This window comes from Paraburkholderia phytofirmans OLGA172 (assembly GCF_001634365.1).
Classification (GTDB): Bacteria; Pseudomonadota; Gammaproteobacteria; order Burkholderiales; family Burkholderiaceae; genus Paraburkholderia.
This window is the reverse complement of record NZ_CP014579.1, coordinates 2414326-2470567: the sequence shown is the minus strand read 5'-3', so window position 1 is coordinate 2470567 and position 56242 is coordinate 2414326. Positions and strand designations below refer to the sequence as shown.

Below are 56242 nucleotides of genomic sequence, written 5' to 3'. Positions count from 1 at the left end.
CATGTACATCATGAAAACCCTCGACATCATCGACTCGCACACCGGCGGTGAACCGACCCGCCTGGTGGTGTCGGGTGGCCCGGCGCTCGGCGGCGGCACACTGGCGCAGCGTCTCGACGCGTTTCGCACGCATTTCGACGACTGGCGCACGGGCATCGTCACCGAACCGCGCGGCTCGGACGTGGTGGTCGGCGCGCTGCTGTGCGAGCCGGACGACCCCGCGTGCGCGGCCGGCGTGATCTTCTTCAATAACGTGGGCTATCTCGGCATGTGCGGGCACGGCACGATCGGCCTCGTCGTCTCGCTTGCGCACATGGGGCGGATCGGGCCGGGGCGTCATCGGATCGAAACGCCGGTCGGCCTCGTCGAAGCGACGCTCAACGAGGACGGCAGCGTGGCCGTGCGCAATGTGCCGGCTTATCGTTACCGGCAAGGCGTGCAGGTGGACGTGCCGGGCTACGGCAGGTTGACCGGCGACATCGGCTGGGGCGGCAACTGGTTCTTTCTCGTCGCCGACCACGGGCGCACGCTGGAGGCCGCGCGTATCGCCGAGCTGACCGCATTCAGTGCGGCAATCCGCGATGCGCTGATCGCGCAGCGCATCACCGGCGCGGATGGCGCCTTGATCGACCACATCGAACTCTTTGGACCCGGCTCGCGCGAAGGCATCGATAGCCGCAGCTTCGTACTCTGTCCCGGCAATGCGTACGACCGCTCGCCGTGCGGTACCGGCACGAGCGCGAAGATCGCCTGCCTCGCCGCCGACGGCAAGCTCGCCGAAGGCGCGGTGTGGTGGCAGGAGAGCATCATCGGCAGTGTATTCGAGGCGAGCTATCGTCACGCCGGCGACGGTGTCTCGGTGATTCCGACCATTACAGGCCACGCGCGCATCATGGCCGAAGGGCGTTTGTGTTTCGACGAGCGCGACCCGTTCGCGTGGGGCATCCGCACGGCATGACGGCGGACGCGTTGATCGTCGGGGCCGGCATTGTCGGCGCGGCTTGCGCGGCGGAGTTGGCCGCGCTCGGCCTGCGGGTCGAGGTACTCGACGCACAGGGCATCGGCGGCGGCGCGACGGCGGCGGGCATGGGCCATATCGTCGTGATGAACGACTCGCCCGCGGAATTCACGTTGAGCCGCTATTCGCGCGACTTGTGGCTAGCGCTCGCGCCGCAGTTGCGCAGGCGCGACGCGTTCGCGCGCTGCGGCACGCTATGGGTTGCCGCCGACGATGAGGAATGGCAAGCCGCCCGCATCATGCATGCCGCGTTCGAAGCACAGGGTGTCGCAGCACAATTGCTCGACCCGGCCGAGCTGCGAGCGTGCGAGCCGGCGCTGGCGCATTCGATGGCGGGCGGCTTGCGGATCGAGCACGACAGCATCGTGTATGCGCCCACCGTTGCCGAATGGCTGCTGACGAAATCATCAGGAGTTCAGAATATCCGTGTGCGGCTCGGCACGCGGGTTACCGCAATCAGCGCTGGTGGCGTGACGCTGGCCGACGGCGAGCGCATTAGCGCCGCGCATGTGATCGTGGCCAATGGTCTCGGCGCTAAGCAACTGCTGCAGTCGCTGCCGTTGCAGCCGAAGAAGGGTCATCTGCTGATCACCGACCGTTACCCCGACCTCATTCGTCATCAACTGCTCGAACTCGGCTACATCAGGAGCGCGCATCATGCGGCCGGCACTTCGGTGGCATTCAACGCGCAGCCGCGGCCTACCGGCCAGTTGCTGATCGGCTCGTCGCGCCAGTTCGATACGACCGATCCCGCCGTCGACATGCCAGTGCTCGCGCAGATGCTGCAACGCGCCGCGCACTATCTGCCGGTCCTGCCGACACTCAATGGCATCCGCGCGTGGACCGGCTTCCGTGCAGCGTCGCCCGACGGATTGCCGTTGATCGGTCCGGCAGGCGATTTCTCCCCCGGCGCGTGGCTCGCAGTCGGACACGAAGGTCTTGGCGTGACAACTTCGCTGGCGAGCGCAAAGTTGCTCGCCGCGCAAATCACGGGGAACGCCGCGCCGATTCCTGTCGAGCCGTACCTGCCGGTCCGCTTTGCGCAAAAGGTGGTCCATGACTAACGCCAATGCAACACGCCTCCAGTTGACGATCGACGGTCGAAGCGTCGCGGTCGAAGGGGGTACGACCGTGGCCGCAGCGCTTGTCATGGCGGGCGCGGGCGGCACACGGACGTCGGTCAGCGGCCAGGCGCGCGCAGCACTGTGCGGGATGGGTGTGTGCCAGGAGTGCCGCGCCACGATCGATGGCCGGGCGCATGCGTTGGCATGCCAGACTCTTTGCCGCGAAGGGCAAGTGGTTTGCACGACTGTCGCTACGGCCACGGCCAACGTGGCCAACGTGGCCAACGCAGCCAACGTGGCCAGCGCAGCCAGCGCATCCAACGCAGCCAACGCAGCCAACGCAGCCAACGCATCCAACGGGACCAACGGGACTACCACCACGGGCACGCGATGAAGCAGCACTTCGATATCGTCGTAGTAGGCGCCGGTCCGGCTGGGTTGAACGCCGCGCAGACAGCGGCGCGCGAAGGCGCCACGGTCGCGCTGCTCGACGACAATCCGCGCGCCGGTGGTCAAATCTGGCGGCAAGGTCCCGGCCATCCGCCGCAAGCTCAATTACACGCGCTGCTCGAAGCCTTATGCATGCGGACCAATGTCACGTTGTTTGCGTCGACTCGGGTGATCGCGCCTTTGGGTCTGCGCGGGTTGCTGCTCGAGTCGGCTGAGCACGGTGGCGTGTCGATCAGCTACGATCGATTGATCCTCGCAACCGGCGCGCGCGAGCGGCTATTGCCATTCGCCGGCTGGACGCTGCCCGGCGTGACCGGTGCAGGCGCGCTGCAGGCACTCATCAAAGGCGGCATGCCGGTGCGCGGCGAACGGATCGTGATTGCAGGCAGCGGTCCTCTGCTGATCGCCGCGCTCGCCACCGCGCGTGCTGCCGGGGCGCAGGTGGTGGCGGTCGTAGAGCAGGCGTCGGCGCTCGAGGTCGCCCGCTTCGGAATCGCACTATTGGGCGAGCCGGCGAAGTTGCGGCAAGCCGTTACCATGACGCGCGGCTTCGCGGGCGTGCGTTACTGGACCGGCAGCATCGTCCGGCAAGCTCATGGCGATGGCCGCGTCGAACGCGTGACGATCCTGCGCGGCCAGCGAGAGTCAACGCTTGATTGCGACCGCATCGCGTGCGGCTATGGACTCGTGCCGAACATAACACTTGCGCAAGCGCTCGGCTGTGCGATCAACGAAGCGGGCGAGATCGTCGTCGACAGAGAGCAGCGGACCTCAGTGGATCGCGTGCTGGCAGCAGGCGAATGCACGGGCGTCGGCGGCGCGGAACTGGCGGGCGTGGAAGGCGAGATCGCCGGGCTCTCCGCGAGCGGCGCCCCGGCAAGCCATACCTCGGCAAGGCGCACCGCATTGCATGCGCAACGAGCCCGCTGGGGGCGTTTTGCGAGGCGCGTCGATGCGGCCTTTGCCTTGCAGGCTGCCGCGCGCACGCCACCCGACGACGCCACGCTGCTCTGCCGTTGCGAAGACGTCAGCCTCGGCGAGGTGCGTGCCTATCCGGATTGGCGCGAGGCCAAGCTGCATACCCGCTGCGGGATGGGCGCATGCCAGGGACGAATCTGCGGCGCCGCGGCTGCGCTGTATTTCGGCTGGCAAGCCGCAGCGCCGCGCCCACCGTTCGGTCCGGCCCAAATCGGCACGTTGATGGCGGCGGGTGCGGAGCCGCCGCAGGCTGAATGACGCCGGCATCCATGCGGCCGCTGGATATCGTCTCCAGCCGCGTGGTCATATAATCGAGCGCAAGCGAGCGCCCGCAAACGCCCGACCGCGTAGCTGCGCGGATGAGGAACGCACTGGCAAATGCAACAACGAACGCGCCGGCGCATGTACGGGCGAGCGCACCGGCAACGCTCGACCAACGCACAACCAAAGCTCGACCAAAGCTCGACCAAAGCTCGAACAACGCTCGAACAACGCTCGAACAACGCTCGAACAACGCACAACCAACGCACAACCAACGCACAACCAACGCACAACCAACGCACAACCGCACCGACCACGGAACCCGCATGATGAACACGCTGGCTCATCCGCTCGAACCGGACGACGCAACGCTGTCCGGCATGCTGTCGCATTTCACTTTGCTCGAGCCGGTGTTCGATGCGATGCCGGACGTCGTGTTCTTCGTCAAGGACGCGCACGCTCGCTATGCGCTGGTCAATCGCACGCTGGCTTCGCGCTGTGGCTTCAAGGAAAAGGCAGCGTTGCTCGGCAAGACCGCCGAGGACGTCTTCCCGCGCCGCTTCGGCCGCATCTACACCGCACAGGACAAAGCGATCATCAACGTCGGCAGCCAGATGATCGATCAGCTGGAACTGCACCTGTATCCCGGCCGCCAGCCGGGTTGGTGCCTGACCTGCAAGCAGCCGTTGCGCGATCCGGCGGGGAAGGTAGTCGGCCTCGCCGGCATCTCCCGCGATCTGAAAGCGGACGAAAGCAGTCATCCCGCTTACAGCCGGCTGGCCACCGTGGTGCAGTCCATTCAGGAAAACTACGTGCAGCCGTTAAATCTGAAACAGCTTGCTGCCATGGCGGATATGTCGGTGGCGCAACTGGAGCGCTACTTTCACAAAGTGTTTCATTTGACGCCGCGCCAGGTATTGCTGAAAACGCGCCTTGACGCCGCTACCGCGCTGCTGGTTTCGCACGACAAGGTTACCGACGTCGCCGCGCTCTGCGGCTACACCGACCACAGCGCCTTCACGCGCCAATTCAAGGCGACCGTCGGCATCACGCCGACCGAGTACCGGATGCTGCTGCACGGAACCTCGCGAAGTTGAGCCGCCGCATACATGGTTCGTCGCAAGCATCATTACTACGTCTACGTCGTCGCGCTGGACGATACCGTCTGGAACGAGGCGCGCTTTCGCCGCGCGAATCCGGATTACCGGTTCGACAAGCCGTGCGTCTACGTGGGAATGACGGGACTGGACCCGGATCTGAGATTCGACCGGCACAAGGCTGGGATTCAGGCAAATCGCTATGTGCGCGATTATGGCCTGCGCCTCTTGCCCGAATTGTATGAAGTATTCAATCCAATGCCTTACCGCGGTGCACAGGATATGGAAGTGGAATTGGCGATTGGACTGCGAGAGGCGGGATACGGTGTATGGCAGGCGTAATGAAAATGTAATGGGTGCCTTATTTCACGCCCAGTCCGCGCAACACTGCGTTGCCTTCAGGCGTAAGACGGATATGCGAGTCACCTGCGCCGCCGCAGATCGTTTCGATCAAACCGGCTTCGTGAAGCTGCGGAATCTCGGGTTTCGCGGATGCGTCGATCGGCGCGTGCAGCAACAGCAGCAGCGTCGCCAGTTCGTGGTGGCTCAGCAGGCGGCGCAGAATCGTGGGTCGCTTCGCCGGCGTGTCATTCGTATTGGGGTCGGGCTGGTTCATGGAGCGCACCTTGTGCGGAATAGTGTCGGGTGGATGATGCGGATGAAGTCTTAAACGATTCTTAAGACACATTGTGATGTAACACCGTGACACTATGATTGCATCGGAACAAGTTACCGACCGTTACACATGGCCGATTGTTACCTTTTGCTTACCTTACGGCGCGCAGGTTTTGCTCGCCGATTCAATCCACAGATTGTTCACGTGGCGCTTGCCCGCGTAGAAGCGATAAGTCGTCGCGCCGTTGTCGCTGCGCACCTTGACGATATTCGAATCGCCGAAGTCGAGCATCTGGCCTTGCGGGATTCCGGTCGATTTGAACGCGGCGTTATGGCTGGTCGCCACTTGAGTCAGGCAGGCGACCACGTCGTTGACCGAGCGCTGCGTGGTGGTGTCCGTGACGGGCTCGCCGGCATCCGGATTCTTCTGGAAGTACGCGCAAGCGCTGAGAAGCAGGGGAACTGACAGGACTACGGCAAACTTCTTCATATCTCTCCTGGCGTTTCATTCGGCCGACGGTTCGCGCGGCGCCCGCATGGGCAGAATGCGCACGGCACCGGGCTGCGGATCAGCCGCCATTATATCGGTGCGGCGCACCCGCTCATCCCCTGAAGCATGGGCTGTGCCCGATCCGCCTGAATCCGTCGGCGGCAGGTCGCAAACTGGAGCCCGCAACCGGCAACCGGCAACCGGCAACCGGCAACCGGCAACCGGCAACCGGCAACCGGCAACCGGCAACCGGCAACCGGCAACCGGCAACCGGCAACCGGCAACCGCCACCCGCCACCCGCCACCCGCCACCCGCCACCTCCACCGTTGCAGGCCGCGAACGCCTACTTCCGGCGTTGGGCCTGCGCTGCGAGCCGCACAGCCGCATTGGCCGCGCCATAGCCGTCGTAGCCGCCGCGCCGCTCGACAATCTCCATGAAAAAGCGCTGATCCAGTTGTTCCGTGTAAGCGTGGAAGAACTCGCCACCGCGCTCGTCCCGGTCGTACAGGATGTTGTGCGCGCGCAGCGCCTCGAGCGTTTCGTCCGGCAGTGCATAGCGGGCGGCGAGGTCGTCGTAGTAATTGCGTGGGATGCGCAGCACCGGCAAACCGTCGGCGACGAACTCGGGAATCGCGCTGAAAATGTCGCCGGTGCTGAATGCGACGTGATTCAGGCCCGAGCCGTGGTAGGTGTGCAAGGCCTCGGCCACCGCCGTGTGATGGTCCACCGACGCGTTCAGTACGATGCGCACCGAACCGTCACGACTGCGCAGCGCGCGGCTGCGCACCAGCCCGTACGGGTCGGGCACCAGAACGCCCGGCTCGGCCTGGAAGCCGAGCGCGGTCCGCAGAAACAGTACCCACGTATCCAGCGAAGGCGCCGGCACGGACAGGCAGACGTGGTCGATGCGGGTGAGCGGCCCCACTTCAGTCGGACCGTTGACGTCGGTGAGAACGAAATCGGCTTCGAACAGGGTGGGCTGGTCCGGTGTCTCGTCGACGAAATAGTTCAGGCTGCCGTCGGGTGCCTGCACGGCGGGCAGCACGCGTTCGTTCGGCCCGATCTGGCCGGAGAATGGCGCGTAGCCGAATCCGGCGGCGCGCTCGAACGCCTGATGGGCGTTGTCCACGCGAAACGCCGACGCGCACAGCGACAAGCCATGCTGCTGGAAGAAAGCGTTGGCGAATGAATCCGGTTCGGCGTTCAGCACGATCGACGCCGCGCCGTGCTGGAACAACGTCACATCTTTCGAACGATGCTGGCCGGCCTGGCGAAAGCGCAGCTTGCCGAGCCAGTCGACGAGGTGCGCGCGGGTGGTGTGATCGACCGCGAACTCGAGAAACTGGTAGCCGACGTGCGCCGGCGCGGCGGGCGATTGATAGAGCTCGCCGACCGGCTGCCGAGTGGCTTCGAGCAGCGCGCGGGTCTGTTCCTCGAGGAACAGCAGCGAGCGATGGCCGTCCGCCGCGGTGATGGTGGTCGGTGCGGCGCGAAAACCATCGTTGAATATTTCGAGCGAAAGCGGCCCTGCGTAGCCGGTTTTCACGATCTGTGCGGTGAAGCCTGCCAGATCGAAATCGCCCTGACCCGGGAAGCAGCGGTAATGGCGGCTCCATTCGAGCACGTCCATGGCGAGCTTCGGCGCATCGGCGATTTGCACGAAGGCGATGCGATCCCCGGGAATATCGGCGATCGCGTCCACCGTATCGTTCAGCGACAGCGTATGAAAGCTGTCGAGCACGAGCCCGAGATTCGGATGATTCACCGCGTTGACGAGCTTCCATGCGTGGCGGTAGGTTTTCACGTGCTTGCCCCACGCGAGCGCCTCATAGCCGGCGATCACGCCGGCCGCTTCGGCCGCGCGGGCGAGGGCGCCGAGCTGGTCGGTCATCAGCGAATCGTCGCCGATGGTGTCGGGCGAGACGTTGCTGCACACCAGAATCCGATCCGTACCCAGTTCGTGCATCACGTCGAACTTGCGCTTGGCCCGATCCAGATTGCGTTCGAGGCGCTCCGGGCTCACCCCGTCGAAATCGCGGAACGGCTGGAACAGCATGATCTTCAACCCGAGATCCTCGGCGATGCGCCGCACGTCGGCGGGCGAGCCGTCGAAATACAGCAGGTCGTTCTCGAAGATTTCGACGCCTTCGAAGCCCGCCGCCTGGATTGCGGCCAGCTTTTCGACGAGGGTCCCGCTGATCGATACGGTGGCAATCGAACGTTGCATGAACGGCTCCTGCAAAAACAATGAAACGGCGGTTAGGACGGTGCCGGGCGGCTACAGTGCCGCGTTCGCATGCCTTGCGGACCGCCATGCTGCAATGCGAAAAATGGTCTAGCTAGTTACCTGTGCTCAGCTGGACGCGGGCATGTAGCTCAAACAATAACGCAATTTTCCGACAGTTTATACAAACTAACTAGATGGTACAAATTCGTAGAAACCCCGAATGACGAATGCAGCCAATGCGCGCACACTGTGCTTATGTTGTAGGGCCGCGGCGTGTGCCGTGGCCCGCTTTATGCCTTACTTTGCAGGAGTGCCCGTCATGAGTTTTGCGTCAGTGCTGGTCCTTAACGGACCGAATCTCAACCTGCTCGGCACGCGTGAGCCGACCATCTATGGCTCGGAAACGCTCGACGACGTCGCGCAACTTTGCCGTGACGCGGGCGACCGGCTGGATCTGTCGGTCGACTTCTGTCAGTCGAATGCGGAACACCAACTCATCGACTGGCTGCATGCGGCGCGTACCAAGGTCGACGGCATCGTGATCAATCCGGCGGCTTACACCCATACCTCGGTGGCGATTGCCGACGCGCTCACCGCGATCGAAAAACCCGTCATCGAAGTGCATATTTCAAACGTGCATCGCCGCGAAGCGTTCCGGCATCACTCGTATGTGTCGGCGGTGGCCGATGCGATCATCATCGGTTGCGGTACGCAGGGTTATGTGCTGGCGCTGGAGCGGATGGCGGTCATCCTTAAGAATAGGGCGGCTAAATGAACACACAAGCGAACACACAAGCGAACACACAAGCGAACACACAAGCGAACACACAAGCGAACACACAAGCGAACACACAAGCGAACACACAAGCGAACACACAAGCGAACACACAAGCGAACGCTCAGGCGAGCCCGCAATCGTTTCTCGTCGGTCTGATCGGTTCGGGCATCGGCGGATCGCTCACTCCCGCGATGCATGAAGAAGAGGGCAGCAAGCTTGGATTGCACTATGTGTACCGGCGCATCGATCTGGAAGCGTTGAAACTCGATACCGCAGCGCTCGCCGATTTGCTCGTCGCTGCTGAACGCATGGGCTACAACGGACTGAACATCACGTACCCGTGCAAACAGGCCGTGATTCCGTTGCTCGACGAGCTCTCGGACGACGCGCGCGCACTCGGCGCGGTCAACACGGTTCTGTTCAAGGACGGCAAACGTATCGGCCACAACACTGACTGGTCCGGTTTCGCCCGCGCGTTTCAACGCGGCTTGCCGGACGTTTCGCTCGCGCGCGTCGTGCAACTGGGTGCGGGCGGCGCGGGCGCAGCGGTCGCGCATGCCACGCTGACGATGGGCGCGCAAACGCTCACGCTATTCGACGTGGACGCCGCGCGCGCCGCATCGCTCGCCGCGGAATTGCAGAAGCGTTTCCCAGCCGCCACGGTCAGCGCCGGCAGTTCGCTGGCCGAATCGCTCGCCGCCGCTAACGGCCTGATTCACGCGACGCCTACCGGCATGGCGAAATTGCCGGGCTTGCCCTTGCCGGTCGAATTGCTGCATAGCGGTTTGTGGGTGTCGGACATCGTCTATTTCCCGATCCGCACCGCGCTGTTGCAGGCCGCCGAAGCGCTTGGCTGCCGCACGCTGAGCGGCGGCGGCATGGCGGTGTATCAGGCGGTCGACGCGATGCGCATCTTCACGGGTCTGGAACCCGACGCCGAGCGCGTGTACACGCATTTCCAGTCCTTGTTGCAACGCCCCTGAGGAAGTCTCCCCTTGGGGGATGCCAGGCCAGTAGCAGTGGCGCATAAGCCATGCACATTCGGTACGTAACCAGACCGAGGAGACAGAAACGACATGCCGCAACCGATTCAATCCACGCCCGCCGACGCGACGCGCCAAACGAATGCGACGGTAAGCACCGTGCGCCGCTCGAAAGCCCGCTATCAGATTCTCTCGCTGCTAGCGGTCGGCACGATGATCAACTATCTGGACCGCACGGTGCTCGGTATCGCGGCGCCGCAGTTGACCAAGGAGCTCGGCATCAACGCGGCGCTGATGGGGCTGCTGTTCTCTGTGTTTTCGTGGAGCTATGTGGCCTCGCAGATTCCGGGCGGCCTCTTTCTCGACCGCTTCGGCAGCAAGCTCACGTATTTCCTGTCGATGACGTTCTGGTCGCTGTGCACGCTGGCGCAAGGGCTCGTGCATGGCATCGGCGCGTTGTTCGTGTTCCGGCTCGGCCTCGGCGTGTCGGAAGCGCCGTGCTTTCCGACCAATAGCCGCGTGGTGGCCACATGGTTTCCGCAGAGCGAACGCGCGATGGCGACGGGCACCTACACGGTCGGCGAATATATCGGCCTCGCGTTTTTCAGCCCATTCCTGTTCATGCTGATGGGCGCGTTCGGCTGGCGTTCGCTGTTCTACGCCGTGGGCGGCGTGGGCCTCGTGTTCGGTGTGATCTGGTGGATGTTCTATCGCGAACCGCACGATCATCCGACCGTCAATCAGGCGGAGCTCGACTATATCGAAGCAGGCGGCGGTCTGACGCACCGGAAGAAGGACGCCGATCTTGCCGGTGCGCCGGCTGCAGCGGCTGCTGCTGGGAAAAGCGGCTTCGAATGGCGCACCATTGGACGTCTGCTCAAGCATCGTCAGCTGGCCGGCATCTGCCTCGGCCAGTTCGCCGGTAACTCGACGCTGGTGTTCTTCCTCACCTGGTTTCCGACGTACCTCGCCACCGAACGCCATATGGCATGGCTGAAGATCGGCTTCTTCGCGATCATGCCGTTCATTGCCGCGTCGATCGGCGTGATGTTCGGCGGCATCTTCTCCGATTGGCTGTTGCGGCGCGGCAAGTCGCCGAATGTGGCGCGCAAACTGCCGATCATCGCCGGCCTGCTGCTCGCGTCGACGATCATTCTCGCCAACTATGTCGAGAGCAACGTGGTGGTGATCGTGATTCTGTCGGTCGCGTTTTTCGCGCAGGGAATGGCGGCGCTGGGCTGGACGCTGGTGTCGGACATCGCGCCCGACGGCCTGCTCGGCGTGACGGGCGGTATCTTCAACTTCGCCGCCAATCTGGCCGGCATCGTGACGCCGCTGGTGGTGGGTTTCATCGTCGCGGCAACCGGCTCGTTCGTCGGTGCGCTGGTGTTCATCGGCGCGATCGCGTTGATCGGTGCGCTGTCATACATCTTTATCGTCGGCGATATCAAGCGGATCGTGCTGGTGGATTGAGCCGCACGCGTCGGTGAAATAGCGCGATCGAATAACCTGATGCAATCGAGAAGGGGGACGTGGCGATGCCACGTCCCCCTTCGTTCGTTTTCAGGCCGGCCTCAGTCTTCCTTGCGCACGAAACGCAGCACGGCGTCGACGATCATTGCGCGATGACGCGCCCGCAGGCGCGGGTGCGACGGATCGCGGCCGAACGCCGTCCCGAAGGTATGGCGATTGCCGACGCGGTGAAAGCACAGCGAGCTGATCAGCAGATGCAGGTCGATCGCATCGACGTCGCTGCGGAACAGTCCCGCCGCGATGCCGCGCGAAAGCAGATCTTCGATCGTATGAATGACGGTGACGTTGCGGCCTTTGAAGCTCTTCACCTGCTCGACGTACTTCGCACCGTGAATGTTCTCGATCGTCACGAGGCGTACGAAGTCGCGCTGGCGGTCGTGATAGTCGAACGTGAACTCGACCAGCGCGCGCATGCCCTCGATCGGATCGAGTTCGCTGACGTGCAGATCCTGTTCGAGCGCACGGATGTCGCCGTACACTTTTTCGAGCACCGCCTGATACAACCCTTCCTTGCTGCCGAAGTAGTAGTACAGCATGCGCTTGGTGGTGTTCGTGCGCTCCGCGATCGCGTCGACGCGCGCACCGGTCAGCCCCATCGCCGAGAACTCCTGGGTCGCGACGTCGAGGATGTTGCGCTTCGTCTGTTCGGGATCGTACTTGCGTCGGGCGTCGGCGCGCGGAGCGCCGGACGCGATGCCGGTGGTATCAGGCTCGGCGGCCTTGCTTCCCTTTTTCATTGTGTATTCGAGCGGCAGTGACGGCGCATTCTAGCATGGCGAAACCGGCCTCCGGAGCGGGTTTCGGGCATAAGCGGCCGCGTATTGAGTCGCGTATCGAATAGCGTCACGGCGTTGACCGGGTCGAGCTGCGGCGGGCGGCGAGTGCGTCGCGCGTCTGCATGGCGGTGTAGGTGAGTTGAGCGGCTGCGAGACCGAGCGCGCCGTAGGCAGGCGCCAAGCCGAAGGCCGCGAACGCGTCGGGCACCGGCCGTTCGCCGGAGATGGCCGCCGCCAGCAATTCGCCGGAGACGGTGGTCGGCGCCATGCCGTGGCCGCCGAAGCCGACCGCGTACCAGACGCCATCCGTGCTGCGGCCGATTTGCGGCATCTTGTGCCGCGCGTAGCTCATCAGGCCGCCCCAGGCGTACTCGATACGCACGTCGTGCAGTTGCGGGTAGACCTTCAGCAGATCGCGCCGCAACAGCCGCGCGATGATGTCGGGGGCGCGGTCGCGCACCGAGATGCGGCCGCCCCACAGGATGCGCGTGTCGGGCAGCGGGCGGTAGTAGTCGAAGGCGAAGCGGGTGTCGTAGACGGCGGCGCGGGTGTCCATTGCGTCTTTCAGGCGTGCGCCGAGCGGTTCGGTCGCCATCACGTAAGTGGCGATCGGCAGCACTGCGCGCTCGACCCTTGCATAAACGTTGCGCGCATACCCGCCGCCGGCCATCACCACGTGGCGCGCTTCGAGCGCGCCGTGCGGCGTATGCACCACGAAACCGGCGCCTTCGCGCCGGGCGCCGTTGCGCTGGGCGCCGTCGCGCTGCAAGCGCACGACGGGCGACTTCTCGTGAATCTGCACGCCCGCATTGGCCGCGGCGTCGGCGACGCCGAGCACATATTTCAGCGGATGAAAGTGGAACGCGTTGCGCTCGAACAGGCCGCCGTGATAGCGGCTCGTCTTCAGTTGTGAAGCGAGTTCAGCGGCCGCCACAGGTTCCCACTCGACACCGAACGAATCCCGCATCAAACGCCGCTGCGCGTCGAGCCTTGCCGGTTCGTCGAACCAGTTGGCGAGGATGACGCCGGCATCGGTCACGTCGCAATCGATGCGGTAGCGCTGGATACGCTTCCTCACCAGATCGACGGCGTCGGTGGTCAGCGTATAGAGTTCGCGCGCGCGGGCCGGCCCAAGGGTTTTCAGCAGATCCGCGCAATCGAGGCTGTAGCCGCCGAACACGAAGCCGCCGTTGCGGCCGGAGGCGCCGAAGCCCACCTGTTCGGCTTCGAGAACGGCGATGTCGGCGACGCCGCGCTCGGCGAGTCCCAACGCCGTGGACAAACCCGCGAGGCCGCCGCCGATGATGCAGACGTTGACGCTGCGCCGCCCGGTTAGCGGCGCGTAAGCGGACGAGCGCCCGGTAGAGCGGGCGACAGTGGCTTCATAAAAGCTTTGCATAGCGTTGAGGTTAGATTAGGACACCGGCAGCAGCTTGCCGCTGAACACCACCGGACCTGTAGGCGCATTGTGATCGGGCGAGCCGCCCGGCGCCTCGATCGAGACCGCCAGCGCGGCGTAGCTTTCCGGTTTCTGCTGACTGGCCGTGACCTTGCCGTTGGCGCTGTCCGGCAGCATACCGAGCGACACCGGGTGGCCATTGGCCGGAATACCCCACAGCTCCATCGCCCGGCCGGCCGGCAAGTCGACCTTGCCGAGCGGATGCAGCGTCATGGTGGCGTGGGCTTTGTCCCACGCCACCAGCATGACCGGATGCGCTTCCTTGTCGTTCAGCACCGCGACGTGCGAAACGGCCGTTTCCGGCTGTTGCGCGACGGTTGGCGCCGTGGAAGGTGTCACGCCGGACGGCAGCAGCGAGCGTACGGCGACCACGACGGCGAGCGCGGCGAGCCCTGTCACGCCGATCGCCCAGCCACGCCAGAACGCGAGGTTCTCGAAGATGCTGCCGGACGGACGCGCGGGTTGTTCGGCCACGGTGCGGGGTTGTGTGACTTCGCGTGCTGCCTCACGTGCCGAGCTCAGGCCGAGACGCCGCTCGACGGTATCCCACACGGCGGCCGGCGGCATGCGCGGCTCCGCGAGTTCGGCCAACGGCGAGATTCGCCGCTGCCATTCTTCGACGGCCTGACGAATCACCGTGTCGTGGTCCGCGTAATGTTGGAAGCGGCGCCGCGCGCCACCGCGCAGCGTGCCGAGCACATACTCGGCGGCCAGCATATCGACCAGCTGAGGATAGCGATGGAGATTCATCACTCACCTCCCAGGCAGGCTTTCAGCTTGGCAAGACCGCGCCGGATCCAGGATTTGACCGTGCCGAGCGGCACCGTCAGAACTTGGGCGATCTCGCTATGGCTCTGATCACGCAGGTAGGCGAGGGCAACTGCCTGACGCTGCGCCGGTTCCAGTTGCTGCATGCAGCCGGCCAGCAGACGTGCCTGCAAGCTGACCGCACTCAGCGCTTCGGGATCCGGATCGCCGCTTGCAACAAGATCGTCCAACGCATCGCTCCATTCTGTTTCTTGTGTGTTGACCCGCCGCAGGTGATCGAGAGCACGGTTCCTGACGATCGCCGACATCCACGTCATCGGGGCGGACAGTGCCTGCTGGTAGTCATCGGCAAAGCGCCAGATATTGACGAAACTGTCCTGCAAGACTTCTTCGGCCCACTCGTGCCTGCTCAATATACGGAGCGCGATGCCAAACAGTTTCGGGGCGGCGAGATCATATAGCTCGCGCAGTGCCGCAGCGTCTTGTTTGGCAATGCGTTCGAGCAACCCGGCAAGGGTTTCCGGCGTCAGTTCTCGAGGATTGGCGGTCATGGAAAGTGGGGTGGTGAGCTTGCGGGCCCATGTTACTCAATTTCTTCCTGACCTTATATGTGGTTTTCCCCCGTGAACTGCGTTAGCTGAAATGCGTGGTCGTGATGATCACCGGCACGCGGCCGGCAACGTGTTCGAGCACCAGAAGCATGCGCGTGTTGCGCTCGTCGTCGGACAGCGCGAACTGCTCGGAGAAGTTCGCCAGAATGCACAGGCCGTTGGAACCCGCATCGATCATGAAATCGATGCAGCGTTTCTGGCCGTCCAGGTCGAGACGGCTGGCCTCGTCGAAGATGGTCGGTGCGACGGGGAACACGCCTTGCAATGGAGCAGGGTTGTGGGGTTGGGCCACGGTGATGTGCGTTGTGCTTCATCGAGTGACTGTGGGGGCAGACGGCGGGACAGAAGCTGGGGCGGATGAAGGAACCCGCCGGTGGCGCAAGCAGCGCAAAAAGCAAAAAAACGCCTGAAACGGCGGTTTTTCGACCCACGGAAGACAACGAATATCTCACGCGAGGCGACACGCCGCCATGTCTTGCGACGGGGTGTTGCGGCGGCGACACTCTCGGGTAAATCCGAACCGATTGCATGTTCGTTTTCCGAGCTACACTTGATCGAAGGTGCGCCAGAATCAAGAGCATGGCGCACGCTCGGGGAGAGCAGCCATGAATCGGCCACTGGTTCGTTTACCGCTTCGCGCGATAAGTACGGCGCCTGTCAGGAGATGGCTCAAATGGGGGCTGGCAGCGGCATTTCTGCTTGCGCTGGCTTTGGCGGCCCGCTTTATCCAGGTCGAGATCGAAACGTCTCGACTGCAGGCGCGCTATCTCTCCGAACTCACGCGCGACGTGGGTTTTTCCGTCGACAACGGCCCAAGTCACTCCATTCGATTCCCTCAGGCAGACAAAGGACCCTACGACAGCCGCCTCGGCTACGCCTTGCTACCATCGTTCCAGCAGCGATTGCTGCAACGCGGGTTTGAAATCAGCGCACAGTCGCGTGATTCCGAGCGGATGCTGTCGCTGGCCAATAACGGTCTATTTATTCCCTACGCCGAAAAAGATCAGGCGGGGCTGCAACTCTTCGACGGTACCGGCGCGCCGCTCTTTGGTGCACAGTTTCCGGGCCGCGTTTATGACAGCTTCGATTCGATCCCGCCGCTGGTCGTCAATTCGCTGCTGTTTATCGAAGACCGCTATCTGCTCGATCCGGATCAGCCGAACCGCAATCCGGCGATCGACTGGGGGCGCTTTAGCCGCGCGGTAGTCGACCAGGGCGCGCGCATGTTCAACCGGCATCAGTCGACGCCCGGCGGCAGCACGCTCGCTACGCAGATCGAGAAGTTCCGCCACTCGGCGGGTGGGCGCACAGCCACGCCGCCGGAGAAATTGCGGCAAATCGCTTCGGCCTCAGTGCGCGCTTATCTGAATGGCCCGCAGACCCTGCCCGCACGCCAGCAGATCGTCGTCCACTATCTCAACTCGGTGCCGCTTGCCGCGCAACCGGGCATCGGCGAAATCAATGGAATCGGCGACGGTCTGGCCGCCTGGTATGGTCGCGATTTCAACGACGTCAACCGCATTCTCAAAGCGCCGTCCACAGATGAGAATCTTGCCGAGCAGGGCGTCGCATTTCGCCAGGTTCTTTCGCTGATGATCGCGCAGCGCGCGCCGTCGTATTTCCTGCGTCACGGCTATACCGAACTCGAACGTCTGACGGATAGCTATTTGCGGTTGCTGGCGAACGGCGGCGTCATCACGATTGCGCTGCGCGATGCCGCGTTGTCCGCACAAGTGGACCTGCGCCACGCACTGAACAATACGCAGAACGCGGACTCGTTCGTGTCTCGCAAGGCTGTGACGTCGATGCGCTCGCATCTGCTGGCGGCGCTCGGTATTCCGAGTTTCTATGAACTCGACCGGCTCGATTTGCAGGCGACAGGCACGCTCAACAACGCCGTGCAGCAGGCCGTGAGTGAACGCCTCGCCGCTGCCGCCACGCGGGATGGCGCGAAAGCCGCCGGAATCGTCGGCTATGAAATGCTGCGTGCCTCCGACGATCCGTCGAGGATCGCCTATAGCTTCACACTGTTCGAGCGGCGCGACGGCGCGAACCTCGTGCGGGTGCAAACCGATAGCGTCAACCAGCCATTCGACATCAATTCCGGCGCACGCCTGAATCTCGGCTCGACCGCGAAAATGCGTACGGTGGTGACGTATTTGCAGATCGTCTCCGACCTGCATGCGCGTTATGCACCGCTGAGCACAGCGGAGCTGAAAGCCGTGAAGCCCGACCCGAACGATCAGCTCACGCGCTGGGCGCTCGACTATCTGACGCATACCTCGGACCGCTCGCTACCAGCCATGCTCGATGCGGCCGTGGAACGCAAATACTCGGCGAGTCCGGGCGAAACGTTTTATACGGGCGGCGGCGCGCAGAGCTTCAATAACTTCGACTCCGACGACAACAGCCGCATTCTCACCGTGCACCGCGCATTCCAGCATTCGGTGAATCTGGTGTTCGTGCGGCTGATGCGCGATATCGTCCACTACGAGATGGTGCAGACCACCGGACCGTCGTCGCAATGGCTGGGCGATCCGGCGATGCGCAAGATGTATCTCACGCGTTTCGCCGATCAGGAAAGCCGCGTGTATATGAATCGCTTCTACACGAAGTACCACGGCAAAGCGCCCGAGCAGCAGCTGGCCTTGCTGCTGCTCGGCGTGCGCAAATCACCGCCTAAGGTGGCGACGGTGTTGCGCAGTGTGGCACCGGACGAATCGAATGCGTGGTTCAACGCGAAGATGCGTGCCGCGTTGAAGAACACGCCGGCTGCCTCCATGCTGGACGATGAGGATCTGGCGAACCTGTATGACAAATATGCGATCGACCGCTTCAATCTGAACGATCGCGGCTACATTTCGAGCGTGCATCCGCTTGAGTTGTGGACCCTCAACTATCTGCGCGCTCATCCTGACGCGACGCTCGACCAGATACAGAACGCGAGCCGCGACGTGCGCCTGTCGACGTATTCGTGGCTTTTCAAGACCCGCTATCACGCCACCCAGGATCGCCGCATCAAGCGGATGGTCGAATTGCGTGCGTTCGATGCGATCGGCAAATCCTGGCAGGCGCTCGGCTATCCGTTCGCGACGCTCACGCCGTCGTATGCGGCGGCGATTGGCGCGTCCGGCGACCGCCCGGCTGCGCTTGCGCAACTGATTGGTGTGATTGCTAACGATGGCAACAAGGTGCCGACAGAAAGCCTCACCCAACTCGACTTCGCGAAAGATACGCCGTACGAAACGCATTTCCAGCGTGCGGCGGTAGCGCCGCAGCAGCAACTGTCGCCGGAGATTGCCGGGGTAGTCAGGGGGTTGTTGCGTGACGTGGTATTGGGCGGTACGGCCAAGCGTCTCGCGCAGGGCATGACGTTCCCCAACGGCCAGACACTTGAGATTTACGGCAAGACCGGCACCGGCGATCAGCGCTTCAACGTGTGGGCCAAAGGCGCGCGTCTGATCGAGTCGCGCAAGGTGAACCGCAGTGCAACCTTCGTGTTTGTGATGGGAGACCGCTTCTACGGCACGCTGACCGCCTGGGTGCACGAGCCGTATGCAGCCCATTACGACTTCACGAGTGCGCTCTCGGTGCAGTTGCTGAAGTCGCTCGCGCCGGTGTTGCAGCCGTTGCTGGACAATCCGCCTGCCAAAACCGCTTCTGTAACGAAGGTGACCGAGCAATAAGCGCTTGGGTTAGCAACGGGCAATGACTGCTTGATAACCGTGCGAGACGTTATGGACGAAGTCGTGCTCCGTGTGATCTCGCAAGAGAAGGGCCGCTGTCAGTGGCTAATAACCGGCATCTGTTGCCGGCTTAAGGAACAGTTCGTGCACGGGCGCGAAATGGGCGTATAGCGGCAGAATCGCACCGCCCATTGCCCGCGCATCGGCGCCGATGGTGCCTTCCAGTAGTTGCGGGCGCACCATTCCCTCCCATTCAAAGCGATCGAGCACGCGCTCGGTTCGGCGGATGATTTCGCGGACCAGTTGCCGGTCGAGCTCGCCGTCGATCACCACCGCTTCAAGGTCGAGCAAGGCAGCCGCATTGGTCAACGCGCTGGCGATGGCCGGGCAAGCGGTGTCGAGCCATTGTTCGGTCAGCCGCCACATTTCAGGCGACAACGCGCGATGGTCATGCGCGGCGGCGGCCGGCGCACCCGCATCGCTCAACAGCCGTTCCAGAATAAAGCCCGATGCTGCGTGCAGCAGTTGCCGCGCGGGTTTGCGAGCGCTGCCGTCCCGCAGCGGTATCGAGCCGACTGCGCCCGCGTTGTCGTGCGGTCCGGCATGCAAACGGCCGTCGATCACCAGGCCGCCGCCGATAAACGTGCCGACGAACAGGTAGAGAAAATTGTGAATCCCGCGGCCCTGGCCCATCACGAGTTCGGCCGCGCAGGCGGCGGTGGTGTCTTTGGCGAACTCGACCGGCAAGCCCGTCATCGTCGCGATGCGACTGCGCAAGTCGATCTCGTGCCACGCTTCCAGCGCTTCTTGCGGCGCGCCGAGAAAGTCGCGCCAGCCGCCGAGCCACAACGGCGCCGCCACGCCCACGCCAACCACTTTGTGCGCCTTCGCGCCGAGCGTCTGATTCACGCGTGCCAGTTTGCTTTCGAGCGCGGAAAATAGCGTGCGCGGATCGGGATAGGCATAGTCGACTACATCGCGGCACACCACGCGGCCCGCGAAATCCATCGCCAGTACGTCGAGACTGCGGCGTCCCACCTTGATGCCGATGGTGTACGCGCCGTCGGCACGCAACGCGATCGGCACCGAGGGTTGACCGATGCGGCCGCGCACGCGCGCCTGCTTCTCGAGCAGGCCATCGTCGATCAGACGGTCGACGATCATCGACACCGTCTGCATCGACAGCCGCGTGAGACGGCCCACGTCGGCTTTCGGCAGCGGTCCATGCAAACGGATCGCCTGCAGGACGATTCGTTCATTGAACTGCCGCATGCCGACCTGATTCGAGCCGACCGTGCGTTTAAGGGGCGAGCGGGTGCCGGTAGTATCCATCGTCGCGTGCCCCTCAGCGGGATGCAACCATCATGCAATCGCCTTGACGTCCGCTGTCTTCGCGCCCGTCATGATCGCCACGGCCTCCGACATGTGGATGTCTTTGGTGTTCACGAGCGCCGCGCGCCGGCCGAGCCGCTGGATATGAATGCGGTCCGCGACTTCGAACACGTGCGGCATGTTGTGGCTGATCAGGATGACCGGCAGGCCGCGCTCGCGCACGCGGCGGATCAGTTCGAGCACCATGTTGCCTTCCTTCACGCCGAGCGCGGCGGTGGGCTCGTCGAGAATCACCACATGCCGCGCGAACGCCGCGCTGCGCGCCACAGCCACGCCCTGACGCTGGCCGCCGGATAACGTTTCGACCGCCTGGCGCATCGAGCGGATGCCGATTTGCAGATCCTTCATATGCGCGGTGGCTTCGTCGAGCATGCGGCGCTTGTCGATCATCTTGAAGATCGAGCCGCGCCAGCCCGGTTTGACAAGCTCACGGGCGAGAAACAGGTTTTCGGCGATGCTCATGGCGGGCGCCACCGCGAGTTCCTGGTACACGGTTTCGATGCCTTGAGCGCGTGCATCCAGAGGGCTGCGGAATTTGACCGGCTTGCCGTCGAGCAGGATTTCGCCTTCGTCGGGAACGGTGGCGCCCGAAAGCGCCTTGATCAGCGAGGACTTGCCCGCGCCGTTATCGCCGATCACGGCGAGAATCTCGCCGGGCAGCACTTCGAAATCGCAGCCGTCGAGCGCGGTGACGTTGCCGTAGCGTTTGACGAGTCCGCGTGCCTGCAGAACGGGCATCACGGCAGAAACGGAAGTAGGTGTCGACATGACAGGTTCCTTTGAGCGTTCAACCGCGACGATGGGAAAGTTTGTCCGCGGCGACCGCGAGAATCACCAGCATGCCGGTGATCAACACCTGGTAGACCGAAGAGACGCCGATCAGCGTCAGGCCATTGCGAAACACGCCGACGATCAGCGCGCCGAGCAGTGTGCCGGTAATCGAGCCACGTCCGCCGAACAGACTCGTGCCGCCCAGCACCACCGCCGTAATGCTGTCGAGGTTCTCGGTTTGCCCCGCCTGCGGATCGCCGACGCCGGTGCGCGACACCGACAACAGCGCGGCGATACCGTAGATCGCGCCGGCCAGCGAATACACGGTGAGCAAAATCTTCTGCGACGAGAGGCCCATCAGGCGCGCGGCTTCGGGGTTATTGCCGAGCGCATACAGATGACGGCCCGGCACGGTGTCACGCAAGACGAACCACGTCGCCACGTACATCAGCAGCGTGAGCACCGTGCCGTAGGTGACATCGGCTGGGCCGAGCTTGAACGTGTTGCCGAGGAACATGATTGCGTCCGGCAGATTCGAGACACTCTCCGCGTTCGAATAGATCTGCGTGAGTGCGAACGCGATGTTCAGGGTACCGAGCGTGACGATGAAGGCTGGCAGTTTGATGCGTGTGATCAGCACGCCGTTGAGCGTGCCGAACAGCGTGCTCGCGGCAATGCCGCACAGAATCGCGAGAATGGGCGGCACGCCGAGCGTGACCGCGAATTTGGTCATGATGATCGAGCCGAACGCCATCACCATCCCGCACGACAGATCGATCCCGCCTGTCAGCACGATCAGCGTCTGGCCGATGGCGATGACGGCGACCACCATCGTCTGCTGCAGGATCAGCGAGAGGTTCTGGAACGACAGGAACCGGTTGCTCTGCGAAATAAAGAAGCCGCAGGCCAGCAGCAGGGCGATCAGCGGTCCGATTTCAGCGAGCGACGGCAAGCGGTCGGCGAAGGGGCGCGAGTGGCTGGCGGGCGCGGAAGGGGTCGACATGATAGGTGTCCTCGATGCATAAGCGTGGCGGGTTGGCCACGCGGTATATGCGCGGGGCCGGCCATCCGGCAACCCAACGGAGCGGGCCGCCGTTCAATGCGCGTTACTTGTTGCCCCAGCAGTTGTCGAGGCCGAACTTCGTATTCTTGCTGTCGACGCCGGACATCGGCTTGTCGGTGATCAGCGTCACGCCCGTGTCCTGATAGCCGGAGACCTTCTTCCCGGTCTTCGCGTAATCGACGCCCGCCGTCACGCCGAGCGCGGCCATCTTCAACGGATACTGCTGCGAGGTCGCGGCAATCGCGCCGGCCGTCACATTGCGTACGCCTTCGCAGCCGCCGTCGATCGAAACGATCATCACGCTCTTATCCTTGCCCGCCGCTTTGAGCGCACGATACGCACCCGCTGCGGCCGGTTCGTTGATCGTGTAGACCACGTTGATATCCGGCGATTTCTGCAGGCAGTTTTCCATCGCCGTCTGGCCCTTCGACTGATCGCCGCGGGTGTCCTGGCTGCAGACGATCGACGGATCGCCTTCCTTCACGCCGAAGCCTTCCAGGAAGCCGTTATGACGCAGCACGCCGACCGAAACGCCGGGTGCGAGGTCGAGCGTGGCAATCTTCGCGGGCTTGCCGTTCATGGCCGCTTTCGCATACCTGCCGATCAGCACGCCGGCTTTGAAGTTGTCGGTGGCGAAGAGGGCGTCCGTGGCATCTTGCGGATCGGTCGGCGTGTCGAGTGCAACCACCATCACACCGGCCGCGCGCGCTTTCCTGATGCTCGGCACGATCGCTTTGGTATCGCTCGGCGTGATCAGAATCGCTTTTGCGCCGGCCGTCATCATGTTTTCGATGGCAGTGACCTGGCTCGCGTTGTCGCCGTCGAACTTGCCGGCGGCGGTGATCAGCTTGGCGCCGTCTTTCGAGGCAGCCGCTTCGGCGCCTTGTTTCATCTTCACGAAGAACGGATTGGTGTCCGTCTTGGTGATGAGGCCGACGACAGGCTGGTCGGCCGCCTGGCTCGCGCTCGCACACCACGCTGCCGATGCCGCGATGCACATCGACACGATTTTCCTGGCGACAGGAAGCCTGTGGGAATTCAGATTCATGGGACGCTCCTCCGGTTATTGGCCACGACGCTGTGAACTGTGGGCGGGTAGCGCACGCGAACGCTGCGCGCTTGCCACCTGTTTGCTACCTGCTTGCAATCTGGTTTGGAACCTGTAGCGATTTCGAGTCAGTCCGAAGCCGGCTGCTTAAATCACTTTAGTTGATTTAGTACAGCAGGCATGGGGACGCTCGTCAAGAAAACGATCGTGCCGGAAGTTGACGTGCTGAGGCCGCCACGAGGGCGGTGAGTCATACGTGGCGGGGCTTGGCGGAGGTGGTGGGGTGCAAGGTCGAGCACCGGAACTTCGGGAAAGTCCTGGTTCGTTTGAAAGCGAATTGAAGACTTACGTGATCTTTCGCGACAGATTTACATCCGCGTCAGCGCTGCCGTTCGATTCATCATCTGCTGGATCAGGACTGGGCGTTCAATTTCGCGCCTGACGGCCAGGACGCACTTATCGACTATCTGTTCACGCCGGAATGTTGCGGCAAAACGCGCTCATCGCGAAACGCCGAAATGCACCATTTCAGGCATCAAACGATGCTATTATTGGTGCTAATATTTGCGGAGATTCCCATGCGCACGACTATTTCGCTTGATGACGACTTGATCGCCAAGGCTCAAGCCTATACAGGCGTGGAGGAAAAAACGGCACTCGTGCGTGAAGCGCTAAAGGCTTTGATCCAGCGTGAAGCCGCGAAACGACTCGCGAATCTTGGCGGTAGCCAACCGGGCATCAAGGGCGCGCCGCGTCGGCGGCAGGACGTCGAATGATTCTTGTCGACACGTCGGTCTGGATTGACCATATCAACGCCTCTGATTCCATGCTGATTAGCCTGCTTGCCGAGGAGCGCGTGCTGGCTCATCCCTATGTGATAGGCGAGATTTCGCTCGGTAGTCTGCGTGACCGTGACGTCGTGCTTGGCGCGTTGCTCGATCTGCCGCGCGCGCCAGTTGCAACGCCGGAGGAGACGTTTTATCTGATCGAGCGCGAAGGTTTGTTCAATCGCGGAATCGGATATGTCGATACATCGCTGTTGGCATCCGTGCGCCTACAGCCCGGCACCACTCTCTGGACACGCGACAAGCGGTTGAAGAAGGTTGCCGATGAACTCAATCTCGGCGCGGTGCTCGCGCATTAGATAACGGAAAGGCGGTTTTGCCGATGCCCGATCAAGCTGCCGGACCATCGCGAGCGACTGAGCCCCAGCCCCGGTCTAACGGAATTTCTCCGCAATACTGCCGGTAACGTCCGCGGCGCGCTCGATCTGGTGGGCGAGATCTTCCATCTGTTCGGCCCAGGCCAGCACGCGCGCGCCAAATGCCGTCACGGTGCAGCCTGACGGCACCCGGTCGATGAGCGGCTCGCCCAGCCGCCGTTCAAGCTCGGTCAGGCGGCGCGACAAGGTCGGCGCGCTCAGATCACATGCCGCCGCAGCGGCTCGCATAGTCCCGCCGCGCGCGATCTCCACCAGAATCCGCAAGTCGTCCCAGTCTACGTGTTCCATTTTTGAAACGCTCGATTTTGAAATTGGGCATAGCATAACGTGGATGGCGAGGATAGCATTGGACCTGGCCATACTCGTCCCGGCATCTGGCGGAGAAACCCGAGGGTTTCATCGGCAGCTGGCGGCAAGTGTGGCGACCTGACCCATCACACGACTCAACGGCTATCAATACGTAGACCGAACGAGCGATACGGAGACATCGATGATTCGTCATTTCCAGCCGGCGCGGCGTCGCGCCATCGTAGCCAGCGCAGCCTTCCTCGCAGTGTCGATTCTGCCGATGCCCACTGCGTTCGCCCAAGCCACCCAGGCCGCTCACAAGCCGAAAGTCGCGCTGGTGATGAAGTCGTTGGCGAACGAGTTTTTCCTGACCATGGAAACCGGCGCCAAGGATTATCAGAAGCAGAACCCCACGAAATTCGATCTCGTCACGAACGGTATCAAGGACGAAACGGATACGGCTAACCAGATTCGCATCGTCGAGCAGATGATCGTGTCGAAGGTCGACGCACTCGTGATCGCCCCGGCCGATTCCAAGGCGCTGGTGCCGGTGCTCAAGAAGGCGGTCGACGCCGGCATTATCGTGGTCAATATCGACAACAAGCTGGATCCGGATGTGCTCAAGTCGAAAGACCTCAACATCCCGTTCGTCGGGCCGGATAACGCCAAGGGCGCATTGAAGGTGGGCGACTACCTGGCCAGGCATCTGAAGTCGGGCGACAACGTCGCCATTATCGAAGGCGTCTCGACCACCACCAACGCGCAGCAACGCTCGGCCGGCTTCAGGCAGGCCATGGCGGCGGGCGGCATGAAGGTCGTTTCGCTGCAATCGGGTGAGTGGGAAATCGATAAGGGCAACGCTGTAGCGAGCCAGATTCTCAATGCGAACCCGGACGTCAAGGCGCTGCTGTGCGGCAATGACAACATGGCAATCGGCGCAGTATCGGCCGTGCGCGCGGCAGGCAAGGTCGGCAAGGTGCAGGTGGTGGGCTACGACGACATCAATGCGATCAAGCCGATGCTCGCCGATGGCCGCGTTCTCGCCACAGCGAATCAGTACGCCGCCAGGCAGGCCGTGTTCGGTATCGACACGGCTTTGAAGGCACTTGCTGAGCACAAGAAACAGTCGGAATTGTCGGGCGTCGTCGAAACGCCTGTCGATCTGGTCACCAAGTAAGACTGGCATAGCGCGTGGCCCTTGTTGTTCATGTCGCACGCGGGCCGCGCCGCCTGATCTTTGTCTGGCTTTATCAATCTGATGTCCACTCCCTTCCTGTCCTTGGCCGATGTCCCGCCCGTGTTGAGTGTTCGCGGCATCGGCAAGACCTACGCGGGGCCGGTGCTCGCCGATATCTCGCTGGAATTGCACGCGGGCGAGGTGCTGGCGCTGACCGGCGAAAACGGCGCGGGCAAGAGCACCTTGTCCAAGATCGTCGGCGGTCTCGTTCCGCCGACTACCGGTTCGATGACGCTCGGCGGCGCTGCCTACACGCCGGCCAGCCGCAAGGACGCCGAGGCGCTCGGCGTGCGCATGGTCATGCAGGAGTTGAACCTGCTGCCGACCCTCTCGGTGGCGGAGAATCTGTTCCTGAACCGCTTGCCGCAGCGCGGCATGTTCGGCTGGATCGACCGCGCCAAACTGCGCGAGGACGCCCGGCACGCCATGGCGCAAGTCGGGCTCGACGCGATCCACCCTGACACGCTGGTGGGCACGCTGGGCATCGGGCATCAGCAGATGGTCGAGATCGCGCGCAATCTGATCGGCGATTGCCGCGTGCTGATCCTCGACGAACCCACGGCAATGCTGACCGCCCGCGAGGTGGACCTGCTGTTCGAGCAGGTCGAACGGCTCAAGGCGCGCGGCGTGGCGCTGGTGTACATCTCGCACAGACTGGAAGAGTTGAAGCGTATCGCGGGGCGCGCTGCCGTGCTGCGCGACGGGCGGCTCGTGCATGTCGACGAGATGGCCAATCTCCCGGCCGACCGTCTGGTCACGCTGATGGTGGGGCGCGATATCGGCGAGCGGATCGATCTCGGCGAGCGGCGCATTGGCGACGTGGCGCTCAAGGTCACGGGCATGACCCGCGAGCCGGCCGTGCGCGAGGTGTCTTTCGAAGTGAAGGCCGGCGAAATTTTCGGCATCAGCGGTTTGATCGGCGCGGGCCGCACGGAATTGATGCGGCTCATCTACGGGGCCGACCGCGCGGATGCCGGTACGGTGTCGATCGCGCATGGCGGCGGGCCGCTTGAGCCGGTGAAGGTTTCGTCGCCAACGGACGCGGTGAAGAACGGCATCGCGCTGATTACGGAGGACCGCAAAGGCGAGGGCCTCCTGCTGACGCAGCCTATTGCGGCCAATATCTCGCTCGGCCATCTGCGCGCAGTGTCGAAGAACGGCGTGGTGGACGGCCGTCGCGAGGCGGCGCTGGCGCGCAAACAGATCGATGCGATGAGCATCCGTAGCGCGGGGCCGTCGCAACCGGTGTCCGAACTCTCGGGCGGGAACCAGCAGAAGGTGGTGATCGGGCGCTGGCTCGAGCGCGATTGCACGGTGCTGCTGTTCGACGAACCGACGCGCGGCATCGACGTCGGCGCGAAGTTCGATATCTATGCCTTGATGGGTGCGCTCGCGCGGGAAGGCCGCGCGTTGGTGGTGGTGTCGAGCGATCTGCGCGAGTTGATGTCGATTTGCGACCGGATTGGGGTGATGTCGGCAGGACGGATGACCGGCATGTTCGAGCGCGGAAGCTGGACACAGGACGCGCTGCTGGCAGCGGCGTTCGCGGGCTACACGAAACGTGATGCGCTGCTGCACGATCCGATCGAACCCGACGCACGGGCGCCCCACGCGAAAGCGCCCGGCGCAGCGGCGCTCGACGCAAAGGCGCGCAGTGAAAAGGCACCCGGCGCAGCGGCTCCCGACGAAAAATCGCCCAGTGAAAAGGCGCCCGGTGCACCGGCGCCCGACGAAAAATCTGTGGAGGATTGAAGCATGACCGCACCAACCAGCCTGCCTACGTTGCAGAACGAACCGCCCAAAGACGCGAAGCCGATCGGCACGCGTCTTGGATTCTCGAACTACCTCGGCCTGCTCGGCGCGTTGCTCGGGATGATCGTCCTGTTCTCGCTGCTGAGTTCGCACTTCCTGAGCTACGACACCTTCAGCACGATCGCGAACCAGATTCCCGATCTGGTCGTGATGTCGGTCGGCATGACCTTCGTGCTTATCATCGCCGGGATCGACCTGTCGGTCGGCTCCGTGCTGGCGCTCGGCGCGGCGCTCACGAGCGTCGCGGCCTTGCAGTGGCACTGGCCGGCGTTGCCCGCGGCCTTGCTCGGCATGGCGGGGGCGGCCTTGACGGGCTGCGTGACCGGCGCGATTACCGTGGCCTGGCGGATTCCTTCGTTCATCGTGTCGCTCGGCGTGCTCGAGGCGGCCCGTGGTCTTGCGTACCAGATGACCAACTCCCGCACGGCCTACATTGGCGATGCGTTCGATTTCCTGTCCAACCCGATTGCGTTCGGCATTTCTCCCGCGTTCCTGATTGCCGTCGTCGTGATGGTCGCGGCGCAGTTGGTACTGACCCGCACGGTGTTCGGGCGCTATCTGATCGGCATCGGCACAAACGAGGAAGCGGTGCGTCTCGCGGGCGTCAACCCGCGGCCCTACAAGATTGCCGTTTTCGCGATGATGGGCCTGTTAGCCGGCCTCGCGTCCCTGTTCCAGATTTCGCGGCTCGAGGCAGCGGACCCGAATGCCGGCTCGGGCATCGAATTGCAGGTGATCGCGGCCGTCGTGATCGGCGGAACGAGTTTGATGGGCGGGCGCGGCTCGGTGATCAGCACGTTCTTTGGCGTGTTGATCATCTCGGTGCTGGCCGCAGGCCTCGCCCAGATCGGGGCGACCGAGCCGACCAAGCGCATCATCACGGGGGCGGTCATTGTCGTGGCTGTCGTGCTGGATACATATAGAAGCCGGCGCCGCGCCGCATAAATTGACCAATATGGACCATGCGTAGATGGTCAGCAGGAGAGTGAACGTGTCGAAAGAAGCGAAGCAGGGCCGCGTACTCGTGGTGGGCAGCATCAATACCGACCTGGTCGCCCGTGCCCCGCATTTGCCGCGGCCCGGCGAGACGATCGGCGGACATGAGTTCTCGCAGGTTGCCGGCGGCAAGGGTGGCAACCAGGCCGTAGCGGCCGCTCGCATCGGCGCGCGCGTGGCGATGGTTGGCCGCGTGGGGAAAGATGCGAACGGCGCCCAGCGGGTCCAGGATCTGGAAGCGGAGGGTATCGACTGCGCGGGTATTGACGTCGACCCGGCCCAGCCTACCGGCGTGGCGATGGTGACGGTGTCGGACGACGGGCAGAACACGATCGTGGTGGTCGCGGGCAGTAACGGCGAACTCACGCCTGAGAACGTCGCGCGCCACGAAGCGGCGATCAAGGCCAGCGACGTCGTGGTCTGCCAACTGGAAACGCCGTGGGATTCGGTCCACGCAACCCTCGCGCTCGCCCGGCGGCTGGGCAAGATCACCGTGCTGAACCCGGCGCCGGCAACCGGCCCGCTGCCCGCGGAATGGCTGCCGCTCGTCGACTACCTCGTGCCGAACGAGGTCGAGGCCGCGATACTCGCCGGCCTGCCGGTCGAATCGCAAAGCGGCGCGAGAAGGGCGGCGCTGGAACTGCAACGCGGCGGCGCCCGCAACGTGATTGTCACGCTCGGTGCGCAAGGCGCTTACCTGTTGCCGGAAGGCGGCGAAGGCACGCATTTTGCCGCGCCGCAGGTGCGGGCGGTCGATACGACCGCGGCCGGCGATACCTTTATCGGTGTCTTTGCCGCACAACTCGCCGCCCGGCAGCCGCTGGAAGGCGCGATCAGCCTCGCACAACGCGCGGCTTCGATTTCCGTCACGCGCGCGGGTGCTCAGCCGTCGATCCCGACTCGCGCGGAAGTCGACCGCGCAGCCTGAGAATCTGTCATAGGGCCGAGGTCCGGCTCAGAACCGGCCCGGATCGAACAGATTCGAACTGAAATCGCAGCACTGCGCGGCGAGCCGTGCGATTTCTGCATTGAGCGATACGTCTGACGATTGAGAAGGTTAAAGATTTGCGTTCTGCATGTCGTTATCCAGTCCAATAGGTCGGGACCATCGGACATATTCGTGCCTCACGAAGGGATGGGATGAACGATGCAATAGCTCTTCGGGGGAATGAATCTTGAATCACCAACGATCGCCATGGTCGCGCGCAGCGGCTCCGGGCGAGGTCATCTATTCGGAAGGCTTCGCAGGCGATGCCGTCATCTACGTGATCGCAGACGGCAAAGTCGAAATCTCCACTCAATGCGACGACAAGAAAGTCATTCTCGCCACGCTGGGAAAGGGCGAGTTTTTTGGCGAAGTGTCCTTGTTGCCGGCCGAACCGCGCGCGCACACCGCGAAAGCCATTAGCTTCTGTCAGTTGACCGTGATCGCGGCAAGCGTCGTGGAAGAGGAACTCGAACGCGTATCGCCGCTGCTGCGCCATATCGTGCGCACCATGATCCGCCGCGTGAAGAAGAAGGACGATATCCTCGCCACCAATACGCATGCCGATTTTCTGCCAGGTGTTCTCTCATACGCGCATGTTCTGTCGCTGATGGCAGGCACTGAGAACGCAGACCGGGTGGACGGACGCACGCGTCGCGCTCAAGGGGAGGAATTCTCGCTGCCCCTGCCTGAAGTCATCAAGAAGTGCCATGCGATTGCGGGCCATTCCCGTCCGCATGTGATGGCGATGCTCAAGCGCATGGAAAAGCTCAACCTCGTGACGCTCGAACCGGGCCGCTCGGATCGCGTCAGCACGATGTCTGCGCGCTATTCGACGCAAGACGGCGCAGCCGGGCGGCAGCTCGTGACCTTCGATCCCGTGCGAATTACGGAACGGGCGCAGCAGGTGGCGGACCACGATCTCGATGTCTCGATCAATAGCGAACTGGAACTGATCGAGCTCGCTGACCTGGAAGCGCTGATCGGCGTCGAGAAGAATCTGATTCTCAACAAGCTCTCGAATGGGGAAATTGCGGAAGACATCTTCGCGTTTCGCAAGACCCGGGTACTGAACTACGTCGAGGAAAAGGGCATCACGTATTTTTCCCGGCGCAATCCTCGTGGCACAAGCGAAATCAAGTCTCTGGCCGACCTGGAGTTTGTCGACCAGCGAACCTTGTTCGAAGCCGTGAGCGCCTTCGACACCTATGACCTCGCAAAATTGCTCGCCGCGGTGACGGGCGAGCCGGTCGCCGATCGTTTGTTCTCGGTGATGACCGAGGCGCGAAAGAAGGAGGTGTCGTGGGTCATGCGTCGTGAAATCAAGATCGATCCGCTCGAGATTGCCGAGATCGAAGAGCGATTCATCGAGACCGTACGCGCGATCAAATCGTCGGCCGCCTCTGCGGCGCCGCTTTCCAATGTGGATGTCTGACGCCTGGTGGTCGGACAACAGGCCGCGTTCAGGTCCGGTCCGATGACCGGGGCAGCCATTCGAGAGGATGTATGGATCTTTTGACGCTATTTGGCGCCCTGTTTGGCGTGACGGCCATCGTGGCCGGATTTTCGCTCGAGGGCGGGCACTTCACCTCGCTGTTTCAGCTGGAGGCGTTCGTGATCGTTTTGGGCGGCACGTTTGGTGCGGTGATGATCCAGAACACGTGGGCCAGGTTTTATGACGGCGTGAAGCAACTGCGGCTCGCCTTTGTGAAAGCGCGGCAGGTCGACCGGGAAAGCTTGTCGGTCCTGCTCGAGTGGGGCGATCAGGCGAAGCTGAACGGCATGCTCGTGTTCGAGTCGATCGAGGCTGCCGGCATCAATCCGTTTGCCAAACGAGGCCTCGAGCTGCTGGCCAACGGGGTCTCGACTGCCGTGCTCGAAGACGCCTTGCAACGGGAACTGGATGCCTATGAGCGCAATCACATGGCGGCCGCGCGGATCTGGCAGCAGGCGGGTGGCTATGCGCCGACGTTCGGCATTCTGGGCGCGGTGCTTGGCCTGATTCAGGTGACCGGCCATATGCTCGAGCCGGCGCAACTCGGGCAAGGTATTGCCGTCGCGTTTGTCGCGACCCTGTACGGTCTCGCGTTGGCGAATCTGGTCTTTCTGCCGTTGTACGGAAAGATCAGGGCGCAGGTGGATAGCGAATTGCGCTTTAGACGCTTATACCTCGATGGCTTGCTCGCGATTTCGCGCAAGGAGTCGCCCCACACGATCGAAACCCGGCTGGCGGGCGACATCCGGGAAAGATCGGCTGAGTTGCTGGGCTAAGCGGCCTCGAAGCCGGCCTCGATCGGTTGGCGGCAGCGCGCCAGGCGCCCATTCAAACGCAATTCGGAAGCAGACGTTTCGAGCATGAGCACCTCTTCGGGTAACAAGCGCCTTGCGGCGGACAGAACCGGCTATCAGCACGACGACCACGACGGGGACGGCGAGGCGCAGTCCGGGCGCTGGCTGATTTCCTATGCGGACCTCATCACCACGCTGATGGTGCTGTTCCTCGCGCTTTACGTGCTGCAGTTGGCGAAAAACCGCGAGCTCGAACTAAAGGCGCTCGCGCACCGCGAGGTGAACGGGCAGACGCCTGCCGGCAGCGCTCGCGCGCCAGTCGCCGTGGCTGGCGTGCCCGATGCCGCGAGGCGGCAGCTTCTTTCGTTGCTGGCGCCGCTTCAGGACAACCGCCAGATCACGATTTCGAATGCCTCACAGGGTGTGGAAATCGCCATCAACGCGAAAGTGCTCTTCAACTCGGGCGACGCGCATTTGTTGCCGGAATCTTTCGGGGTGTTGGATCAGATCGCCGGGGTACTGCGCGACCGTTCGAACAACAATATCCTCGTCGAGGGACACACGGACAGTGTGCCGATATCGACCGCGAAGTACGAATCCAACTGGGAACTGTCGTCGGCACGCGCCGGTGCCGTGGTTCGATTCTTTGCCGATAAGGGAATCGAACCTCACAGAATGGCCGCTATCGGCAGGGCGGACAACTTTCCGCTGATCATCGGCGACGATGCGGCAGCGCGAGCTGCGAATCGGCGCGTCACTATTCTTGTGGAATATTGACTCCCTGACAGGGTGGGCACGCCGCGAATCAGCGGCGGTCTTTCTGCCGTTTCCAAGCCTCAAAACCGTCCTGCTCATTTGGCTTCTCACGCAACTCTGAGCTAAACCGGGCACCATGTGCTTCTCGAGCATCCGGTGATGTGCGGCGCGCGAAGTTTTTTAATCGGCCGCTCTCAAAAAAATACCGTTTGGAACAACCCGTTTCGCCGTGCGACGCGCTACCAGCAAGGCGCTGCGCTCCAGTGCGAGGCGAAGCGAGCTCATCGCTTACGTCACACAAAAAAATGCGTGCGGCGCGCCGCTTGTCCCACGTTCAAGCGATTCATAAATCCCCGTCAATCCCCGTAGTGCGGGCCAGCGCACATTGCGATTCAAGCGCTGGCCGCGTCGACCGCGCGACAAATCGGACAAAACGACGGCTCGCCGTCTCAAGTTTGCGACAGTTCGGACCACGACCTAAAAAAGCTATTTCGACGAATTGAGCTCGGCATATTTGACTGGAATATTCGTCACACCATTGCCAGTCAAATTGCGATCAATGAATCGGTTGGGTTCGCAGAAGGTGTAGGTCCCCCGTGGCAGGAGCATTTGCGCCGGCAATTGACCATTTTTCTCACGTAGCCGTGAAGCCATTTTTTAGCGGCTCAGGCCGGTTTCGCTGGCACGTTTTCAGGTCAGAAGTGAAACATTTCTAGTGTTGCAAGTACGCCCAGGTCCTCTTTTCGTCCGAACTATTCAATGCCATCAAGCCTTTCCGCAGCTTGGCACTCTTCTGGCGTAGTTGTCTGCAACGGTGCGCTGCTTGAGCAGTACAGGGCGCTCCGGTTTCAGGCGCCACAGAACGGCTGACGGGGGGATTCAGTTCTGCGGCGCCGGAAAACTTCGACACAGCGTCGGTCTGCATGGCCGGTCGTGCCGAGGACGGGAGACAGCGTCACTGGCTTCGGCGGTGATCGAGGTTCCCAAGAGATGGCGTTGGGGAGGGGAAGGGCCGGAGCGCACTCAAAGAAGCCCTCCAGCACCTGACCGGTTAACCAGGCCAACCCCGGCTGCGCAGTCAGCAGCCTTCCACCAATGCTCGGTCCCGCAGCGGGCATGTTTTGAGTACCTGAGTTAAAAACTTCTTTTTCTAGGAGCTTCAAAATGCAAAAAACTCTCGACCTGATTCGTGCCTTTGCGCGTGAAGAAGATGGTGTGACGGCGATTGAGTATGGTCTGCTGGCTGCGTTGATTGCGGTCACGATCATCACAGCAGTTCAATTGGTCGCTACAGATCTCAACGCTACTTTTGGCAAGATTTCAACCGCACTCGCGGCCGCCTAATGCATAGTGAATAACCACATTGCAGGTTTGCCTGGTCAGGGGCAATAGATTGAGCGAAGAGTGGCCCTGCTTCTTCGGGGCTGCTCTTTCCTCACTAATAGCGAAGTGGAAACGGGGAACTCCATGAACGCTTTCGAATTTCCAGTTGGTGTGTGCCTGTTCGGACTGGTGGCGATGGCCGCAGGCTGGGATTTACATGCCCGGCGCATTCCGAACTGGCTGGTGCTGACGGGGCTGGCGCTGGCGCTGACGATGCAGTGGCATCTGCATGGAGCCGGCGGCGGCTCGGGGCGGTGGGCGCTCGGCATGCTGACTGGCGGCGGCCTGTTTTTGCCCCTGTATCTGCTGCGCGGCATGGGCGCGGGTGACGTAAAACTGATGGCTGCGGTTGGCGCGTTCGTCGGACCTGACATCGCACTACAGATCGCATTGCTGACCTGCACGATGGGTGGTGCGTGGGCGCTGGCGGTGATTATTTCCAAGCGGGCTGTGAAATCCACCTGCACGAATATCCTGGCAATTTTGCTGGCTGGCATCAACCGCCGCGACAACATGAATACGCAAGGCAAGGGCACCGACTTTGCTTCGGTTGGGTCGTTGCCGTACGGCGTGGCCATTGCCATCGGCACGTTGGGCGTGATGTTTCTTCAAGCAGGCGCAGGCACGCGCTGACGGCTCAGCAAGCAGGCATCTGCCCATGACGTAAGAGCCTTCGCAGAAAGGCAAACAACAATAAGTGCAGCAGGCCCGTGCGCAGCACGGGATCACTGGGGGACTAACGTGATAAACAAATGGAAAACGGCGCCGGGCGCGCCGGCTGACATCAGCCGCCTGCAGGATGCCGGCCGGGCTCGCATCAAGGAGGGCGGCGCTGAAGAAAATCTGTTGGCGCGCGCGCCACGCACCATTGCCGACACCGGACTGGATCAAAATTTTCTGCTTGAACTGGTGGCCAAGACGGCTTTTCTGCTTGGAAAAGTATCGTTATCCAAACTGATTGAACGCCTCAAGCTGGGCGCCAGCGTCCTCGATGGCGTGGTGGCCTTCGGGGTGCGCGAACGGGTGCTGGAAATCGTGCGGCGCGGCGCCAGCGATATCGATGTCGATCTCCAACTCACCGATGGCGGCCGTCAGCGCGCGGCCGAATTCATGGCTCACTGCCGCTACGTCGGCCCGGCACCGGTGTCGTTGGCAGCATATGAAACCGTGCTGCGGCAGCAATCGGTGCGACAGATGCAAGTCACCCGCACCAGCGTGCGGGCTGCCTTTGCCGGCTTGACGATCAGGACAGCGCTGCTCGACGAGATCGGCGGCGCAGTCAACAGCGGCAAACCAGTGATCTTCTTCGGGCCACCGGGCAGTGGCAAAACTTCGTTAGCCGAACGATTGGGGCGGCTGCTGCCCGGCCGTGTGACTGTGCCGTATGCCATCGTAGTTGAAAACGAAGTCATCCAGATTTTCGATCCGCTGATTCACGAGCCGTGCGACACAGGAGCGCCCGACAATGCGTTGAGCGCACCTTCCGACTCCCGCTGGCAAGTTTGCCGGCGGCCCACCGTGCTATCCGGGGGGGAACTGACACTGGACATGCTCGAGTTGCGCTACGACGCGGCCAGCGGCTTTTACCAGGCGCCTCCGCATGTCAAGGCCAACGGCGGCTTATACATTGTCGACGATCTCGGGCGCCAGCGCGTGGCCCCGGCTGAGTTGATCAACCGATGGATCGTGCCGTTCGATCGCGGGCGCGACATGCTCACCTTGCATACCGGCTCGCGCTTCTCTCTGCCGTTCGACGTCTGGATTGCGTTTTCAAGCAATTTTGCGCCGGCGGATCTCGGCGACGAGGCATTTTTCCGGCGCCTCGGCTGCAAGCTGTATATCGGCCCCCTCGATGTCGCCGAGTATCGCGCCGTGTACGAACAGCGCTGTGAAGAACTAAACGTGGCGTCGGACGATGACGCGTTTGAGTATCTCGTGCATCACTTACATATGTCGTCCGGCCGGCCGCTGCTGGCATGTTATCCAGGTGACCTGTTGCGCATCGTGCTGGCCAATGCGCGTTACCTTGAGCAACCGGCCGTGGCGGATGGACCGAACTTGTTGCGCGCCTGGAACAGCTACTTCGCGGTGGTCGGCGACCACGACAACCCGCCACCCCAGCAGCAGGGTGGCGCGGAGTGGACAGCAAAAAAATTCGCGGCCGGTTAAGTGACCGGTTAAGCGGCCGGAAACTCTAGTCAGGAAACAGGTCAGGTATCAGGGAGACTCATCATGAAGAACATACGTGCGCTGGTGATGTTGGTGGTTGCGGCGGTGGCGGGACTCGGCGCGGTAGCGGTAGCGTCGCGCTGGCTGATGGACAGATCGTCGGGCATGACCACCAGAGTCGCGGTCGCCGCCGTCGATATCAGTTTGGGGCAGCGCCTTAACCCCGATTTCATCAAGATGGTCGACTGGCCGGCAGGCAGCATACCGACCGGTGCGTTCAGCGATACGCAGAAACTCGACGGACGTGTGATGAAAAACAGTGCGTTGCGCGGTGAGCCGATTCTGGAAGGTAAGTTGGCGCCTGTCGGTACGCAGGGAGGGTTATCGGCGGTGATCGCTGACGGCAAGCGCGCGATCACGGTGCGCGTCAACGATGTGATCGGCGTGGCGGGTTTTGCACTGCCTGGAAACTATGTCGACATCATCGTCAGCACGCAGCAAGACAAAAGCAGCACGAACAAATCGGGCAACGACGAAAGCATTTCCAAGATCGTGCTCGAAAAAATTCTGGTGCTGGCCGTCGCGCAGGAAGTGGGCCGTGACGAAACCAAACCCAAAGTGGTCAACGCAGTCACGCTCGAAGTCACGCCTGACCAGGCGGAAAAACTCGACCTCGCGCGCAGTGTCGGCACGCTGTCACTGGTGCTGCGCAACCAGGTGGATACCGCATCGCTGCTCACCGGCGGTGCCACGAAGGTCACGCTGCTCGGCACGCCAGCCGTGCCGGCCTCGGCGCCCGCTGCTTTGCCCGCGCGTCCTGCGCGCGTGCACTACGCCGCACGACCAGCGGCAAAGCGGGACTGCGTCGGAGTGCTATCTGGTGTGTTGGGCAGCGTTGAGTGTTTCTAGTCCGGACCGGCAGCGGCATCCGCGAAGACGGGCCGCTGCAACGGGCACCACGAAGACAAAGAACGGAAGTCTCGATTGACCGATATCGGGTAACGGGGGCATGAAAAAATGAAGACGAAACTGGGGTTCTCATCCGGCGGTGCGATGCGTAGCCGCTCGCTCGGCGGCGTCGTACTCGCCTCGGCGCTGTGCACCGGATTGCTTGTCGCGCAAAGCGGCGCAGCGCAGGAAGCGGCCGAAGTTCCGGCGCTTGCCAAGGCCAGGCCAAATGCGCCGTTGCCGTCGGGCCGTGGGCCAATGCCGATGATGGTCAGCATGGCGCCGATGCCGGCCGGCGGAGCGGCCGGCGCCGCAGCCGCCGCGCCGCTGCGCGGTCCGAACTGCACCGGCGAGATCCATGATGAAACCAGTGTCGTCGTACCGGTTGGCAAGTCGACACTCCTGCCTCTCGCCGAACCGGCACGCAACCGCACGCTCGGCAATCCGACGATCGTGCAAGCTACGCTCGTGTCGCCGCGCACGCTCTATCTCGTCGGCATGGCGGTCGGCACGACCAACATGATCGTGCAGGGACGCAGCGGCGGATGTCAGATGATCGACGTGATTGTCAACATTGACGCCAATGGCGTGCAGCAATCGCTTGGGCAACTGTTGCCCAATGAGCGCAGCATCCGGGTATCGACCGCAGCAGGCAACCTGGTGCTCGGGGGGCATGTATCGAGTTCGCCGGCTGCCCAGCAGGCGATGGAGATCGCGAAGGCCTACGCGGACGCACAGCCCACCCAGCAATCGCAGGCGGGGTCCGGGAGCATAGGCGGCATGCCTGTGAACCAGCAGAGTTCGAGCACCAGCAAGTCGGCCGAAGTGATCAACATGATGACGGTCGATGCACCGCAGCAGGTGATGCTCGAAGTCAAGGTCGCCGAGGTGTCGAAGACACTCATCAACCAGCTGGGCTCGGCGCTCAATATTCAGGGCGGCTTCGGTTCATGGAGCGGTGCGCTGGTGAGCAACCTGCTGGCCGGTGTGACGAGCGTCATCGCGGGCAGCAAGGCGAACAACCGCCCGTTTAACTTCGCCGTCGATGCGCAGAAAACTGACGACCTCGTCAAGATTCTCGCCGAACCGAATCTCGTCGCGATCAGCGGCCAGGAGGCGACCTTCCTCGCTGGCGGCAAGATCTTCATTCCGGTGCCGCAAAGCAGCGGTACAGGCGTGACGAGCATTACGCTCCAGGAAGAGGAATTTGGTGTCGGCCTGAAGTTCACGCCGACCGTGCTTTCCAACGGCCGTATCAGCCTGAAGGTTGCACCCGAGGTGTCCGAGCTGTCGCCGACTGGCATCACGGTTAGCGCGTCCAACGTGAGCGGTGTGTCGATTCTGCCGCTCATCACGACCCGTCGCGCGTCCACCGTCGTCCAGATGAGCGACGGCGAGTCGTTTGCGATCGGCGGACTGATGAAGAGCAACGTCACCGGCGCGCTGAAAGCCATTCCCGGCATTGGCGAAGTGCCGGTGCTCGGTGCACTGGCGCGCAGCACGTCGTTCCAGCAGGACTTGACGGAACTCGTGTTCATCATCACGCCGCATCTCGTCAAGCCGCTGCAAACCGCGGACCTGCCACTGCCCACGGACAGCTTCTCGCAGCCGAACGAGGCCGACGTCTACGCGACCGGCAACATGGAAGGCCGTCACCCGAAAATGCGTGCCGCGCCTGCCGAGGCTGCCCCGGCCGCTTCGCCGATGCCTGCCCCTGCTTCGGTGAGCCCGTCGGCACCGCAGCCCTCGCCTGAACCGGCGCCACAAGCGCCCGCTGTGCCTGCTACGACGGCGTTGCCGCCGCGTGGCCCGCAAGCAGCGGCAGCGAGTCCCATGCTGACAGCGGCGGCCAGCACCGCGGCGCCGTCAGCGGCTGAGACCGAACAGGCGGCCCGTGCCGCCCGCATCGAAAGCTCCGCGAAACAGATCGCCTCACGCAACGCCCGGCAAGAAGTCGCGAAAGCGGATGCTTCAAGTCAGCCGGCTGAACATTGATGTGACGCCCAAGGGGAATTTCATGAAAAACGAACACTTTGCTTTCGCACGCTGGGCCGCGCTCATCGTGCCGGTCTGCGCGGCGCTCAGCGGTTGCATGTCCAGCACGCCGATCTGGGACGCACATTTTGGCCAGGCACTCAAAGCCGTCACGCAAGCGCAGATCATCGATCCGCACGCGGCAGAACACGCGCAATCGGCACAAGGAATGGACGGCAAGTCCGCCGCTTCAGCGATGGACACCTACGACAAGTCGTTTCAACAACCTGTGCCGTCACCGAATGCATTCGTCATCGGTGTCGGAAGCGGGAGCGGCGGCGGGGCCGGCGGTCAGTAAGAACAACATGGACGGGAGATCGTCATGCGTGGCGTAATCAAATCGGGTGCTTGCGGTGCGGCTCGTCGGGGCGAGCGCGGCGTCGTCGCGATCATCGTCGCACTGACGCTCGTGGTGCTGATCAGTTTTGCCGGTTTGGCCGCCGATCTAGGCAAGCTGTATATCGCGAAGAGTGAATTGTCCAACGCCGCCGACGCCTGCGCGTTGGCGGCATCGCGCGATCTCACGAAGGCGTTGTCGCTCGCGACACCCGAGGCGGCGGGTATAACGGTTGGCGCGGCGAATCGGGTGTTGCTGCAGAGTGAAAATGTGTCGCTCGCGACTAACAGCAACGTCACGTTCAGCAAGTTGTTTGTTGGCCCGTATTTGACCCAAAGCCAATTTAGTGCAGCAGACGTGCCGAGCATCGGCTTTGTGCGTTGTACCGTGACCCGCGCCAAGATCAGCAACTGGTTCATGCAGGTTGTCAGCGCGACGCTCGGTACATCTGCCGTTGCAGCTACCGCGGTCGCATCGACCACGCAGTCGCAAACGACATGTGCGCTGCCGGTGGCCGTTTGCAAGGCGCCAGCCAGCACCCCCTACAACGTGGGCGATTGGCTGCCCAGCAAGGTGGGCTCGAATAATCAGCTGACCGGTAACTTCATGTGGGTCGCGTATCCTGGTCAGAACGTCCCGGACATGAAAACCCTACTCACGGGATCGGGGCAATGCACGTTACCGGCGGTTGGCACTCAGGTTGGAAAGACCGGCAACATTCAGAGCATGGACGGTGCCTGGAATACCCGCTTTGGGATTTACCAGAATCCGTACAATCCCCCGCCGAATCCCTCCGGTGTATCCGATTTCACCGGCTTCGCATACTCGCCCGTGACCCAGCTCAATGGGGTTATTCCGACGCGGAATGTGTTTCCGGATTTCCGTGACAATCAGCGGCCGAACCACATCGCTTACCAGGGCCAATCGGCGGCGAACCTCCTTGATGTTAAGGGAACTACCCAATCAGCTATCTACTACTCCAGTGGCACTGACCGGCGACTTGCGCTTGTGCCGGTGGTCGACTGTTCAGCGTTACAAAACAGTCAGACAGCTGCCATTCAATCGTGGGCCTGCGTGCTGATGCTTCACCCGATGGAGAAGAACAACAATGGCGCACTCAACGGCACGATCTATCTGGAGTATCGAGGCGATGCGTCTGACCCGACCACGCCCTGCGCGTCGCAGGGCATCCCAGGCAGCACGACCGCCGGCATCGGGCCGATGGTGCCAGTGCTGGTGCAATAGGAGAGCAATCATGCGCTATCGCACCCAATCCATGCGCCGCATGCGGGGCATTGTGGCCGTCGAGTTCGCTCTGGTGGCGATCCCAATGATCATCCTTCTGTTTGGCATCGCCGAATTCGGTTACGCGTTCTATCAGTACAACACGATCGTCAAGTCGGTGCGCGATGGGGCGCGCCTGTTGTCCGCATACGATCCCACTGATACAACCAACTATCCGATCGGAGAAGCCCAGTGTCTGGTTATTTACGGCACGACGGACTGCTCGGGCTCGCCGCTCGTCAACGGTCTGCAGAAGAGCATGGTCGTGGTCTGCGATCAGGTGAGCAACACCGGCTGCACTGGGCAATTCAAGAATGTGCAAACCAATCCGGCCGCCGAAACGATCAATCTCGTGCAAGTGAAAGTGACCGGATATCCGTACGCGCAGATCACCGGGTTTTTCAATCTAGGCGGGTTGATATTCGGAGATATCAGTTGCGTGATGAGGCAGGTGCTATGAGCAAGTTCAATATCCATCGTCTGCCCGGCGCACGGCGTCAGCGAGGCGTCGCCGCACTCGAATTCGCCCTTATATCCACCATTTTCTTCACGTTGCTGATTGGCGTCATGGAGATGGGGCGCGTGCTGTTTTACTGGAATTCGGCAGCAGAAGCAACGAGGCTGGGTGCCCGGGTGGCCGTGGTTTGCGACATCAACAGCAGCCAGTCGGCAAGCAACCCCGTGATCAAGGATATGCAGCAGATGTTGCCGATTCTGCAGCCTTCCAACGTCACCGTGACTTATACGCCGTCGGGTTGCGACGCCTCGTCGTGCACCGCGGTCACGGTTGCCGTGGCCAACGTCACGGTCAATACGGTGGTGCCTTTTGTGCCATTTACGCTGTCGATGCCGCCATTCACGACGACTTTGCCGAGAGAAAGCCTGAGTAGTGTGAACGGCACCAATCCTACTTGTAATTAGCACGTCGCCGACTTACCGGGAAGAACAAAATGATCGATATTCTCACGAATTCATCCGATCCAGCGCAGGCCAGTGCGATTGCGCGAATCGTCGGGGCGGGAGATTCCCATCACCGCGTCAAAACATCGAAGGCAGGGCTGGCCGACCTATGCGCGCATCAGCAGGTGCTCGATGGCGTCGATTTGCTGATTCTCGATGGCGCGCTGATGACACAACAGGATTTCGACACACTCGCTGCGCTCACCGCGCAGCACACCGATCTGACCTGCATGCTGCTGGCACCGTCGCCGTCGGCCGATCTGCTGATTCGCGCCATGCGTGCCGGCGTGCGCGATGTGCAGCAGTGGCCGGCCGACCCCCAGGAACTGCAGCACGCCGTCGAAAGGATCGCCCGCAAAATTACCGGCACGCGGCGCGAAGGCAGGGTGATCTCGTTTGTGTCATGTAAAGGTGGAAGCGGCACCTCATTTTTAGCGGCCAATCTGGGTTTTGCCGCCTCGGCAGTCGGCAAGCGAGCGCTGCTGATCGATTTGAATCAGCAATTCGGTGAAGCTGCTTTTCTGGTGTCGGAAATCACGCCGCCGGCCACGCTGGCCGACGTCAGTGCCCAGATTGACCGGCTTGACCCCGCGTTTCTCGATGCGTGTCTGACCCACGTCAGCGACAGCTTTGATGTTCTGGCTGGTGCAGCCGATCCGGCCAAGGCGAAAGAAATCAAACCGGAACACTTGCAGCGCATTCTGAATCTGGTACGGCATCAATACGATCTGGTTATTTTCGATATCGGCCAGAGCATCTGCAACGTGACGATTGCGGCACTCGACCAGAGCGACTGCATTTTTCCGGTGCTGCAACTGAGTTTGCCCTATCTGCGCGGCGGCCACCGGCTGCTCGATATCTTCCGCTCACTCGGCTACCGCGGCGACAAGGTGCGCGTGCTGGTCAACCGCTACGAAAAGAAAGGGCCGGTCGGGTTGCCTGAACTGGAGAAGGCACTGGGCCTGCGGGTGGCCGGTGTGATTCCTGAAGACCGTGCTTCGGTGTCAGCGTCGATCAATCAGGGCGTGCCGATTCTGCGGCTCGCCAAATCGAGTGGCGTGGCAAAAAGCCTGAGCGAACTGGTGCGCAACCTGTTGCTGCCGCCGTCGCCGTCGCCGCCGTCGCCGGCAAATAGCGGGAGCGCCGCTTTGCGGAAGATTTTCGGCAAGCCGATGTTAGGCAGGGCCTGAGTTAAAGGAGCGGAAAATGGAAAACGTCATGACACTGCGTGAGCAATTTTTTGAGCAAGGCGATCTGACCGCGCACGAGCAAAGCCTTAACCGGAACAGAATGGCCAAAAGAGCGTATCAGGAGCTCAAGAAAAACGTCCATCAAGCCGTTATCGACCGCGTCGAACTGGAAAAACTCCAGCGCCTTTCGAACGAACAGATTCAGCATGAACTGGCACAGTTGGTCGAGCGTATTGTCGAAGAAGACAACATCCCGATGAATGAGGTCGAGCGGCAACATCTGGTGCGCGACGTGCGTGACGAGATGCTCGGCTTTGGCCCGCTTGAACCGCTGCTGGCAGATCCGACGATCTCCGACATCCTGGTCAACACGTACAAGCACGTGTATATCGAGCGGCGCGGCAAGCTGGAACTGACCGATGTCACGTTTTACGATGACGCGCATTTGATGAAAGTGATCGAAAAGATCGTATCGCGCGTCGGCCGCCGCATTGATGAATCGAACCCGATGGTGGACGCACGTCTGCCTGACGGCTCTCGCATGAATGCGATCATTCCGCCGTCGGCGATCGATGGCCCGCTGCTGTCGATTCGCCGTTTCGCCGTCAACCCGCTGACGGTGAAAGACCTGGTTGAATATGAAAGCCTCACGCCACCGATGGTTCAGGTGCTGGAGGCGCTGTCCGCCGCCAAGATGAACGTGCTGATTTCGGGCGGGACAGGCAGCGGCAAGACGACTTTGCTCAATGTCCTGTCAGGGTTCATTCCGTCCGACGAACGTATCGTGACGATCGAGGACGCTGCCGAGCTTCAGATGCGCCAGTTGCACGTGCTTCGGCTCGAAACGCGTCCACCCAACATCGAAGGCAAAGGGGAGATCACGCAGCGCTCGCTGGTGCGCAACGCGTTGCGGATGCGGCCTGACCGGATCATTCTGGGCGAAGTGCGTGGCGCCGAGGCGCTGGATATGCTGCAGGCGATGAACACGGGGCACGAAGGCTCGCTCGCGACGGTGCACGCCAATACTCCGCGAGACGCACTGACGCGGCTCGAAAACATGATCGGCATGGCCGGGCTGAATCTGCCGCCCAAGGCTGCTCGCCACCAGATCAGTTCGGCGATCAGCGTCATCATTCAGGTGGCCCGTCTTACCGACGGACGCAGAAAGATAACCAGCATTCAGGAAATTACCGGCATGGAAGGCGAGATTATCAATTTGCAGGAAATCTTCACTTTCAAGCGCGCTGGTGTGGATAAAAACGGAAAGGTTTGCGGGCACTTTTGCGCAACGGGCGTGCGGCCGAAATTCTCCGAGCGATTACAAGCGTTTGGCGTGGCGGTGCCGGATACGTTGTACGACCCGACACAGCACTATCCCGTGTAACAGCGGCAGACCAAGAACGAGCGGCAAGACGGCGGCCGCGGCGGAAAGGCCGCGGCGCCATTGTGAGAGATATCGTCATGAACTTTCTATTCTACGGTTTCGTCATCCTGGTGTTCTTTTCGATCATTTTGCTGATCGAGGCCACCTATATCTGGTGGCAAAGCCAGCACAGCGGTGCCGCGAGGCGCGTCGAAAGCCGCATCCGCATGATGTCCGCAGGGGGGCACGGCAATGACAAGGCGGTGTCGATTCTCAAGCAGCGCGAGCTGAGTGCGTCACCGCGGATGACCCGCTTGCTGCTGCGGGTGCCGCGCATCCATGTGCTCGATCGCTGGCTGGTTCAGTCGGGGCTGAACTGGTCGATTGGGAAGTTCCTTTCTTACACTCTGTTTCCGCCGCTCGTGGTGTGGATGGTCGGCAGCATGATCTACGTTCCGGCGCTGGCGTTACTGACGGCGACGCTGCTTAGCGCCGTCTTTGCGTCGTTCAAGGTCAACCGGGCCAAGGCCCGGCGGCTGAAGCAGATCGAGGAGCAATTGCCTGAGGCTGCCGACATGATCAGCCGGTCATTGCGGGCCGGGCATTCGTTCTCGACGGCCCTCGGCATCGTGGGCGATGAGATGCCCGAGCCGATTGGCGGCGAATTCCGCACGGCATTCGACGAAATCAACTTTGGCGTGCCGCTCAACGACGCGCTGGGAGCGCTGGCCAACCGCGTACCGATCAGCGACCTGCGCTATTTCGTGATCGCGGTACTGATTCAGCGCGAGAGCGGCGGTAACCTGGCCGAAATTCTCGGCAATATCAGCCAGATTATCCGCAGTCGGCTGGCGCTGCTCGGCAAGGTCAGAGTGTTGTCGTCTGAAGGCCGTTTGTCGGCCTGGATTCTGGGGATTTTGCCGTTCGCCTTGGCATTGATTCTTTCGATTGTTAATCCGGGCTTCCTGCGCGTCTTGTGGACCGATCCGGCCGGCATAAAAATGATCGGCGTGGCGCTGGTCATGATGATGTTCGGTCTGATCTGGATGCGGAAAACCATTCGCATCCATGTTTGATGAAAACCCGGCATTTTCATTTTTTGGAGATGGGTCGATCCCATGCCCGCCATGAAAACTGAACAACTCATACTGCTGGCCGTCGTTTTTGCGATCGTCGCCATTGCCACGTTTGGACTGATGGCGCTGCTCATGCCGAATTCGATACACCGCCGCCTTGGCCAGCTCACGAGCATCGGCCAGCTCTCGCCGGAAACGGCGGACGGCGCGGGCGCACAATGGGCAAGGAAGATTGCGCAGGCTTCAGCGCCGATCGCCAAACTTTCGATTCCCAAAGAAGGCTGGGAGCATTCGGTGTTGCGTAGGAAATTCATGCACGCAGGATGGCGCAGTTCGTCTGCCCCAGGGGTTTATTTTGCCGCCAAGACGCTTTTGGTCATTGTGCTCCCCCTTAGCTGTCTGGTGGCGGCTGGCCCCTATCTGGCGAACGATAAAAGTTACCTGTTCATTATCGTGCTGCTGGTGCTGGCGGGAATCGGCTATTACCTGCCCAATGTCGCCTTGGCACGCCAGGTGCGCCTGCGGCAGCAGACCATTTTCGAGGATTTTCCAGACGCGCTGGATTTGCTCACCGTTTGTGTGGAGGCGGGTCTCGGATTGGACGCGGCGCTTATGAAAGTGGCCGACGAGATGCACCTCAAAAGCCGAACATTGAGCGACGAATTGCAACTGCTGCTGCTTGAACTGAGAGCTGGTTTAAACAAGGAAACTGCGCTCAAAAACCTGGCACTGCGCACTGGCGTCGAAGAGTTGGAGGTGCTGGTAGCGATGCTGATTCAGGCGGAGCGCTTCGGCACCAGCGTGGGCGATTCGCTGCGCGTGCATTCGGAAAACCTGCGGCTCAAGCGGCGGCTTCGGGCTGAGGAAGCCGCCGGAAAAATTGCTGTCAAATTATTGTTTCCGCTCATTTTTTGTATATTCCCGACACTGATGCTGGTATTGCTCGGCCCGGCTTTTATTCAGGTGTTTCGCGTGCTGCTGCCGACGCTCTCCGGCTAAACAGGTGTCGGCGCATCGCCACTGTGACTGGAGAGTGAAGCTCCAGACGAACGCGTGGAGGTCGTCAAGCTCCGGTTTATGCTGAGCATCAAGTTGGCGCCTTATGACCAATTTGTTGCCGGGCAACGGGGACTGAACGTCACCGACCTGAAATGCCTGGAAGTGGCTTATTACGATGAGGTGCAACCCGTCACGTCCGGCTGGCGATCGAAGAACCGCAACCTGGTCGATTTTGATGACACGTTCGATAGCCGAGAACTGCAAAGCCTCGAAAATTGCCTATGTGGAATGGTGAAGATCATTGATAACTACATGGCCAACAATCGGCCGGATAACGCCAACAAACGCAACGCCGCGACCTAACGAGAATAGACGGGGAAAGCATGGCCATGATCAACACCGAAACAGTGGGGCTTGCAACACCTCCTGCCGATGCATCGGCGCGCACTACACCTGACACCGCGCCGCGCTCGCGCGACGCATTGCTCGAACTATCGGCACGGACCGGCACAGCCGTACTGTTGAGCGTGTTCGCGTACGCGGCGATCCAGCACTGGCGTGCGGATTCCGGACGTATCACGCTGTTGCTGCTGATGGTGGAGGTGTGCTTCACCATCGGTCTGTCGCTCTTCACACGGGTTCCGATGCGGCGTGACTGGACACCGTTTGCGTTCCTGTGCTCGATGGGCGGTACGTACTACTTTCTCGCCGTTCAGTTGGGACCTGGCGTGCGGCTTGTGCCGGAAGCCGTCGGCGCGTCGCTTCAGGTGTTCGGCATCTGCTGGCAGCTGTTTGCAAAGGCTTCACTACGGCGTTCGTTCGGTATTCTGCCGGCCAACCGGGGAGTCGTGTCGTGCGGCGCCTATCGGTTCATGCGGCATCCGATGTACTTGGGATACCTCGTAACGGACATCGGCTTTCTGATCGCAAACTTCGGCGTGCAGAATTTGCTCATTTACGGAATCCAGTTCGCCCTCCAGGCAGGTCGAATTTATCGAGAAGAACGGCTTCTGTCGACCGATGCAGCCTATCGCTCGTACAAGGGCAAGGTTCGCTACCGCGTGATTCCAGGTTTGTTCTGACCGAGGATAACTAATGCCGTCAACACCAAAACGGCGCTTGCGCGGCGCAGAACAGGCTGCGAAGATCGCGTTAAAGCCGTTCTTTCCTCTGATGCTTTTCATTTTCCCGACGCCTCCGGCCGTGCTGATCGGCCCGTCGGCGATCCAGGTCGTGGGCCAACGGTTCCCGACCATGGCCGCCAGGTCGGACGGCAGAGCGAATGAACGCACCGTATTGACCGGGGAATCACATGTTTGCGTCGAGCTCGTTTCCTGAACTGCTGCACCACGTGACCCACTGGCTGGGCGGCTACGCGCTCGTGCTGGGGATGATGGCAATGGGCGCGGCGCTGGAGCGGCGCTGGCCGGCCGAGTTATTGCAATCGCGCGCCGGGATGCGCTTTAACGTCGTCTACGCAGCACTGTATCTGGCGCTCGCGGAAGCAATGCGGCCGCTGATGGCGGTGGCCAGCGTCGCGATCGTCAACGCGCTCGGTGGCGGCTGGGTCGTGCTGGCCTCGCGGGGGTGGGGCGCGTTGGCTTCCATCGTGATCGTGCTATTAACGGTCGATCTGCTGGAATATACATTTCACCGTTTGCAGCATGCGTGGCCCGTGCTGTGGAAGCTGCATTCGTTGCACCACAGTGCCGCCGAGTTCAATATCACAGTGACGTTCCGGCATCACTGGCTCGAGGTACTCATCAAGGGCTGCCTGCTTTATCCGGTGGTAGGCGTGCTGTTCAAGGTCGAGCCGTGGATCCTCGGCGTGACCGCGATCATTTTCACGTTCGGCAATTACTTCGCGCATATGAACCTGCATGTCGACCTTGGCCGCTTCACGACATGGGTCAACAATCCGCAATACCACCGCCTGCATCACTCGAACCGCGTCGAACATTTCGATCGCAACTTCACTCAACTGCTGCCGCTGTGGGACCACCTGTTCGGCACGCTGTGGGTGCCGGCGAAGCACGAATGGCCGGCCACCGGTCTGGACGACGGCGCGCAACCGCGTTCGCTGCTGGGGGCACTCGGCTGGCCGCTGCGCTCGTATGCTGGCATGAGTACCGGTTCGGACGGCAGGCGTGTCGAGATTCTGGAAAAGTAGGCGAAATTAAAGCGATCCGGAGCGCCACCGGCCTGAAGACTCGGCGCGCAACTCGTACCGGAGACGATCGGCGCCGCGTCGCACACCCTGTCCATCCCTATCGGCCGATTTCCAGATCGTCGAATTTTTTCGCGCGATAGATCAGTACGGAGGCCACCCAGCTCAGCACAAAAATGCCGATGATCAGATATCCGAGCATGCCGAAGTGACCGTTCAGCGCGCCGACCGCATCCCACACCGGCCCTTGCAAATTCAGTTTGTCGGAAATCAGGCCCAGCGCTTCGATACTGCCGATCACAATGGCCACGATCACCGACACCAGTGTAATCGTCATGTTGTAGTAGATCTTGCGGATCGGCTTCAGATAAGCCCAGCCGTAGGCACCGAGCATCAGGTGCCCGTCCAGCGTGTCGATCAGCGACATGCCGGCGCTGAACAGCACCGGGAAGACCATGATCGCCCAGGGCGACAGTCCCTGAGACGCCTGGGCGGCGGCGATGCCGAGCAGTGCGATTTCGGTGGCAGTGTCGAAGCCGAGGCCAAACAGAAAACCGAGCGGGTACATATGCCAGCTGCGCGTGAGCATGCGGAACAGTGGCTTGAACAGGCGGGAGAAAAAGCCGCGGTTGGCCAGCAGCAGATCGAAATCGTCGTCGACATAGCGGCCGCCATTTTTCACATTGCGCCAGGCCTGATAGATCGAGTTCAGGATGACCAGATTCATCAGGGCAATCGCAAACAGGAACAGCGCGGAGACGAGCGTGCCGATCACACCGCCAATTTCCTTGTAGTGGTTAAAGCGCCCCTGCATGACGGACGTGGCCGCCGCGACCGCGAGCGAGGCCAGCACCACCACGGTCGAATGGCCGAGCGAAAAGAAGAAGCCGACGGTCACCGGGCGCTTGTTCTCCTGCATCAGCTTGCGCGTGACGTTGTCGATGGCGGCGATGTGGTCCGCGTCGACGGCATGGCGCAAGCCGAAACCATACGCCAGCAGCGCGGTGCCCAATAGAAGGGGATGGTGGCGAAACGCCGCGAGTGCCCAGACCCACGCGAGCACGTTGGTGGCGATCAGCACGCCGTAGATGCCGAAAAGCCGGCTCCGAACGCCAGTGTTCGAATCACTGAAAATCTGTTTCAGCTGCGAAATCATCAACTGTTCCTTGGGATACCGCGTCCCGAACGAGATTGAACGATGGCGAAGCGAGGTTTGACTCCCAGCTCGGATTCAACAGGGCTTACATGCTGGATACAGTGGCGCGACCGCGCCGGATTCTCACCGGCTTCCCGCTTCGCCAGGTGGGACGATGCCTGCAAAGCTTATACACGCGCCCAGACGGGTTGTCGATGCAATCGAAATTCTTCTGAATAGACAGCATCGGCAGCTCGTCAAGGCGCTATCCGGTATGTTACTGGCTCATCGTACTCGCACTTTTCACGGGAATGAAGCGCACAGCAAGGCGGCGGGTAGAAGTTCGCGTGATCTCTTCAAGAGGTGCTCCTTGATTTTGACAGCGGGAATGAAGCCTTAAGCAGGTTGCCGCGTGACGCGGCCAAAAATCGTGCGGTCGGCGAGCCACACCGCGAGCAGCGTGGCGCCCATCAACGGGAAGACGATGCCGAGCAGAACGAGGCCGGTTTTCCAGCCACGCATTGGCGGCGCAGCGCGCTCGCGCGAGGGTGCGCCGAGCGAGCGCTGCGGCCGCCGCTTCCACCACATCACACAGCCGGTTACGGCCATGCCCGCTAGTCCAAGTGAAATCGCGGCGCAGAGAATCTGATTGGCGACGCCGAAATAGCGGCCCATATGCAGCGACGTGCCGTACGACACGGCCTTCGACACCGCACCGTAGTGGCCGTAACGGATGTCTTTCAGCACCGCGCCGCTGTATTGGTCGATGTACAGCGTGCGCTCGTCTTGCGGGTCGGCGGGAAAGTACGAGACGGTGTAGACGCCCGTAGCGGAGGTGGGCAGCACGATGTCGTAACCGCCCGGGACACCGAGCGATGCGACGAGAGCAACGATGCGTCCAAGCGGCAGCGCCTGCGCTGCGTGTGCATCGGCGGATTGCGGTACTGGAGTGTTGCCGACGGCCCATGGCGTAAGTGGCAAGGGCAGGTCGTCCATCACCATGCCCGGCATCGCGGAGCGCAACGGCAGGCCACCCCACGATCCCGGCGGCGCGCCGAGATTGGCCGCGCTCGCGAGTGCCTTGAACTGCTTACCCCATGAGCCTGTCCACGGCAGACCGCTCAGCACGAATGCCAGCGCGCCGAGCGCGAGCCAGATGCCCATCACGGTGTGAAGGTTTTTCCAAAGCGCGCGCCCTCGCAGCGAGAAGCGCGGCAGCAACGCCGCGCGTGCAGTGGTCTTTTCGCGCGGCCACCAGAGCGCGACACCGGTGCCGATCATCACCAGCGTCCAGCACGCGGCCAGCTCCATCAGCAACTCGCCTGGTTTGCCGAGCAGCAGCTTGCGGTGAAGCATGCGGTCCACCTGCATGAAGCGGCGCTCGACGCTGAGCGTGCCCAATACTTCGCCGCTGTATGGGTTCAGATAGATGCTCTGCTTTTCGCCGTTGGCGAGACGAAAGATGAACTCGGTGCTGCGCTCCGGTGCATTCGCGATGGGAGCCGTCACCGCGCGCGCATCGGCTGGCATCGCCGCGCGCGCTTTGGCGAGCAACGCATCTTCAGTCAGCCTGGGCGTGGCTTGCGGTGCGACGATCAGGTGGTGCGGGTAAAGCAGCGGCTCGATTTGCGGCTGGAAGCAATACAGCGTGCCGGTGATCGCGAGCACCACCAGAAACGGCATCACAAAGAGGCCCGCGTAAAAGTGCCAACGCCACAGCGTCCGGTAGCCGGCGCTCGTGGCGCCCGTTGCGGAGGTCGTGCGTTGAGCGGTGGTGGTGGACATTCAATCCTCCTGAAGCAAATAGTGGGTCGATCGGTTTGCACAGCGATGCACGCGCTGGTTTGCATCGCGCGAGCGCATCGAGCGCATCGAGTAGCGGACAAGCACGACACGAGCACAAGCCGCGCATGCCAATCGCGTGTTCACATGCGCAGCTTCGCTTCGACGTAGAACGTACGGCCCGGATACGGGTGATAGACGAAATAGCGCGCATCGAACAGGTTGTCGACGCCGATGCCGACTTCACTCACTTTGGTTGGCTTGAACGTGAACTTCGCGTCCGCCACCGTGTACGAACTGGTGCCGCCGAATACATCGGGATTCGTGTCGGTATTGGTGAGCGTGTTGTATTCGCGGCCGGAGTAGCGCGCGGCGAGCGTAAGCGCCGCGCGTTCGTCGATGTGATACGTCGCGGCGAGATTGGCGCGCCACAGCGGAATCCGATAGAAGTACTTGCCGACGGTCGCCGGGTTCTGCGCGTTCGCGATGATCTTCGACTGCGTGTACGCCACACTCGCCAACAGATCGAGACCGCGTACGAACACATCCTGTCCCGAGTAGCTCGTTTCGACGCCACGCGAGCGCACCTTGCCGATGTTCTGGAAGTTCGTCACGTTCGGAATCACGGTGGTATCGGTCTGACTGAAGATCGTGTTCTTCACGTCGTCCTGAAACAGCGAGAAGCGGAATATGCCATTCCAGTGCGCCCATTCGGCGGTCAGCTCTTTCGAGAGATCGTCTTCGGGCTTCAGGTTCGGATTGTTGTTGATGATCGACGAGCCGTTGATTTGCCCCTGGAACATCTCGCCCACAGTCGGAAACCGATAGGCGCGGCCGACGGAAGCGCGCAAGCTCAGATCGTCGGTGACATCGAACGACAACGCGGCTTTCGGCGAGAATCGATGCTGGTTCGCGTCGCTGTACGGAATGGCTTTGCCGGGGAGCGACTGCGAACCGCCGTAGGCTTGCCAGTCTTCGTACCGCACACCGTAGACCAATTTCCAGCGTGGCAGAAAGTGCCATGCATCCTGCGCGTACAGCGCCTGAGTCTGCGTCTTGCCGGCGAACGCATTGGCAAACGACGCGGCCGCGCCGTCACGCCAGTTCAGCGTGTTGTAACTCTCGTTGGCGAGGAAGTAGTTGTCGTAGTGATAGCCGAAGCTCAGCGCGTGGTTTGTCAACCCCGCTTGCGGCGTGACGGGTGTGTAAGTGGTGCGCAGATCGAGCGTTTTCCAGCCGGTGCCGTCGCCGAAGATCACCGTGCCGGGGCCGTTGCCCGGCGCACCGGAACTGGCAGTACGCGCCACGCTATTGCCGATGTCGTAGTACGAAGCAATCGCTTCGCCGTTCCAGCCGGTGGCGTTGCGAGTCTTCAGCGTGAGCCCGTATAGCCAGTTCTCACTATGCCCGAGACTCGGGGCGAGGGTGGCCGCCGGAATCGTGTATTCATAGCCGCCGATCGCAACCTTGCCGCTGTATACGGGGTTGCCGTTCGCGTCGCGCAGGAAGCTCGAGGTCTCGCTGTTATAGGTCTGGTGCCAGTAGCCGAGCGTGAAGGCGCCCTGCAATGTCGGCGTGAAGTCGTACTGCATCTTCAGCTTGAACTGGTCTTGCACCGTGTGTTCGATCCCTTCGCCGTTCACGCCGAGCACCGCGGTCGGCGTATTGGTCTGGTTGTTGTAGAAGTACGCGCCGGTCACGGGCGTGTCGCCGGCCTTCGCGGGTGTGCTGGACTTGGCGAGCGTGGCGAATTGCAGCGGCTGGCTCGTGTTCTCCAGATGATTCACGCCCAGCAAATACGAGAACTTCCCGATCTGGTTGCCGATCGACGCACTCGCCTCGCTGCCATTGAAATTCTGATTCACGCCGAACAGGCTGAAATGCTGGGTGAAGGCTTTGACGTCCGCGTCGGCTTCGAACTGCTTCGGCATGCGGGTGCTGATGAGCACCGTAGCGCCCAGCGAATTGCCCGGATAGAGCGCGGAAAATGGCCCGTAGATCACGTCGGCCTGCTGGATCTCGTCGGGAAACACCATCGACCAGCGTGGCGGAAACGAATAGCTGTTGCCGAGCAGATTGCTGAGCAGAAGGCCGTCCGCATAGACGAGACCGCGCGCGCTCTGCGTGTTGCTGGTGCCGCGTACGGCGATGATCGAATTCAGATCGCCGATAAAGCGCTTGCGCACGGCGAGGTTCGGCATGGTCTTCAACACGTCTTCCGTATTGACGACGTTCCAGTTGTCGAACTGTTCGCGAGTCACGGTCTCGACCGAGGCCGGCAGGTTAGGGTCGACGGCGCGCGGGGTCGCGACGGCGTTCGCGGTGACGCTGACGGCAGGCAGCGTGGCGTCGGCGGGTGCGCTCTCCGCGTGAGCCGGAGAGGCGATCAATGCCGGTACGAACGCCGGAACTAACGCTGGAAAACATGCCGGAAAATACGACAGCGGCCGCCGGCCGGATGGAATGCGCCGGGCGCCGCGGCGGGCGCAAAACGGCAGCCTTCGCAGAGCGAAGTTGAACATGAACGTTTCCTTGATGCATTGAACAGGCGATCGCGCGCCCCCTCAGCGGGTGCGGCAAGATGCGCGATCAGGAACAACAGCGTTCAGGAAACGGCAGGCGGGTCTCTTGGGCGCCCGGACGGGAACGCACCGAGCGGCGTGAAGCGGGTGGAGAGTGCAGGCGGCGCGGTGCCGGCAAGGGCGAGCGCGGCCGGCGGCTCGACTGCCGCGACGCTCGGTAGGGCGAGGTGATGTTGGAGCAGATGGCAGTAGCCGCATGCGCCGAAGGCGTCGTCGTGGCTGAGGTGGACCGGCGCCGGGCTGGCCTGCGTGGACTGGCTCGCGAGACTCTGGCTGCCCGGCTGCAGCGCCGAACAGAGTGCGGCGAAGGGCTCGTGCGCGCGGTTCGATACCAGCATCTGACTCGCGACCGGCGCGAACACGACGAGCCACATGGCGATCAGGCCAAGCCATGCGGTCATGCGGTTGCGCGAGCGTGGAGTCATGAGGGTGAACATAAGGACGCGGGCGATTCTAGCATTGCCGCGCGTTCTTTTCTTGCTGCTCAAACCGCTCGGGCGGCTGTCGGCTGTCGGTGGCGACGGCGCTCACTACGCCTGCGTCACCTGTATCTGGTACAGGCCCCACGGCGACAACACGAAGCGGTCTTTTAGCGGTTTGCCCGCGAGTTCGGGGATGTGGTCGGGGTCGTAGACCGCCCATAGCGGCCCCAACCCGCCGAGGGGGAGCGGCTTGCCGTCCATATGCGTCGCCACGATCATGCGGTAGTCGTGCACTTTGTCGAGCGTCGTCATCACGGCATAGCCGTCGACCGCGCGCATGACGATTTGAGTGCTTCCCGCGGCCGGTGCGCCGACGTGGTCGAGCACATCGCCGAGCAAGGGGCCGCTCAGGGTGTGCGGCCGGGCATCGTATTCGATGGTGGGCTTGATCGTCACCACCGGCATGCTTGCGATGAACGGAAGATCGACCCCATACGCCTGCGAAAACTTTACCTGATGCTTTGCCAGCAATGGGTCGAACGCCGGGTCGAGGGCGCCGCGATTGCTGCGCTTGATCGCACCCGCGATGGTCAGGATAACGGGGGACGCCGCGCAAGCGGCATTGCCGGCACGCTTGCTGGCGAACGCAGGCACTGCGGTGGCGCCCAACGCGGCCGTGCTGGCTAGAAATTGACGCTTATCCATTTGCGGTTGCTCCCGGATTCGTAAGACGGGCGGACGTGGGTGATGAATTCTTCGCGCCCCCATTCTTGCAGAAAACCGCCGGGCCAGTGCTGCGCCGACACCTGCCGATAAATATATTAGATGCCGTTGCACGCTCCTTTAGGGGCTTCCAGACCGCGCAGCTTCATTGCGCATCGCTGCCATGCGTCGGTCGGCGTCCTTCTGGTTATTCGAAAACTCATTCGCGCTGTAATAAATATTTCGCAATTCCCGTGTAAGGGTGGTCGAGCTGAGTTCCGCCTGTAAATAGAATATTCAAATATAAACAAGCCAAATGAAATCAAAGTGAACTGATTTCGTTAATTAAGTAAACAGTGCAAACACGGTAGGTTGGCCGGATCGACTCACGGCCATGCCAGACGGGTGTCTGCGCGGGCGGAGACGGTGTTGTGGGTTGGCGATGTGTGGCGTTTTGAGGCGAAAATATTCAATAGACGAAAGCACTTTCAACAGACAAAACGGCTGCCACAATAAAACGCATTCGGCATATTGCATTTGAAAATTGAGCAGTTATGATGGCGTCTCCGTAAGGTGATTTCTCGCATGATTGCTTTACGGAGGCGGCAGAAATATTTGCCGGGCATTCATGTTGGAGGGGGTAATTAATACTTTTCGCGCAGATAGATTAAATCGAGGAGACGATATGCTGAGTCCCCATGAATTCGCTACCCTAATGCTCATCAAGAACGCGCCGGATCAGATTGAACTGGGCCGCGCCGAGCTTGACGCCCTGTTCGAGCGCCAACTCATATCACTGGAAAACCTTGCGTCGGGACGCTCACGTCCACGGATCACAAGCGACGGCGATTCCATTCTCAAGGCAATTGCCCGGATGCGCTAGGCATCTGCGACATCCGTTTCGATTTATTCACCACCGCGATCCGCCGCAACACACCCGTCCGATTGGGGCTTCGCGCGCCGGACCGTATTTTGAGGAATTCAACCATGACTCTATTGAGTCCCGATCAGGTTGCTGGCGCAAAGACCAACGTCGACGCGTTCTTCGGGTTGGC

At 61.8% G+C, this 56242-nt stretch carries 52 protein-coding genes, 3 pseudogenes and 1 riboswitch (1 of these 56 cut by a window edge); of the genes and pseudogenes, 37 read left to right on the top strand and 18 right to left on the bottom strand.

What is annotated here, in order from left to right; genetic code table 11:
* Position 1: 1 nt before the first annotated feature.
* The 6 genes and pseudogenes from AYM40_RS31000 to AYM40_RS30975 all read left to right on the top strand — a co-directional run bounded on the left by AYM40_RS31000 (position 2) and on the right by AYM40_RS30975 (position 5210).
* A complete protein-coding gene (locus AYM40_RS31000; protein WP_063499828.1) occupies positions 2-958 on the top strand; it encodes a 4-hydroxyproline epimerase in 957 nt (318 codons plus the stop codon).
* Positions 955-2082 carry an NAD(P)/FAD-dependent oxidoreductase gene (locus AYM40_RS30995; protein WP_063499827.1) on the top strand — a complete coding sequence of 376 codons (1128 nt, stop codon included), beginning with the start codon at positions 955-957 and terminating at the stop codon, positions 2080-2082. The genes AYM40_RS31000 and AYM40_RS30995 overlap by 4 nt, the downstream gene beginning before the upstream one ends.
* A pseudogene (locus AYM40_RS40885) lies at positions 2075-2344 on the top strand ((2Fe-2S)-binding protein); the annotation flags it as partial. The gene AYM40_RS30995 and the pseudogene AYM40_RS40885, both read left to right, overlap by 8 nt.
* A 128-nt stretch (positions 2345-2472) precedes the next feature.
* Positions 2473-3768, top strand: a complete 1296-nt coding sequence (locus tag AYM40_RS30985; RefSeq protein WP_063499826.1) for an FAD-dependent oxidoreductase — start codon at positions 2473-2475, stop codon at positions 3766-3768.
* Between the two features lie 332 nt (positions 3769-4100).
* A complete protein-coding gene (locus AYM40_RS30980) occupies positions 4101-4868 on the top strand; it encodes a helix-turn-helix transcriptional regulator (RefSeq protein WP_063500822.1) in 768 nt (255 codons plus the stop codon).
* Between the two features lie 12 nt (positions 4869-4880).
* Positions 4881-5210: a hypothetical protein gene (locus tag AYM40_RS30975; protein ID WP_028194912.1), complete on the top strand. Its 330-nt coding sequence runs from the start codon at positions 4881-4883 to the stop codon at positions 5208-5210.
* Between the two features lie 19 nt (positions 5211-5229).
* Here the strand turns inward: AYM40_RS30975 and AYM40_RS30970 are convergent, their stop codons facing one another.
* From AYM40_RS30970 to AYM40_RS30960, 3 genes are all read right to left on the bottom strand, one after another.
* Positions 5230-5484: a hypothetical protein gene (locus AYM40_RS30970; protein WP_063499825.1), complete on the bottom strand. Its 255-nt coding sequence runs from the start codon at positions 5482-5484 to the stop codon at positions 5230-5232.
* Between the two features lie 156 nt (positions 5485-5640).
* The gene (locus AYM40_RS30965) at positions 5641-5973 is read right to left on the bottom strand and encodes a hypothetical protein (RefSeq protein ID WP_063499824.1); all 333 of its coding nucleotides are present in this window, start codon (positions 5971-5973) and stop codon (positions 5641-5643) included.
* A gap of 344 nt (positions 5974-6317) precedes the next feature.
* On the bottom strand, positions 6318-8201 hold the full coding sequence (locus AYM40_RS30960) for a bifunctional sugar phosphate isomerase/epimerase/4-hydroxyphenylpyruvate dioxygenase family protein (protein WP_063499823.1): 1884 nt from the start codon (positions 8199-8201) through the stop codon (positions 6318-6320).
* A 319-nt stretch (positions 8202-8520) separates the two neighbouring features.
* On the opposite strand from AYM40_RS30960, the gene aroQ reads away from it, so the two are divergent.
* The 3 genes from aroQ (at position 8521) to AYM40_RS30945 (ending at position 11435) form a co-directional block, all read left to right on the top strand.
* A complete protein-coding gene (gene aroQ / locus AYM40_RS30955; RefSeq protein WP_063499822.1) occupies positions 8521-8976 on the top strand; it encodes a type II 3-dehydroquinate dehydratase in 456 nt (151 codons plus the stop codon).
* Positions 8973-9962 carry a shikimate dehydrogenase gene (locus AYM40_RS30950; protein WP_063499821.1) on the top strand — a complete coding sequence of 330 codons (990 nt, stop codon included), beginning with the start codon at positions 8973-8975 and terminating at the stop codon, positions 9960-9962. The genes aroQ and AYM40_RS30950 overlap by 4 nt, the downstream gene beginning before the upstream one ends.
* A 93-nt stretch (positions 9963-10055) precedes the next feature.
* A complete protein-coding gene (locus tag AYM40_RS30945) occupies positions 10056-11435 on the top strand; it encodes an MFS transporter (protein WP_063499820.1) in 1380 nt (459 codons plus the stop codon).
* Positions 11436-11536: 101 nt separating this feature from the next.
* Here AYM40_RS30945 and AYM40_RS30940 read toward each other — a convergent pair whose 3' ends face one another.
* From AYM40_RS30940 to AYM40_RS30920, 5 genes and pseudogenes are all read right to left on the bottom strand, one after another.
* Positions 11537-12232, bottom strand: a complete 696-nt coding sequence (locus tag AYM40_RS30940) for a TetR family transcriptional regulator (protein WP_063499819.1) — start codon at positions 12230-12232, stop codon at positions 11537-11539.
* Between the two features lie 106 nt (positions 12233-12338).
* Positions 12339-13670: an NAD(P)/FAD-dependent oxidoreductase gene (locus AYM40_RS30935; protein WP_063499818.1), complete on the bottom strand. Its 1332-nt coding sequence runs from the start codon at positions 13668-13670 to the stop codon at positions 12339-12341.
* Between the two features lie 15 nt (positions 13671-13685).
* Positions 13686-14480, bottom strand: coding sequence for an anti-sigma factor (locus AYM40_RS30930; RefSeq protein ID WP_063499817.1), 795 nt, complete (start codon positions 14478-14480; stop codon positions 13686-13688).
* A complete protein-coding gene (locus tag AYM40_RS30925; protein WP_236721004.1) occupies positions 14480-15004 on the bottom strand; it encodes a sigma-70 family RNA polymerase sigma factor in 525 nt (174 codons plus the stop codon). Before AYM40_RS30925 ends, AYM40_RS30930 begins: the two co-directional genes overlap by 1 nt.
* A 130-nt stretch (positions 15005-15134) precedes the next feature.
* Positions 15135-15374, bottom strand: a pseudogene (locus AYM40_RS30920) (dihydrodipicolinate synthase family protein); the annotation flags it as partial.
* A 340-nt stretch (positions 15375-15714) separates the two neighbouring features.
* Here AYM40_RS30920 and AYM40_RS30915 point away from each other — a divergent pair.
* Positions 15715-18795, top strand: coding sequence for a transglycosylase domain-containing protein (locus AYM40_RS30915; RefSeq protein ID WP_063499814.1), 3081 nt, complete (start codon positions 15715-15717; stop codon positions 18793-18795).
* A 105-nt stretch (positions 18796-18900) separates the two neighbouring features.
* Here the strand turns inward: AYM40_RS30915 and AYM40_RS30910 are convergent, their stop codons facing one another.
* The 4 genes from AYM40_RS30910 to AYM40_RS30895 form a co-directional block, all read right to left on the bottom strand.
* Positions 18901-20127 (bottom strand): ROK family transcriptional regulator, encoded by a 1227-nt coding sequence (locus AYM40_RS30910; RefSeq protein WP_063499813.1) that lies wholly within the window; start codon positions 20125-20127, stop codon positions 18901-18903.
* Between the two features lie 30 nt (positions 20128-20157).
* Positions 20158-20955, bottom strand: coding sequence for an ATP-binding cassette domain-containing protein (locus AYM40_RS30905; protein ID WP_063499812.1), 798 nt, complete (start codon positions 20953-20955; stop codon positions 20158-20160).
* A gap of 19 nt (positions 20956-20974) precedes the next feature.
* Entirely contained in the window at positions 20975-21961 is a 987-nt protein-coding gene (locus tag AYM40_RS30900) for an ABC transporter permease (RefSeq protein WP_063499811.1), read from the bottom strand.
* Positions 21962-22064: 103 nt separating this feature from the next.
* Entirely contained in the window at positions 22065-23069 is a 1005-nt protein-coding gene (locus AYM40_RS30895) for a sugar ABC transporter substrate-binding protein (RefSeq protein ID WP_063499810.1), read from the bottom strand.
* Between the two features lie 578 nt (positions 23070-23647).
* Here AYM40_RS30895 and AYM40_RS30890 point away from each other — a divergent pair.
* Complete coding sequence (locus tag AYM40_RS30890) at positions 23648-23845, top strand: type II toxin-antitoxin system VapB family antitoxin (RefSeq protein ID WP_063499809.1); 198 nt, start codon at positions 23648-23650, stop codon at positions 23843-23845.
* Positions 23842-24213 carry a type II toxin-antitoxin system VapC family toxin gene (locus tag AYM40_RS30885; protein ID WP_063499808.1) on the top strand — a complete coding sequence of 124 codons (372 nt, stop codon included), beginning with the start codon at positions 23842-23844 and terminating at the stop codon, positions 24211-24213. The genes AYM40_RS30890 and AYM40_RS30885 overlap by 4 nt, the downstream gene beginning before the upstream one ends.
* Positions 24214-24288: 75 nt before the next feature.
* Here the strand turns inward: AYM40_RS30885 and AYM40_RS30880 are convergent, their stop codons facing one another.
* Positions 24289-24579 carry a helix-turn-helix domain-containing protein gene (locus tag AYM40_RS30880; protein WP_236721003.1) on the bottom strand — a complete coding sequence of 97 codons (291 nt, stop codon included), beginning with the start codon at positions 24577-24579 and terminating at the stop codon, positions 24289-24291.
* A 202-nt stretch (positions 24580-24781) separates the two neighbouring features.
* Between AYM40_RS30880 and AYM40_RS30875 the strand changes: the two genes are divergently transcribed.
* From AYM40_RS30875 to AYM40_RS30760, 23 genes and pseudogenes are all read left to right on the top strand, one after another.
* Complete coding sequence (locus AYM40_RS30875; protein WP_063499807.1) at positions 24782-25756, top strand: sugar ABC transporter substrate-binding protein; 975 nt, start codon at positions 24782-24784, stop codon at positions 25754-25756.
* A gap of 81 nt (positions 25757-25837) precedes the next feature.
* A pseudogene (locus AYM40_RS30870) lies at positions 25838-27424 on the top strand (sugar ABC transporter ATP-binding protein); the annotation flags it as partial.
* Positions 27425-27571: 147 nt separating this feature from the next.
* Positions 27572-28573 carry an ABC transporter permease gene (locus AYM40_RS30865; protein ID WP_063499806.1) on the top strand — a complete coding sequence of 334 codons (1002 nt, stop codon included), beginning with the start codon at positions 27572-27574 and terminating at the stop codon, positions 28571-28573.
* 46 nt (positions 28574-28619) lie between these two features.
* Positions 28620-29552, top strand: coding sequence for a ribokinase (gene rbsK, locus AYM40_RS30860; protein ID WP_148662363.1), 933 nt, complete (start codon positions 28620-28622; stop codon positions 29550-29552).
* Positions 29553-29799: 247 nt separating this feature from the next.
* Positions 29800-31044 carry a Crp/Fnr family transcriptional regulator gene (locus AYM40_RS30855; RefSeq protein WP_063499804.1) on the top strand — a complete coding sequence of 415 codons (1245 nt, stop codon included), beginning with the start codon at positions 29800-29802 and terminating at the stop codon, positions 31042-31044.
* Positions 31045-31115: 71 nt separating this feature from the next.
* On the top strand, positions 31116-31880 hold the full coding sequence (locus tag AYM40_RS30850) for a flagellar motor protein (protein WP_063499803.1): 765 nt from the start codon (positions 31116-31118) through the stop codon (positions 31878-31880).
* 84 nt (positions 31881-31964) lie between these two features.
* Positions 31965-32675, top strand: a complete 711-nt coding sequence (locus AYM40_RS30845; protein ID WP_063499802.1) for an OmpA family protein — start codon at positions 31965-31967, stop codon at positions 32673-32675.
* A 1143-nt stretch (positions 32676-33818) separates the two neighbouring features.
* Entirely contained in the window at positions 33819-33998 is a 180-nt protein-coding gene (locus AYM40_RS30840; protein ID WP_063499801.1) for a Flp family type IVb pilin, read from the top strand.
* Positions 33999-34121: 123 nt separating this feature from the next.
* Positions 34122-34670: an A24 family peptidase gene (locus AYM40_RS30835; RefSeq protein ID WP_063499800.1), complete on the top strand. Its 549-nt coding sequence runs from the start codon at positions 34122-34124 to the stop codon at positions 34668-34670.
* A 111-nt stretch (positions 34671-34781) separates the two neighbouring features.
* Complete coding sequence (locus tag AYM40_RS30830; RefSeq protein ID WP_420488526.1) at positions 34782-36206, top strand: ATP-binding protein; 1425 nt, start codon at positions 34782-34784, stop codon at positions 36204-36206.
* 63 nt (positions 36207-36269) lie between these two features.
* Positions 36270-37115, top strand: coding sequence for a Flp pilus assembly protein CpaB (gene cpaB / locus AYM40_RS30825; RefSeq protein WP_063499798.1), 846 nt, complete (start codon positions 36270-36272; stop codon positions 37113-37115).
* Between the two features lie 108 nt (positions 37116-37223).
* Positions 37224-39149, top strand: coding sequence for a type II and III secretion system protein family protein (locus tag AYM40_RS30820; protein ID WP_063499797.1), 1926 nt, complete (start codon positions 37224-37226; stop codon positions 39147-39149).
* Between the two features lie 22 nt (positions 39150-39171).
* A complete protein-coding gene (locus AYM40_RS30815; protein WP_063500821.1) occupies positions 39172-39486 on the top strand; it encodes a hypothetical protein in 315 nt (104 codons plus the stop codon).
* 24 nt (positions 39487-39510) lie between these two features.
* On the top strand, positions 39511-40770 hold the full coding sequence (locus AYM40_RS30810) for a TadE/TadG family type IV pilus assembly protein (protein WP_063499796.1): 1260 nt from the start codon (positions 39511-39513) through the stop codon (positions 40768-40770).
* Between the two features lie 10 nt (positions 40771-40780).
* Positions 40781-41269 carry a TadE/TadG family type IV pilus assembly protein gene (locus AYM40_RS30805; RefSeq protein ID WP_063499795.1) on the top strand — a complete coding sequence of 163 codons (489 nt, stop codon included), beginning with the start codon at positions 40781-40783 and terminating at the stop codon, positions 41267-41269.
* Positions 41266-41730: a TadE/TadG family type IV pilus assembly protein gene (locus AYM40_RS30800; RefSeq protein WP_063499794.1), complete on the top strand. Its 465-nt coding sequence runs from the start codon at positions 41266-41268 to the stop codon at positions 41728-41730. Before AYM40_RS30805 ends, AYM40_RS30800 begins: the two co-directional genes overlap by 4 nt.
* A gap of 29 nt (positions 41731-41759) precedes the next feature.
* Entirely contained in the window at positions 41760-42959 is a 1200-nt protein-coding gene (locus tag AYM40_RS30795; protein ID WP_063499793.1) for an AAA family ATPase, read from the top strand.
* A 28-nt stretch (positions 42960-42987) separates the two neighbouring features.
* A complete protein-coding gene (locus AYM40_RS30790; RefSeq protein ID WP_063500820.1) occupies positions 42988-44343 on the top strand; it encodes a CpaF family protein in 1356 nt (451 codons plus the stop codon).
* Positions 44344-44420: 77 nt separating this feature from the next.
* On the top strand, positions 44421-45398 hold the full coding sequence (locus AYM40_RS30785; RefSeq protein WP_063499792.1) for a type II secretion system F family protein: 978 nt from the start codon (positions 44421-44423) through the stop codon (positions 45396-45398).
* A 42-nt stretch (positions 45399-45440) separates the two neighbouring features.
* Entirely contained in the window at positions 45441-46397 is a 957-nt protein-coding gene (locus tag AYM40_RS30780) for a type II secretion system F family protein (RefSeq protein ID WP_063499791.1), read from the top strand.
* 78 nt (positions 46398-46475) lie between these two features.
* A complete protein-coding gene (locus AYM40_RS30775) occupies positions 46476-46760 on the top strand; it encodes a hypothetical protein (protein WP_082855522.1) in 285 nt (94 codons plus the stop codon).
* Between the two features lie 26 nt (positions 46761-46786).
* Positions 46787-47479 carry a methyltransferase family protein gene (locus AYM40_RS30770; RefSeq protein ID WP_082855521.1) on the top strand — a complete coding sequence of 231 codons (693 nt, stop codon included), beginning with the start codon at positions 46787-46789 and terminating at the stop codon, positions 47477-47479.
* A 230-nt stretch (positions 47480-47709) separates the two neighbouring features.
* A complete protein-coding gene (locus AYM40_RS30760) occupies positions 47710-48567 on the top strand; it encodes a sterol desaturase family protein (protein ID WP_063499788.1) in 858 nt (285 codons plus the stop codon).
* A gap of 97 nt (positions 48568-48664) precedes the next feature.
* Here the strand turns inward: AYM40_RS30760 and AYM40_RS30755 are convergent, their stop codons facing one another.
* From AYM40_RS30755 to AYM40_RS30735, 5 genes are all read right to left on the bottom strand, one after another.
* The gene (locus AYM40_RS30755) at positions 48665-49720 is read right to left on the bottom strand and encodes a HoxN/HupN/NixA family nickel/cobalt transporter (protein ID WP_063500818.1); all 1056 of its coding nucleotides are present in this window, start codon (positions 49718-49720) and stop codon (positions 48665-48667) included.
* 33 nt (positions 49721-49753) lie between these two features.
* A riboswitch (cobalamin riboswitch) is annotated at positions 49754-49892 on the bottom strand.
* A gap of 203 nt (positions 49893-50095) precedes the next feature.
* On the bottom strand, positions 50096-51484 hold the full coding sequence (locus AYM40_RS30750) for a PepSY-associated TM helix domain-containing protein (RefSeq protein ID WP_063499787.1): 1389 nt from the start codon (positions 51482-51484) through the stop codon (positions 50096-50098).
* A gap of 140 nt (positions 51485-51624) precedes the next feature.
* Entirely contained in the window at positions 51625-54003 is a 2379-nt protein-coding gene (locus AYM40_RS30745) for a TonB-dependent receptor (RefSeq protein WP_063499786.1), read from the bottom strand.
* 83 nt (positions 54004-54086) lie between these two features.
* Positions 54087-54488 carry a DUF2946 domain-containing protein gene (locus AYM40_RS30740; RefSeq protein WP_063500817.1) on the bottom strand — a complete coding sequence of 134 codons (402 nt, stop codon included), beginning with the start codon at positions 54486-54488 and terminating at the stop codon, positions 54087-54089.
* Between the two features lie 105 nt (positions 54489-54593).
* Positions 54594-55190 (bottom strand): hypothetical protein, encoded by a 597-nt coding sequence (locus AYM40_RS30735; protein ID WP_063499785.1) that lies wholly within the window; start codon positions 55188-55190, stop codon positions 54594-54596.
* Between the two features lie 682 nt (positions 55191-55872).
* On the opposite strand from AYM40_RS30735, the gene AYM40_RS30730 reads away from it, so the two are divergent.
* On the top strand, positions 55873-56070 hold the full coding sequence (locus AYM40_RS30730; RefSeq protein WP_063499784.1) for a hypothetical protein: 198 nt from the start codon (positions 55873-55875) through the stop codon (positions 56068-56070).
* A 104-nt stretch (positions 56071-56174) separates the two neighbouring features.
* Positions 56175-56242: the 5' end (the start) of a TIGR01841 family phasin gene (gene phaP, locus AYM40_RS30725; RefSeq protein WP_063499783.1), read on the top strand. It continues 502 nt past the right edge of the window; the window shows 68 of its 570 coding nt (coding positions 1-68); its start codon is at positions 56175-56177; its stop codon lies off the right edge, out of view.

What these genes read in the sequence shown, in the direction of transcription:
- AYM40_RS31000 (WP_063499828.1), top strand. Translation starts at nt 2, where the DNA reads ATGTACATCATGAAAACCCTCGACATCATCGACTCGCACACCGGCGGT.
- AYM40_RS30995 (WP_063499827.1), top strand. Translation starts at nt 955, where the DNA reads ATGACGGCGGACGCGTTGATCGTCGGGGCCGGCATTGTCGGCGCGGCT.
- AYM40_RS30985 (WP_063499826.1), top strand. Translation starts at nt 2,473, where the DNA reads ATGAAGCAGCACTTCGATATCGTCGTAGTAGGCGCCGGTCCGGCTGGG.
- AYM40_RS30980 (WP_063500822.1), top strand. Translation starts at nt 4,101, where the DNA reads ATGAACACGCTGGCTCATCCGCTCGAACCGGACGACGCAACGCTGTCC.
- AYM40_RS30975 (WP_028194912.1), top strand. Translation starts at nt 4,881, where the DNA reads ATGGTTCGTCGCAAGCATCATTACTACGTCTACGTCGTCGCGCTGGAC.
- AYM40_RS30970 (WP_063499825.1), bottom strand. Translation starts at nt 5,484, where the DNA reads ATGAACCAGCCCGACCCCAATACGAATGACACGCCGGCGAAGCGACCC.
- AYM40_RS30965 (WP_063499824.1), bottom strand. Translation starts at nt 5,973, where the DNA reads ATGAAGAAGTTTGCCGTAGTCCTGTCAGTTCCCCTGCTTCTCAGCGCT.
- AYM40_RS30960 (WP_063499823.1), bottom strand. Translation starts at nt 8,201, where the DNA reads ATGCAACGTTCGATTGCCACCGTATCGATCAGCGGGACCCTCGTCGAA.
- aroQ (WP_063499822.1), top strand. Translation starts at nt 8,521, where the DNA reads ATGAGTTTTGCGTCAGTGCTGGTCCTTAACGGACCGAATCTCAACCTG.
- AYM40_RS30950 (WP_063499821.1), top strand. Translation starts at nt 8,973, where the DNA reads ATGAACACACAAGCGAACACACAAGCGAACACACAAGCGAACACACAA.
- AYM40_RS30945 (WP_063499820.1), top strand. Translation starts at nt 10,056, where the DNA reads ATGCCGCAACCGATTCAATCCACGCCCGCCGACGCGACGCGCCAAACG.
- AYM40_RS30940 (WP_063499819.1), bottom strand. Translation starts at nt 12,232, where the DNA reads ATGAAAAAGGGAAGCAAGGCCGCCGAGCCTGATACCACCGGCATCGCG.
- AYM40_RS30935 (WP_063499818.1), bottom strand. Translation starts at nt 13,670, where the DNA reads ATGCAAAGCTTTTATGAAGCCACTGTCGCCCGCTCTACCGGGCGCTCG.
- AYM40_RS30930 (WP_063499817.1), bottom strand. Translation starts at nt 14,480, where the DNA reads ATGAATCTCCATCGCTATCCTCAGCTGGTCGATATGCTGGCCGCCGAG.
- AYM40_RS30915 (WP_063499814.1), top strand. Translation starts at nt 15,715, where the DNA reads ATGAATCGGCCACTGGTTCGTTTACCGCTTCGCGCGATAAGTACGGCG.
- AYM40_RS30910 (WP_063499813.1), bottom strand. Translation starts at nt 20,127, where the DNA reads ATGGATACTACCGGCACCCGCTCGCCCCTTAAACGCACGGTCGGCTCG.
- AYM40_RS30905 (WP_063499812.1), bottom strand. Translation starts at nt 20,955, where the DNA reads ATGTCGACACCTACTTCCGTTTCTGCCGTGATGCCCGTTCTGCAGGCA.
- AYM40_RS30900 (WP_063499811.1), bottom strand. Translation starts at nt 21,961, where the DNA reads ATGTCGACCCCTTCCGCGCCCGCCAGCCACTCGCGCCCCTTCGCCGAC.
- AYM40_RS30895 (WP_063499810.1), bottom strand. Translation starts at nt 23,069, where the DNA reads ATGAATCTGAATTCCCACAGGCTTCCTGTCGCCAGGAAAATCGTGTCG.
- AYM40_RS30890 (WP_063499809.1), top strand. Translation starts at nt 23,648, where the DNA reads ATGCGCACGACTATTTCGCTTGATGACGACTTGATCGCCAAGGCTCAA.
- AYM40_RS30885 (WP_063499808.1), top strand. Translation starts at nt 23,842, where the DNA reads ATGATTCTTGTCGACACGTCGGTCTGGATTGACCATATCAACGCCTCT.
- AYM40_RS30880 (WP_236721003.1), bottom strand. Translation starts at nt 24,579, where the DNA reads ATGGAACACGTAGACTGGGACGACTTGCGGATTCTGGTGGAGATCGCG.
- AYM40_RS30875 (WP_063499807.1), top strand. Translation starts at nt 24,782, where the DNA reads ATGATTCGTCATTTCCAGCCGGCGCGGCGTCGCGCCATCGTAGCCAGC.
- AYM40_RS30865 (WP_063499806.1), top strand. Translation starts at nt 27,572, where the DNA reads ATGACCGCACCAACCAGCCTGCCTACGTTGCAGAACGAACCGCCCAAA.
- AYM40_RS30850 (WP_063499803.1), top strand. Translation starts at nt 31,116, where the DNA reads ATGGATCTTTTGACGCTATTTGGCGCCCTGTTTGGCGTGACGGCCATC.
- AYM40_RS30845 (WP_063499802.1), top strand. Translation starts at nt 31,965, where the DNA reads ATGAGCACCTCTTCGGGTAACAAGCGCCTTGCGGCGGACAGAACCGGC.
- AYM40_RS30840 (WP_063499801.1), top strand. Translation starts at nt 33,819, where the DNA reads ATGCAAAAAACTCTCGACCTGATTCGTGCCTTTGCGCGTGAAGAAGAT.
- AYM40_RS30835 (WP_063499800.1), top strand. Translation starts at nt 34,122, where the DNA reads ATGAACGCTTTCGAATTTCCAGTTGGTGTGTGCCTGTTCGGACTGGTG.
- cpaB (WP_063499798.1), top strand. Translation starts at nt 36,270, where the DNA reads ATGAAGAACATACGTGCGCTGGTGATGTTGGTGGTTGCGGCGGTGGCG.
- AYM40_RS30820 (WP_063499797.1), top strand. Translation starts at nt 37,224, where the DNA reads ATGAAGACGAAACTGGGGTTCTCATCCGGCGGTGCGATGCGTAGCCGC.
- AYM40_RS30815 (WP_063500821.1), top strand. Translation starts at nt 39,172, where the DNA reads ATGAAAAACGAACACTTTGCTTTCGCACGCTGGGCCGCGCTCATCGTG.
- AYM40_RS30810 (WP_063499796.1), top strand. Translation starts at nt 39,511, where the DNA reads ATGCGTGGCGTAATCAAATCGGGTGCTTGCGGTGCGGCTCGTCGGGGC.
- AYM40_RS30805 (WP_063499795.1), top strand. Translation starts at nt 40,781, where the DNA reads ATGCGCTATCGCACCCAATCCATGCGCCGCATGCGGGGCATTGTGGCC.
- AYM40_RS30800 (WP_063499794.1), top strand. Translation starts at nt 41,266, where the DNA reads ATGAGCAAGTTCAATATCCATCGTCTGCCCGGCGCACGGCGTCAGCGA.
- AYM40_RS30795 (WP_063499793.1), top strand. Translation starts at nt 41,760, where the DNA reads ATGATCGATATTCTCACGAATTCATCCGATCCAGCGCAGGCCAGTGCG.
- AYM40_RS30790 (WP_063500820.1), top strand. Translation starts at nt 42,988, where the DNA reads ATGACACTGCGTGAGCAATTTTTTGAGCAAGGCGATCTGACCGCGCAC.
- AYM40_RS30785 (WP_063499792.1), top strand. Translation starts at nt 44,421, where the DNA reads ATGAACTTTCTATTCTACGGTTTCGTCATCCTGGTGTTCTTTTCGATC.
- AYM40_RS30780 (WP_063499791.1), top strand. Translation starts at nt 45,441, where the DNA reads ATGCCCGCCATGAAAACTGAACAACTCATACTGCTGGCCGTCGTTTTT.
- AYM40_RS30775 (WP_082855522.1), top strand. Translation starts at nt 46,476, where the DNA reads ATGCTGAGCATCAAGTTGGCGCCTTATGACCAATTTGTTGCCGGGCAA.
- AYM40_RS30770 (WP_082855521.1), top strand. Translation starts at nt 46,787, where the DNA reads ATGATCAACACCGAAACAGTGGGGCTTGCAACACCTCCTGCCGATGCA.
- AYM40_RS30760 (WP_063499788.1), top strand. Translation starts at nt 47,710, where the DNA reads ATGTTTGCGTCGAGCTCGTTTCCTGAACTGCTGCACCACGTGACCCAC.
- AYM40_RS30755 (WP_063500818.1), bottom strand. Translation starts at nt 49,720, where the DNA reads ATGATTTCGCAGCTGAAACAGATTTTCAGTGATTCGAACACTGGCGTT.
- AYM40_RS30750 (WP_063499787.1), bottom strand. Translation starts at nt 51,484, where the DNA reads ATGTCCACCACCACCGCTCAACGCACGACCTCCGCAACGGGCGCCACG.
- AYM40_RS30745 (WP_063499786.1), bottom strand. Translation starts at nt 54,003, where the DNA reads ATGTTCAACTTCGCTCTGCGAAGGCTGCCGTTTTGCGCCCGCCGCGGC.
- AYM40_RS30740 (WP_063500817.1), bottom strand. Translation starts at nt 54,488, where the DNA reads ATGACTCCACGCTCGCGCAACCGCATGACCGCATGGCTTGGCCTGATC.
- AYM40_RS30735 (WP_063499785.1), bottom strand. Translation starts at nt 55,190, where the DNA reads ATGGATAAGCGTCAATTTCTAGCCAGCACGGCCGCGTTGGGCGCCACC.
- AYM40_RS30730 (WP_063499784.1), top strand. Translation starts at nt 55,873, where the DNA reads ATGCTGAGTCCCCATGAATTCGCTACCCTAATGCTCATCAAGAACGCG.